The 42,935-nt window shown below is 68.8% G+C and carries 28 protein-coding genes; 18 read left to right on the plus strand and 10 right to left on the minus strand.

The features are described from left to right. Positions 1-134 precede the first annotated feature (134 nt). Together B0F77_RS29135 and B0F77_RS29140 are read left to right on the plus strand one after the other, a co-directional pair. Positions 135-2,021, plus strand: a complete 1,887-nt coding sequence (locus B0F77_RS29135; protein ID WP_086666200.1) for a sensor histidine kinase — start codon at positions 135-137, stop codon at positions 2,019-2,021. Beyond that, positions 2,018-2,653: a response regulator transcription factor gene (locus B0F77_RS29140; RefSeq protein WP_086666201.1), complete on the plus strand. Its 636-nt coding sequence runs from the start codon at positions 2,018-2,020 to the stop codon at positions 2,651-2,653. The genes B0F77_RS29135 and B0F77_RS29140 overlap by 4 nt, the downstream gene beginning before the upstream one ends. Here B0F77_RS29140 and B0F77_RS29145 read toward each other — a convergent pair. From B0F77_RS29145 to B0F77_RS29160, 4 genes are all read right to left on the minus strand, one after another. Next, on the minus strand, positions 2,642-3,154 hold the full coding sequence (locus B0F77_RS29145) for a COG4315 family predicted lipoprotein (protein WP_158102853.1): 513 nt from the start codon (positions 3,152-3,154) through the stop codon (positions 2,642-2,644). The two genes, B0F77_RS29140 and B0F77_RS29145, sit on opposite strands and share 12 nt — an antisense overlap. Positions 3,155-3,188: 34 nt before the next feature. After that, a complete protein-coding gene (locus B0F77_RS29150; protein ID WP_086666203.1) occupies positions 3,189-4,604 on the minus strand; it encodes a hypothetical protein in 1,416 nt (471 codons plus the stop codon). A 161-nt stretch (positions 4,605-4,765) separates the two neighbouring features. Further along, the gene (locus B0F77_RS29155; protein WP_086666204.1) at positions 4,766-5,383 is read right to left on the minus strand and encodes a TetR/AcrR family transcriptional regulator; all 618 of its coding nucleotides are present in this window, start codon (positions 5,381-5,383) and stop codon (positions 4,766-4,768) included. 91 nt (positions 5,384-5,474) lie between these two features. Then, positions 5,475-6,059, minus strand: coding sequence for a D-alanyl-D-alanine carboxypeptidase family protein (locus B0F77_RS29160; protein ID WP_211294103.1), 585 nt, complete (start codon positions 6,057-6,059; stop codon positions 5,475-5,477). 243 nt (positions 6,060-6,302) lie between these two features. Between B0F77_RS29160 and B0F77_RS29165 the strand changes: the two genes are divergently transcribed. The 3 genes from B0F77_RS29165 (at position 6,303) to B0F77_RS29175 (ending at position 9,131) form a co-directional block, all read left to right on the plus strand. Then, on the plus strand, positions 6,303-6,704 hold the full coding sequence (locus tag B0F77_RS29165; protein WP_086666205.1) for an SSI family serine proteinase inhibitor: 402 nt from the start codon (positions 6,303-6,305) through the stop codon (positions 6,702-6,704). Between the two features lie 120 nt (positions 6,705-6,824). Continuing rightward, entirely contained in the window at positions 6,825-7,922 is a 1,098-nt protein-coding gene (locus B0F77_RS29170) for a calcium:cation antiporter (protein WP_086666224.1), read from the plus strand. A 78-nt stretch (positions 7,923-8,000) separates the two neighbouring features. After that, the gene (locus tag B0F77_RS29175) at positions 8,001-9,131 is read left to right on the plus strand and encodes a lipase family protein (RefSeq protein WP_086666206.1); all 1,131 of its coding nucleotides are present in this window, start codon (positions 8,001-8,003) and stop codon (positions 9,129-9,131) included. On the opposite strand, the gene B0F77_RS29180 is transcribed toward B0F77_RS29175, so the two are convergent. Further along, entirely contained in the window at positions 9,121-9,513 is a 393-nt protein-coding gene (locus tag B0F77_RS29180) for a hypothetical protein (protein ID WP_143466954.1), read from the minus strand. The genes B0F77_RS29175 and B0F77_RS29180 overlap by 11 nt on opposite strands. A 57-nt stretch (positions 9,514-9,570) precedes the next feature. Here B0F77_RS29180 and B0F77_RS29185 point away from each other — a divergent pair, with 57 nt between their 5' ends. From B0F77_RS29185 to B0F77_RS29205, 5 genes are all read left to right on the plus strand, one after another. Further along, a complete protein-coding gene (locus B0F77_RS29185; RefSeq protein ID WP_086666208.1) occupies positions 9,571-10,110 on the plus strand; it encodes a TetR/AcrR family transcriptional regulator in 540 nt (179 codons plus the stop codon). A 7-nt stretch (positions 10,111-10,117) separates the two neighbouring features. Beyond that, positions 10,118-11,059: a D-2-hydroxyacid dehydrogenase family protein gene (locus B0F77_RS29190; protein WP_086666209.1), complete on the plus strand. Its 942-nt coding sequence runs from the start codon at positions 10,118-10,120 to the stop codon at positions 11,057-11,059. A 175-nt stretch (positions 11,060-11,234) separates the two neighbouring features. Continuing rightward, positions 11,235-21,650, plus strand: coding sequence for a calcium-binding protein (locus B0F77_RS29195; RefSeq protein ID WP_086666210.1), 10,416 nt, complete (start codon positions 11,235-11,237; stop codon positions 21,648-21,650). 67 nt (positions 21,651-21,717) lie between these two features. Then, a complete protein-coding gene (locus tag B0F77_RS29200; protein WP_086666211.1) occupies positions 21,718-22,578 on the plus strand; it encodes an NmrA/HSCARG family protein in 861 nt (286 codons plus the stop codon). Positions 22,579-22,591: 13 nt separating this feature from the next. Further along, on the plus strand, positions 22,592-23,044 hold the full coding sequence (locus B0F77_RS29205) for an SRPBCC family protein (RefSeq protein WP_086666212.1): 453 nt from the start codon (positions 22,592-22,594) through the stop codon (positions 23,042-23,044). Here the strand turns inward: B0F77_RS29205 and B0F77_RS29210 are convergent, their stop codons facing one another. The 3 genes from B0F77_RS29210 to B0F77_RS29220 are packed head-to-tail and all read right to left on the minus strand — an operon-like array spanning position 23,045 to position 30,055. Beyond that, positions 23,045-27,964, minus strand: a complete 4,920-nt coding sequence (locus tag B0F77_RS29210) for a CHAT domain-containing protein (protein ID WP_086666213.1) — start codon at positions 27,962-27,964, stop codon at positions 23,045-23,047. It abuts the gene before it with no gap. Beyond that, positions 27,961-29,046 (minus strand): hypothetical protein, encoded by a 1,086-nt coding sequence (locus B0F77_RS29215; protein ID WP_086666214.1) that lies wholly within the window; start codon positions 29,044-29,046, stop codon positions 27,961-27,963. The genes B0F77_RS29210 and B0F77_RS29215 overlap by 4 nt, the downstream gene beginning before the upstream one ends. Before the next feature lies 1 nt (position 29,047). Next, positions 29,048-30,055 carry a trypsin-like peptidase domain-containing protein gene (locus B0F77_RS29220; RefSeq protein ID WP_086666215.1) on the minus strand — a complete coding sequence of 336 codons (1,008 nt, stop codon included), beginning with the start codon at positions 30,053-30,055 and terminating at the stop codon, positions 29,048-29,050. 327 nt (positions 30,056-30,382) lie between these two features. Between B0F77_RS29220 and B0F77_RS29225 the strand changes: the two genes are divergently transcribed. The 8 genes from B0F77_RS29225 to B0F77_RS29260 are packed head-to-tail and all read left to right on the plus strand — an operon-like array spanning position 30,383 to position 40,381. Continuing rightward, positions 30,383-31,471 (plus strand): mandelate racemase/muconate lactonizing enzyme family protein, encoded by a 1,089-nt coding sequence (locus tag B0F77_RS29225; RefSeq protein ID WP_086666216.1) that lies wholly within the window; start codon positions 30,383-30,385, stop codon positions 31,469-31,471. A 29-nt stretch (positions 31,472-31,500) separates the two neighbouring features. Continuing rightward, positions 31,501-33,441, plus strand: coding sequence for an alpha-galactosidase D (locus B0F77_RS29230; RefSeq protein ID WP_211294105.1), 1,941 nt, complete (start codon positions 31,501-31,503; stop codon positions 33,439-33,441). Positions 33,442-33,463: 22 nt separating this feature from the next. Next, positions 33,464-34,426: a carbohydrate ABC transporter permease gene (locus B0F77_RS29235; protein ID WP_211294107.1), complete on the plus strand. Its 963-nt coding sequence runs from the start codon at positions 33,464-33,466 to the stop codon at positions 34,424-34,426. 10 nt (positions 34,427-34,436) lie between these two features. Then, positions 34,437-35,318 (plus strand): carbohydrate ABC transporter permease, encoded by an 882-nt coding sequence (locus B0F77_RS29240; protein ID WP_211294109.1) that lies wholly within the window; start codon positions 34,437-34,439, stop codon positions 35,316-35,318. Next, positions 35,315-37,474: a glycosyl hydrolase family 95 catalytic domain-containing protein gene (locus B0F77_RS29245; RefSeq protein WP_245848794.1), complete on the plus strand. Its 2,160-nt coding sequence runs from the start codon at positions 35,315-35,317 to the stop codon at positions 37,472-37,474. Before B0F77_RS29240 ends, B0F77_RS29245 begins: the two co-directional genes overlap by 4 nt. Next, a complete protein-coding gene (locus tag B0F77_RS29250; RefSeq protein ID WP_086666218.1) occupies positions 37,468-38,373 on the plus strand; it encodes an acetylxylan esterase in 906 nt (301 codons plus the stop codon). Before B0F77_RS29245 ends, B0F77_RS29250 begins: the two co-directional genes overlap by 7 nt. A gap of 20 nt (positions 38,374-38,393) precedes the next feature. After that, complete coding sequence (locus tag B0F77_RS29255) at positions 38,394-39,710, plus strand: ABC transporter substrate-binding protein (RefSeq protein WP_245848796.1); 1,317 nt, start codon at positions 38,394-38,396, stop codon at positions 39,708-39,710. A 20-nt stretch (positions 39,711-39,730) separates the two neighbouring features. Continuing rightward, positions 39,731-40,381 carry a GntR family transcriptional regulator gene (locus B0F77_RS29260; protein ID WP_143466955.1) on the plus strand — a complete coding sequence of 217 codons (651 nt, stop codon included), beginning with the start codon at positions 39,731-39,733 and terminating at the stop codon, positions 40,379-40,381. Between the two features lie 29 nt (positions 40,382-40,410). Here the strand turns inward: B0F77_RS29260 and B0F77_RS29265 are convergent, their stop codons facing one another. Both B0F77_RS29265 and B0F77_RS29270 read right to left on the minus strand, forming a co-directional pair. Continuing rightward, complete coding sequence (locus B0F77_RS29265; RefSeq protein WP_245848795.1) at positions 40,411-41,931, minus strand: DUF4185 domain-containing protein; 1,521 nt, start codon at positions 41,929-41,931, stop codon at positions 40,411-40,413. Between the two features lie 26 nt (positions 41,932-41,957). Next, positions 41,958-42,467 carry a hypothetical protein gene (locus B0F77_RS29270; protein ID WP_086666221.1) on the minus strand — a complete coding sequence of 170 codons (510 nt, stop codon included), beginning with the start codon at positions 42,465-42,467 and terminating at the stop codon, positions 41,958-41,960. Positions 42,468-42,935: the final 468 nt, after the last annotated feature.

The raw sequence follows: 42,935 nt of genomic DNA on the forward strand, positions 1-42,935 counted from the left end.
CGTCTGCAAGTACCACCAACGCACTGGCTGGTGGTACTTGCAGACGCCTTTACCGCGAGGGCGGGTGGTTTCCCGGGACGTGCCGGGATCGTGATCCCGGGACATCGGGCGCCCGGCGGCCCACACTTACCGCCATGACGGTCGGCCGCCTGCTCGCGTCCGGTCTCGGCTCGCTGGTGGTGGCCGAGACCGTGGCCGCTGTCGTCGTCGTGTGGCGGCTGGGCTGGACGTGGCAGCGGGCGCTGGACGCGTTCGTCGTCACGAACTCCGCGATGGCGCTGACGTTCGCGATTTGCGGGGCCGTTCTCGCCTGGCATCGGCCGCGCAACCCGATCGGCTGGCTGTTCCTCGCCGACGGGCTGGGGCACGCCACCACGGCGCTCGGCGTGTCGTTCGACGATCGGGTGGTCGCGACGATCGCGGCGTACGCGTGGCCGTGGTCGATCGGGTTGTTCCTGCCGTTGGCGTTGTTGCTGTTCCCGGACGGTCGGCTGCCGTCACGGCGGTGGCGCGCGGTGGCGGTCGCGGTCGTGGTGACGGCGCCGTTGTTCGTGGTCGAGGTGGCGGCGGATCCGGCGGGGCCTGGATATCTGACGTTGCCCGGGTATGCGGATCTCGGGGCGTTGTGGGTCGTGTCGGAGATGCGGACGCTCGCGGCGCTGGTGGCGGGGGTCGTCGCGCTGGCCGTGCGGTACCGGCGGGGCGAGGACTCGGTGCTGTGGTTGCTGCTGGCGGCGTCGGTGGCGGCGATGTTCGTGGTGCCGTGGTCGTTCGTCGCGGGCACGCCGGTGTTCGTGTTGCTCGCCATTCCGTTGATCCCGATCGCGGTGACCATCGCGATCGTGCGGCACCAGCTGCTGGACATCCGGCTGGTGGTGTCGCGGGTGCTGGCGTGGTTGCTGCTGTCCGCGGTGGTGCTGGCCTGCTACGGCGCGCTGGTCGCGGTCCTGGACCGGTTCGTGTCCGCTCAGCTCGGGCGTTCGGTGGTGGCCACCGTGGTGGTCGCGTTGCTGGTCGCGCCGGTGTTGCCGCGGCTGCAACGTCTGGTGGACCGGGCGCTGTACGGCGATCGCGGTGATCCGGCGCGGGTGGTCTCGCGGGTGAGCGAACACCTTGCGGGGGCTGGGCTGGAGGGAGTGGTTCAGGCGGTGCGAGGAGCGTTGCGTGTGCCGCATGTCGCGCTGATGGCGGCTGACCTGCCGTTAGCGAGTGACGGCGCGCGGCCGGAGAACGTTGTTGTCGTGCCGTTGGAGTACGACGGTGAAGTGGTGGGGGAACTGCACGTGGGTGTGCGCAGCGGTGAGAGTTCGCTTGGTGCTGCTGATCGCAACGTTCTGAGCCTTGTGGCGGCGCCTCTGGCTGTGGCCGTGCATGCGACGTTGTTGTCGTCGCAGCTGCAGGCGTCACGCGAACGGCTTGTCACCGCACGCGAAGAGGAACGCCGACGTCTCCGACGCGACCTGCACGACGGTTTGGGCCCCACGCTGACCGGCGTGGCACTGAGTGCCGACGCCGCCACGAACCTCCTGGCCACCGACCCGGACCGCACGCGCGCATTGATCACCGGGGTGAGCGCGGACGTGCGGACGGCGATCACCGAGGTGCGCCGGCTCGTGGAGGACCTGCGCCCGCCGGCCCTGGACGAACTCGGCCTGCTCGGCGCCCTCCGCCAACGCGCCGAACACCTCGTGCGCACGCCTCTGCAGCTGCGGCTGGACGTTCCCGACACGGTCGCGTCGCTGTCCGCCGCCGTCGAGGTCGCCGTCTACCGCATCGCGACCGAGGCGCTGACCAACGTGGTCCGGCACGCCAGGGCGTCGTCCGTGGTGGTTCGGCTCAGGTGCGCCGAGGAACTCGAGGTCGAGGTCACCGACGACGGTCCGCCGAACGGGCCGTGGCGTCCGGGCGTCGGGATGCAGGCGATGCGGGAGCGGGCGGCCGAACTCGGCGGCGTGTTCGAGGCGGGACCGACCGTGCTCGGTGGCAGGGTGTGGGCACGTCTGCCGGTGGAGGCGCCATGATCCGCGTAGTGATCGCGGACGACCATCCGATCGTCCGCGAGGGCATGAGCGCGTTGCTGACCTCGTTGGAGGGCTTCGTCGTCGTGGGCGTCGCCGCGACCGGACGGGAGGCCGTCCGCGAGGTCGTCACCACCCGTCCCGACGTCGCGGTGCTCGACCTGCAGATGCCCGACCTCGACGGCATCGCCGCGACCAAGGAGATCACCCGCGCGGCACCGGACGTGGCGGTCCTGGTGCTCACGATGTTCTCCGACGACGACTCGGTGTTCGCGGCCATGCGCGCGGGCGCCCGCGGCTACCTGGTCAAGGGCGCCGAGCAGGACGAGATCGCCAGGGCCATCCGCGCGGTGGCCGCCGGCGAGGCGATCTTCGGGCCGGCCGTCGCGCGCCGCGTGCTCGGGTTCCTGACCGGACCGCCCGCCCAGGACGTGCCGTTCCCCGAACTCACCGCGCGCGAACGGCAGATCCTCGACCTGCTCGCCGCCGGCCTGCCCAACGGCGCCATCGCCGCCAAGCTGGGCGTGGCGGTCAAGACGGTGGCCAACAACGTGTCCGCCATCTTCACCAAACTCCAGGTGGCGGACCGGGCGGCCGCGATCATCCGCGCCCGCGACGCCGGACTAGGGCGTTGAAGCTTTGCTGCCGTTCGGCGCGATGGCGAACCAACGGCCGTCTTGCCCGTGTCCTGCCGTGTCGCCCGCCTGCTCGTCGTCGACGTACCGGTAGACCGGGTGACCGGCGATGGTGACCTGCTCCAGGCCGTCCGGGCGCTTCACCGTGCCGAGCAAGGCCTTGTCGAGGCCGGGAGCCTCGATGTTGCCGCCCGCGGCGAGCAGTGGCGGCCACACCAGCGTGCACTCAGGCTCGACGCAGGTCGACTTGGGCGGGTTCGTGCTGTCCTGGGTGTTGAGGTAGAGCGTGTAGTGCTCGCGGTCGGCCACGACGGCACCGACCGCGGGCGACTGTTCCACCTGCAGTTTCGCGATGTCACCCGGCAGCACCGGGGTCGGGCCGGCGACGGGACCGGCCGCGGCCTCCAGTTCCTCCAGGGTGGCGGTCTCGTCGGCCTCCTCGGACGGCGAGGAGCAGGCACCGAGGGCCAGGATCAGGGCGAAAACGGCGAATCGGCTCACGTTCAGGGACTACGGACGGCGGGCCCGGCACGGTTCACCAGAGGAAGATCAGCCGCAGGAAGTGGACGAACAGGAACAGCCCCGGCACCAGCAGCAGCACCTTGCCGTAGATCGCGAGCAGGTGGCTGTTGGTCCGCGGACCCATCGCCCGTTTGCGCGCACCGATCGACGCGAGCGCCTGCTGCATCGCGCGGGCCACGTAGAACACCGGCGACCCTGTCTTGTGCTTCTCGCCGGGAAACGGCCCCACCGGCTGCACGACCGGAGTCCAGTCGGTGCCGAAGACGACCACGGCGGACGTCCACAGTCCCGGCATCGGGTAGGCCTTGTCGATCCTGGCGGGGATCGGCAGGTGCGCGTCGAGCCGTTCGGCGAGATCGGGCCGGTCGCCGGGGATCAGCAGGAGCAGCTTGCCCGGCGGCTGGGTGGCGCGCGCCTGGTCGACCTCCCACCACACCCCTTCGCCGTCACCGAGCCGCAGCACGATCAGCTGGGACATCTCCATCAACCGCAGCACCTGAGGCTGCCAGTCGTGCAGGGGCAGGTAGAACCGCGCCGCGCCGAGGTGGGGCAGCGGCTCGCCCGGCCGGCCCACCGCGACGACGGGACCGAACGCGCCGAGCGCACCCATGAGGTGCTCCTCGCGCGAGTGGATGCTGAGCATCCCGGCCGACAGCGCGCCGGGCAGTTCGTCGATCACCGCCGCCTGCGGATCGTCGTCGAAGCCGCGCAGGTACAGCACGGGCTTGCGCCAGTCGGCCCGCAACGCCTGCGCCGCACTCCGCACCGCCCGCGGACGTGAGTACTTCAGCACGAAGTACGAGATCGGCAACGCCACGACCCCGCCCACGAGGAAGACTCCCCTTGCCGCCCAAGGAAGTTCGTTGGCCCGGGTCGCCGCCACCACGGCGATGAACCCGGCCACCAGCAACGTGTACCCGATCCCGCTGATGAGCAGGAAGACCGGACGGCGCCAGAGCGGCCGCGGCGGCACGTACTGCAGGACCAGTTCGACGACCTCGGCGTTGGCCTGGCGCCGCCGGTGCCGCAGGGCGAGTGCGGCGGCGAGGAGGATCGTGCCGGCGATCAGCCACGGCCACGCGCGATCCCAGGCCTCGGCGGATCGTTCGTCGAGCTCCCGCTGGTCCTCCTCGATCTTGGGCCCCAGGTCGTCGAGGTAGCGGCGGGCGAAGTCGAGGTCGCCGAACTCGGCGCCGTCGGCGGCGAGCGAGATCGAGGCGCTGGAACTGCTGCTGGCCGGTGTGTGCGCCCTGAACCAGTGCGCGACCTCGCGGGCACCCGCCGCGTCGCCGCGGTCGAGGGCGGCGGCGAAGGCGGCGGCCTGAGCGGGCGCGTCGTGGAAGGCGTTGCTCTCCCTCGTTTCCTGGCCCGCCGTGATGGCCAGGACCAACGCCACGTAACCGACCACGGCCGCTACCGCCGTGACCACCCTGTTCAGTGTCCGCACGCCGCGATCTGAACACGGCGTGGGGGCCGGGCGGGGCCGGTTCGCGTCAAGATCGCCCGAACCGAGCAGCCACGTGTGCCATGAACGGCGCTTTCGTGGACCTCAGGTCCACGAAAGCGCCGTTCATGGCACACCCGTCGGGGCTACGGCCTGGTGATCGCGGCCAGCATCAGGTCTCGGATCTCCGCCGCGATCTCGTCCACCGCGAGCGGCGGCTCGTGCGCCTGCCATTCCCGCAGCAGCCCGGTGATCGCCCCCACCAGCGCGATCGCCGTCAACCGGTACGACCGCTGCGGCGCCACTCCCGCGGCCGCCGCGCGCAGCGCCTCGGCCTCGATGAACTCCGCCCAGGTGTTCACCCAGCGCACGTGTTGCTGCTCGATCTCCGCGTTCACCCCGACGGCCTCGACGTAGTTGAGGCGCGGTGCGCGCGGGTCGGCGGTCACGCTGCGCACGAACACGTCCAGCAGCGTCGTGATCCGGACGGCCACGTCGGCGGTCTCCAGTTGGGCGAGCGTGGTGCGGACCTCGGTGAACGCCGTGGCGTTGATCAGGTCGTGCAGCTCGCGGAGCAGCTCCTCCTTGGAGGCGAACTCCTCGTAGAAGTTGCGGGTGGAGACACCGGCCTCGGTGCACAGCTCGGAGATCCTGGTGGCGGCGAAACCGGTGCTGGTGAACAGCGCCAGGCCCGCGCGCAGCAGCCGGGCGCGGCGTTCGGCCTTGCGCTGCTCTGGCGAGATGCCGCCGTAGGCACGGGCCACCGGGGGTGCTCCAATCTGGTAACTCGGGTTGTCAGATTACGTCGGCGCAACCTCGCGCGCACCCCAGGCGTCTAGACCTTTGCACGAGGACTCAGCTGCCGGTCGCGCTCTTCTCCAGCGCGGGGCAGCCGCTCGGGTAGGCGGCGTTGTACTCGAAATGCCACTGCTCGTTTTCGTAACGGCGGCACCAGCCGAAGGTGCTGCCGTTTTTCTCGACCCATTGTGCCGATTCGATCGGCTGAATGTCGATCGCAAGTCCGATCACGTGCATTGAGCGGTCCGGCGGGTTCAGCACATACCGCGACGCGAGTTCTTCGGTGCCGAACTTCTTGACGGCGTCGTCGAACTCCTTCCGTTGTTGCTGGCGGCTCCGCTTGCCGTCGTTCAGGCAGAGCTGAACGCCCTGCTCAGAGGCCTTGGCGCGGAGCTTCTTCCAGGCCTGCAGCACGTCCGGGCGTAAGCCGTCCGGAGCCTCGTCGAGGTAGCGGGCGTCGATGGCGCACTTCGGTCCGTCCGGCGGTCCCGGCACTTCTTCGAGAATGGCGAGCGGCTTTCCCGGATGACGGTCGAACACGAGCGTCAATCTGCCCAGGTAACCCAGCGCGCCGCCGGTGGAAACCACGAGTGTGACGATCAGCAGCACGCCGAACACGACGCGTCTGGAGGTCTTGGACATGAATCGGATAATACGTTGGTCCGCAACTGCTTCGGTCAGCAACCTGTAACAGTCCGTCGGCAGCTGTGTCCGGGGAACGTGGCGCGCACCACATCCATTTGGCCCAATCACGCTTTCGGCGGAGTCGGTGAATGTGATCGGTGAACGTTTCCTGGCCCCTTTCGCGGCGACGAAACATGATGGCAACATCTGCGTCGGCCGAGAACCGGCCCGTTTTTGTGAGGTCTCAGGAGGACCGCTTTCATGTCCGGCCGCATTACCGTGTTCGTTGCTCTGTTCGTGTCGCTTTTCGCCTTCGCGGGCACTGCTCAAGCCGCTCCAGCCGCGCCGGCCGTCCATCGGGACACCGCGCTCGTACTGACCGTCCAGTACTCGGACATCGAGGACAACGCCGTCAAGGCAACCGTCCTGACCTGCGAACGAGGTGACAGCCACCCGCGCAGGGCCCTCGCCTGCGCGACGCTGGCGGCCACCGGTACCGACCTGCGGGCCATGCGTTCCGACGACCGCGCCTGCACGTTCATCTACGCGCCGGTCGAGGTGTCCATGTTCGGCTTCTGGCGAGGTGTGCCCGTGAACGAGGTGCACACCTACCCGAACTCGTGCGTCATGCTGGCGCACACCGGTGCCGTGTTCGATTTCTAGGCACCGGCTATTAATGTGGAGCGGGGCGCGGCAGGGGCGCTCCGCTCCACATTTTAATCGTCGTCAAATGGGTGTTGCGCCGAATGGCGGCAGGACTGGCCCTTGTGCGAGGGTGTGATCATGGCCGCCACTTCGCGTTTCCCCCTGCTGTCCTGGACGACCATCGCCCCCGCGCTCGGCGTGTTGCTGCTGATCCTGGCCTGGGGACGGGAGCTCGCTCCCGTGCTCGTGGCGCTGGTGGCGGTCGTGCTCGGCGCGACCGTGCTCGCCGCCGTGCACCACGCGGAGGTCGTGGCGTTGCGGGTGGGGGAGCCGTTCGGATCACTGGTTCTCGCGGTCGCGGTGACGGTCATCGAGGTGGCCCTGATCGTCACGCTGATGGTGTCCGGCGGCCCCGAGGCGGCCACGCTCGCCCGCGACACGGTGTTCGCCGCGGTCATGATCACGACGAACGGCATCGTCGGCATCGCCCTGTTGCTCGGCGCCCTCAAGCACGGCACCACGCTGTTCAACGCGGAGGGCAGCGGCGGCGCGCTGGCCACGGTGATCACGCTCGCCACCCTCACGCTGGTGCTGCCGACGTTCACCACCACCACGCCCGGCCCCGAGTTCTCCGGCCCGCAGCTCGCGTTCGCCGCCCTCGCTTCCCTTGGCCTGTACGGGATGTTCGTCTTCACCCAGACCGTCCGCCACCGCGACTTCTTCCTGCCCGTCGACGAGGACGGCGTGATCGAGACCGACGAGCACGCCGAGGCGCCGTCCGGGAAGGCCACGCTCGCGTCGCTCGGTCTGCTGCTGGTCGCGCTGGTCGCCGTGGTCGGGCTCGCGAAGATCGAGTCACCCGCGATCGAGGCGGGAGTACGGGCCGCCGGCTTCCCGCAGTCGTTCGTCGGAGTCGTGATCGCCCTGCTGGTGCTGCTGCCCGAGACGATCGCCGCCGCGCGCGCCGCGTTGCGCGACCGCATCCAGACCAGCCTCAACCTCGGTTACGGCTCGGCGATCGCCAGCATCGGGCTCACGATCCCGACCATCGCGCTCGCCACCGTGTGGCTGGACGGCCCGCTGGCGCTCGGCCTCGGGCCGACGCAGATGATCCTGCTGCTGCTCACGGTCCTGGTCAGCGTGCTGACGGTGGTGCCGGGCCGCGCGACGAGGCTTCAGGGCGGCGTGCACCTCGTGCTGCTGGCCGCGTTCCTGTTCCTCGCGGTGAATCCATAAAGCCGTTCGGGCTATTGCTCACTTACGACGTTCGGCCCTAAATTGCGGTAACGCCGGTTACCACAAAGGGGTCCAACGATGCAGCTCCGAGCCGTGCTCGCCGCCGTTCTGCTCTTATTCTCCCTGGTCACACCCGCTGCGGCGGTCGCACCGGGCGAGCTCGTCAGCAGCCAGGAGGTGGCGTGGCATCCGGAACCGCTCCGGCTGCTGCCCGCTCCGGTGAAGGCCTACGACATCCGCTACCGCTCGACGTCCGCGACGGGCACCGGCAACGTCGTGTCCGGCATGGTCCTGGTCTCGCCGCTGCCGTGGAACAACGGCCCGCGCCCGATCGTCGCGTACGCGATGGGCACGCAGGGCATGGGCGACCAGTGCGCGCCGTCGCGGCAGCTGCAGAACGGCACCGAGGTCGAGATCGCGTTCCTCGCGCAGGCGATGTTCAACGGCTGGGCGGTCGCCGTCACCGACTACGAAGGCCTTGGCACGCCAGGGGATCACACCTACGCGGTGGCTCGGTCGGAAGGCCGCGCGCTGCTGGACGTGGCACGGGCGGCGAGCAGCATCCCCGGCTTGGCGGCGGACGCCCCGGTCGGCGTTTTCGGTTACTCGCAGGGCGGTCAGGCCGCGTCGGCCGCCGCTGAACAGTGGAAGTCCTACGCGCCTTCGCTGAACGTCGTCGGTGTCGCCGCGGGTGGAGTGCCGGCCGACCTGAACGCGGTCGCGAAGTTCAACGACGGCAACGCCGGTTCGGGGCTGGTGTTCGCGGCGGCCGCGGGGTACGCCGCCGCCTATCCCGAGTTGCCGTTGTCGTCGGTGCTCAACGCCCGTGGCCAGCAGGTGATCGAACAGATCCGCAACTCGTGTGTCGCCGAAATCGCTTTGGTGGCACCGTTCACGCGACTGAACTCGCTGACCACGCAGCCCGACGTCATCCTGGACCCGTTGTGGCAGAAGAGGTTGACGGAGAACACGCTCGGCTCGGTCAAGCCGGCCACGCCCGTGTACCTCTACCACGGCACGCTCGACGAGCTGATTCCGTTCAGCGTCGGGCAGAAGCTGCGCACGCAGTGGTGCTCGCTCGGGGCCGACGTGCAGTGGACCGCGCTGCCGCTGCTTGGCCATGTCGCAGCGGTCAGCGCATGGGGCAGCAACGCGCTGAACTGGCTCGGCGACCGCTTCGCGGGCAAGGCCACGCGTCCTAACTGCTGATGATCGCGGCGGCGAGAGCCGGGAACCAGGCCACTGGCGCAATCCACGCGTGAGCCAGTGGCAGTGGCCTTTTCAACAGGGACACCACCGCCCGGAAGTAGACGATGCCCTTCGCGTCGGGATTGCGCTTGCGCCAGCCCCTCACCAGCATCGTGTCGCCCAACGTGTTGTGCAGGGTCAGCACGGCGAAACCGATCCACGCCAGCAGCGCCGAACCCGCTGCCATGAAGGCGATCCATAGGGCGAGCCCGACCACGGCCGTGGCGAAGTGGTACCAGGCGAGCAATGGCACCCGTCTTCGTGCCCGGAGCACACGCGCCAGCAGCACCAGCCCGACCACGATGTTGACCACCCACGCCACCAGGGCAATTGTTGCTGTCATGGATTGACGGTACTACGATCGTAGTGCCTTGTCACTACGTTTATAGTGGATCCCGTGATGTCGAACCGGGACCGCGCCCTCGCCGCCGCGGTCGAGCTGCTGGGCACCGAAGGCCTGCGGGGTCTCACCCACGCTCGCGTGGACGACCGCGCCGACCTGCCGAAGGGCTCCACGTCGAACTACTTCCGCAGCCGAGCAGCCCTGCTCGACGGTGTCGTGGGGTGGATGGTGCGCAGTGAGACTCCCCGGATCGAGGCCACGTTCAAGCCCGCCACGGCAGAAGACCTCATCGACCAGCTGTGCGCGCTCTACGGGTTCATGACCGGCCCGAACGCCGTCATGGTCAAGGCGCGGATGGTGCTGTGGGTGGAAGCCGCGACCAATCCGCAGGTGCGGCAGGCGTTGCTGCGAGGCCGGGCCTCGATGGCCGCGATGCTGATCCCGGCACTGGCAGGCCTTGGCGTGCGCGATCCGCTGGCCGTCTCGGACACGCTCGGGGCCTGCGTGCAGGGCCTGTTCCTGCAGCAGTTCGCCCGCGACGAGGCGATCGACCCCCGGCCGTTGCTGGAGATCATCGTTCGAGGCGCTCTGACATGATCGGTCCATGAGGTGCGTGGTGCTGGACGACTACCAGGGCGTTGCTCTCGCCAACGCCGACTGGTCAGGCCTCGACGTGACCACGTTGCGGGAACACCTCGACGACCCGGCTGAAGCCCTGGCCGAGGCCGAGTGCGTCGTGATCATGCGCGAACGCACGCCGTTCACCGCGTCCTTGTTCGCCCGCCTGCCCAACCTCCGGCTGCTGATCACCAGTGGCATGCGCAACGCCTCGATCGACCTGGCGGCGGCGCGCGAACACGGCGTCACGGTCTGCGGCACCGGCAGCGCGAAGACTCCGCCGACTGAGCTGACCTGGGCGTTGATCCTGGGCCTGGCGAGGCACATCGCGGTCGAGAACGCGGCCTTCCACAACGGCGGCCCGTGGCAGAGCACGGTCGGCGTCGACCTCGCCGGTGCCACCCTCGGCCTGGTCGGCTTCGGGCACCTCGGCAAGGCGGTCGGCCGCGTCGGCAAGGCGTTCGGCATGGACGTCGTCGCCTGGAGCCAGAACCTGACCGCCGACCGCACCGAGGCCGAGGGCGTACGCCTCGCGTCCTCCCTGCCCGAACTGCTCGGGCAGTCCGACTTCGCGTCCGTCCACCTCGTGCTGAGCGACCGGACCCGAGGCCTCCTCGACGCCGCCGCGCTGGCGTGCCTCAAGCCGTCCGCGTTCCTGATCAACACCTCGCGCGCCGCCATCGTCGACCAGGGGGCCCTGCTGGACGTGTTGCGGGACAACCGGATCGCCGGCGCGGGCCTGGACGTCTTCGAGACCGAACCGCTGCCGCTCGGCGACGAGCTCAGGGCGTTGCCGAACGTCCTCGCCACCCCGCACCTCGGCTATGTCACGCAGACCAATTACCGGACGTACTTCCGAGAGGCCGTCGAGGACATCCACGCGTTCATCCAGGGCACGCCGGTTCGGGAGCTGACCCACTCCCAGTAGGTGTCTGGTCGGCTGAACGGGTGAATCGCCACCCCCGCTGGATCCACGGGTAACGCCTCCTTCTGGATGGACGACTACCCGTTGGCGGCACAAGTGTGCCCTGCGTCACTCCATATTGGACAACTGACCTGGCAGCGAGGCGTCGGGGCCACGCCGTCAAGAGGGCGGGTCGGCCATGCGGTATTCGCGGAGCAGCAGGCGGGCGGTAGCGGCGGTCACCAGCGGTGCGCTGGCGTTGCTCGGACTCGTCGTGGTCAGTCCACCGGCGGTGGCCCAGGCCCCGGACGTGCAGAAGATCCTGGCGGGGATCAGCGCGTTCGGTGACTTCTCGAAACAGCTCGCGACCGTCGGCAAGCTGGGGGAGGCGCTGCCGTTCCTCGGCGTCAGCCCCGGCGCGGCACTCGGCTTCGGCGATCTCGTCGCCAAGACGGTGCACGACCCGATGAAGGACAAGCAGAACTTCCCCGACCTGGCGGGCACCTACCAGCTCGGTGACAACCGGCCGGGCACGCTGACCGTGCAGACGAGTGACACCAACGGCATCAAGCGCGTCGACGCCACCCTGCACGTCACGACGGTCGCGGACAAACAGCCGATCAGCGTCGCCGACCCGTCGGTCAGCTTCACGACGTCTGGCGCCGTGGACGTGACGTTCACGCTCGACGCCAGGTTCCACTTCGCCTATCAGGAGTCGACCGACTCGTTCTGGCTGGTCAAGGACGGCGACTCGCCGAAGTTCACGGTGGGCGCCAAGGGTGAGCTCGACCCCGACGCCGTGCCGAACGCCGGCTTCGGCATCCTCGGCGTCGATCTCGACAAGGGCGCCAGCCACGTCACCGTCGAAGCGAACATCACCGCGTCCGCCGACGACCCCAACGGCGACGGCAGGCTCACCGAGATCACCGAGCCCGGTGCCGCCGCCGGCCTGTTCCACATCGGACTCGGCAACCCGGCCGGCAAGGTCGACGCCAGCCTCAAGTTCACCTCGCAGCCGCTCGCCGGCGCGAACGTCGGCGGCCTCACCGGCACGATCGGCGTGCAGTGGCCGGACATCGCGAGCGGCACGCCGTCGATCAGCGTCAACGGTCCTGATCTGGCCCAGCTGAACAGGTTCACCACGCTCAGCCCGCGCGACCTGCTCGAGGGCCTGAGCCACCTGGTCAACTCGATCGACGCGGTGCAGCGCGCCCAGTGGGGCTCGACGGCCGACCCGGTCGGCAACGTGAACCTGCCGTTCATGCGCGGCACGGTCGCCGACGCGGTCAAGGCGGGCAGTGCGCTCGCGACGTTCGTCGACGCCAATGTCTTCAAGCCGGAAGAGGACAAGGCCAAGGCCGGGCTGCCGAAGTTCGCCTCGGTCCAGGACCTGTTCGACAAGCTCAACCACGCGCCGATCGCGGTGTCCGGGGTGAACTACCGCGACGACGTGAAGAAGCTCGAGTTCACGCTGACGATGAAGCAGGACGCACCGGCCGACGGCCAGAAGCTGGACGTCGTGGCCGAGCTGACCTCCGGGCAGGGCAACGACGTCAGCTACACCGACACCACGCTCAAGCACGTCAACAAGCCCGAGAACAAGCAGTGGGGCATCGACGCGTTCAAGGGGCGCATCGTGTCCGCCGGCACCTCCCAGGGCGTCGTCAAGAGCAACACCAAGGATGAGATCACGCTCGAAGAAGGCGGCTGGCAAGGCGGGAAGCCCGCGAACGGTGCCGCGTACAAGGTGAACGCGCCGGACCCGATGACCGGCCAGGTCACGTTCGGCGACACCTTCGCGAGCAAGGGCCTCAAGGGCGCCAACGCGTTGAACGCCACCGCGACCGTGAAGCCGTCCTACGAGGCCAAGGCCACGCTGGTGCTGGACCTGCGCGACCCGATCAAGGGTGACGCGTGCAAGCCGCTCGACCCCGACGCCGCGGCCACCGGCTGCCCGTTCGCGGACAAGAACCCCGACGGCACCACGACCCTGGTCTCCAGCCTGCCGCGCACGCCGGACCGGTTCCTGTTGCGCACCGGCGGCCAGTTGCTCAGGGCCAGCGCCGCGATCGACACGAGCGTCGACGTCAACGGCAGCGTCGGCTACCTCAAGGTGCACCTGTCCGGCGACCTGCACATGTCCACGAAGGACGGCTCGACCGACATGCTGTCGATCAGCCTGAAGAAGGTCGGTGACGCCGACGGCGACCTGCCGCTGTCGCAGATCTTCGCCAAGGTCGTCGACACCCCCGAGACCCCCGCTCTGGAACCGGAGAACCTGCTCGACGTCGCGGTCGGCGCCAAGGGCACGGCCACGGTGAAGCTCGACGTCCCCGGCATCACCGACTTCTTCGGCGGCCCGGTCGAGGTCGGCGTCACCATGCCGGACATCACCGACCCGGCAAACGTCCAGTTCACCGGCCTCGACGCGCTCGACAAGGCCAAGGCGTTCGACTTCGACCCGAACAGCCCGCGGGCGATGTTCGGCCAGATCATCAAGTCGCTGCAGGTGCTCAACGGCTCGCTGCAGGCCGTCGACGGTGACGGCAAGGTCAAGACGGCGATGACCACACCGCTGCCGGTCGTCGGCAAGTCGCTGTCCGAGCTGCTCGGCACCGCCGACGCGGGCACCGGCAAGTACGACAACGCGAACATCAACGGCGTGAACGTCGGCTACATCCGCGACGACACGAGGACCGGCGACAAGGCGTTCGGTGCCGACCTGAAGGGCCGGGCCGTGCTGGTCGGCACGCAGGTCGTGGTCGTCGCGGCGGCCGATCCGGCGAACAACCGCGTGCTGCTCACCGCACCGTGGGGCGCGAAGCCCGCGGACGGCACCGGGTACGCGTTCCGCAGTCCGCTGGAGGACGCGGTCGACCGGCTGACCGCGGCGCCGCCGGACTACCTCCAGGACCTCGTCGCCCAGCTGAACGCCGCGCTGCCCACCGGCAGCGGGATCTCGTTCGCCTACCAGGTCGTCGACTCCAAGCCGTCGATCGTGCTCAAGGTCGACATGAAGCGGAAGGTCGCGACGTCCCAGCCGGTCCGCTTCTCGTTCATCGACGACAAGGGCACCGCGCGGTCGTTGGTCGGCGCCGAGGGCGAGGCCACCGCCGACCTCGCGCTGACCGGTGCCACCAAGATCGGGTTCGTGCTGCCGCTGGAGGCCGGCGACGGACCGGCCGACGCCGGCGGGCTCAAGGTGCTGCCGGACTCCACAGTGGACATCACCGCGCACGGCGGCATCTCCGGTGTGGTGAAGTCCTCGGTCGGGCCGCTCTCGATCGCGTTGGGCAACCCCAAGGGTCCGGAGAAGGCCGTCGCGAACGCGCACTACAACGCACACCTCGGCTTCTCCGGCCAGAACCCGGTGTCGTTGAGCGACTTCGTCAAGGGTGTGCAGCTGACGCTCAACGGCGACAACCAGCCGGTGACGTGCCAGGGCGACTCGGCGCAGGCAGACCTCGCGCTGTGCGCGGTCATGCCGGTGTTCGTCAGCTCCGACAACACCAACTGGACCAAGCTGTCCAGCCCCGGCGAGTCGTTCGTCGTCCGGTTGCCGCGGCAGGTGAGCGACCTCGACCAGGCCTTCTCGTTCAGCCCGGACCTGCCGGGCGGCGTCAAGCGGTTCGAGATGCCGACGGACATCGGGCAGAAGATCCTCGACGCGCTGCTGGACTTCTCGCAGTTCGGCGACGGCATCGAGAAGTACCTGGCGATGATCGAACGCGCGCTGCGCACGGCCGCGTTCGACGGCAAGCTGCCGCTGGTCGGCGACGACATCCAGCAGGGAGCCGACAAGTTCGGCCAGCTGCGCACGAAGATCCAGGAGGCGATGACCCACCTGCCGGGCGGCGGCCGGGTGAACAACACCGGCGAGCTGCAGACGTGGGTCAACGACCACCTCAAGAACGCGGTGGGCAGTGCCGTCACGGTCGGCTTCACCTGTGACGCGACGCTTCTGCCCGCGACCAACGCCAAGGTCACGACCCAGGGCACGGCCGGGACGAAGAAGTACGTCTACGGCGTGGTCGCGACCGCGCAGAACCAGGACGCGCCACCCGCCGTCGCTGAGGTGACCACTGGCGCGGATCCGTTGACCGGCACCAACTTCAACCGGATCACCTGGACGAAGTCGCAGTACGCCACCGGCTACAAGATCATCCGCAAGACCGACCCGAACACGAACAACTGGGTCGTGATCAAGGGTGACGTCGCCGGTGACCAGATCCAGTTCGACGACAAGAACACGCCCAACGGCGCCGCCTACCAACCCGCCGCGTCGAACCCTAAGCTGACGGACTGCCCGGCAGCGGCGTCGCTGGCGGACATCACCGGTGCCACGTTCGCGTTCGACGTGTGCGACGGTGACGTCTTCAGCAACAACGACTGCGACAAGGAAACTCTGGCGCTGGAGAGCCCGCTCGACATCGGCATCCCCGGCCTGTCGCTGAAGGCGGCCGCGGGCGCGCCGAAGATGAAGGCCGCGCTCGCCTACCACCTGCACGTCAAGGTCGGCGTCGACAAGAAGAGCGGCTTCTTCGTGGCGACGAAGGACGGCGCCAACCCGGAGCTCGGCGTCAAGCTGAGCTTCACGTTGCCCGACGCGATGAAGGCACGCCTGGCGTTCCTGGACGTGGACCTGAAGCAGCACGCGGGCGGCGCGACCGACCTGTTCGCCGGCATGTTCGTGGTGGACCTGCACCAGAAGGGCCAGGCGGCGTGCTACGAGAACTGCGGTCCAGCCGATCCCGCCGAGCGCATCACACTGGCTGATCTCGCGGACGTCGGCCAGGTGACCGACGTGTCGTTGAAGGCCAAGGTCGGCATCGACTGGGACTTCGACGTTTCCGCCGGTCCGCTGCCCGGCATCAACGGCTGGTTCCACCTGAAGTGGGAGTGGAGCACGTTCGCCAAGCCCGGCGCCGGTACGCCGGAGATCGCGTTCAACAACGTCCAGCTCAACGCGGGCAAGTTCCTCGGCGAGGTGCTCAAACCGATCGTCGAGAAGATCGCGCTGTTCACCAAGCCGATCCAGCCGATCATCGACCAGCTCTACGCGCCGATCCCGGTGCTCTCGGACCTCTCGCGGGCGGTCGGCGGTGGTGACGTCAACCTGGTCACGATCGCCAAGGAGTTCTCGACCATCGCGGGCGGACCTGACCTGGAGTTCGTGGACAAGGTCCTGCGCGCGATCCAGTTGATCGGCAAGATCACCCAGAACGGCGGGGCGATCGACATCGGCAGCTTCGCGGTGTTGGGAGACAAGGCGAAGACGACGACGAACTCGCCGGACAACGCCGCCTCGCTGATCGACCCGAACAAGATCAACCTCTCGCCGGGTGACCTGGCGTCGAAGATCGACGCCTCGGCCGGTGGCGCGAAGATCGTGTCCGACGGCGAGGAGGGCAACAAGGCCGGCTTCTCGTTCCCGATCCTGAAGGAGCCCGCGAAGCTGTTCGGCCTGATCATGGGCCAGGACGTGGACCTGATCCGGTTCGACTCGGGACCGCTGCGCCTCGGCTTCTCCTACAGCCAGTCGTTCGGCCCGGTGTACGCGCCGCCGCCGGTGCTGGTGACGATCTCCGGCAGCGCGTCGGTCGAGGCGCGGTTCCGGGCGGGCTTCGACACCTACGGGCTGCGCAAGGCGATCGAGTCGGGCAAGCCCGCGTCCATTCTGGACTCGATCTACCTGGTGACCCAGGACGACTCCGGCAAGCCGCTGCCCGTCGTGACGTTCCGCGGTGAACTGGCCGCGGGCGCCGCGGTGAGCGTGGTGCTGATCGAGGTCGGCATCAAGGGCGGGGTCGCGCTGACGATCAACCTCACCTGGGCCGACCCGAACAACGACGGCAAGTTCCGGTTCTTCGAGTTCTCCAAGGTGGCGCTGAACAACCCGATGTGTCTGTTCAACATGGACGGACGCCTGAGCCTGTTCCTCAAGGTGTACATCACGCTCGGGTTCTCGATCTTCAGCGTCTCGTTCGACTTCACGCTGGCCGACATCACGTTGCTCGACTTCTCGGTGAAACCGAACTGCGAGCCGAAACCACCGGTGCTCGGCCATGTGCCGAAGGACAGCACGACACTGGTGCTGCACGTCGGCGACGAGACCAAGAACCGCGGCGACGACCTGTGGAAGTCGCACTCCGACGAGGAGAAGTGGACGGTCACGCAGATCGTCAAGGACGGCGGCGGGTTCGGCGGGTTCGTCGTGAACGCCCTGGGCTACCGCCAGGAGTTCCCTGACCCGAACCTGACCAAGGTGGTCGGCAACGCGACCGGCGACACCGGGAAACGGATCTTCGTCTTCCAGGGTGACGGCGACAAGAGCGGTGCCAAGGACGACGCCAAGGCCGAGGCCAAGCCGTTCGACAAGGACGTCGAGATCACCGGTGGTTCGGGTGACGACGCGTTCAAGACCGGTCTCGGCAAGTCAGTCGTGAACGGTGGGCCCGGCAAGGACCAGATCACGACCGGTGACCTCGCCGCTGCCTTCGGTGGCAAGGGCAACGCCGTCGTGGACGGCGGTGCGGACGACGACACGATCACCGTCGGCGGTGCGGACGACGTCGTCTCCGGTGGTTCCGGCAAGGACCGGATCGCGGCCGGGCTCGGCAAGAACCGGATCGACGGCGGCGCCGACGACGACAACATCGGCATCGCCTCGGACAGCCCGCTCGCGGCGAGCAACCCCGGCAAGCCGGAGTACGTCGCGCAGGCCAACGTGATCATCGGCGGGACCGGCAGCGACCGGATCTCCGGTGGTTCCGGCAACGACACCATCTACACCGGCACGGAGAGCGTGACCGAGGTCGACGATCCCGGTTCCGCCGACATGGGCTTCAACGGCGACAACGCGAAGGACGCGATCAACGTCGTGGACACCGGCACGGGTTCGGACACCGTGCACGGCAGTCAGGGCGTGGACTTCGTGACCGGTCACTCGTCGAAGGAGCAGGTCGACGACTTCCGTGGTGGTGGCAACAACGACGTGCTGACGGGTGGCTACGGCAAGGACAAGGTGTTCGGCGGCCCGCAGAACGACTACGTCATCGCGGAACCGTCCGACGTGGGCGACCAGGTGGGTTCCGGTGTGTTCGGCCCGATTCGGGACGTCAAGCACCGCGTGCTGCCCGCCGGCGTCACGCCGTCGTCGAAGCTGCTGGTCGGCGGGTACGGCAACGACCACGTCATCGGTGGCGACGGCGGTGCGGACATCTTCGGCGACAAGCACGACAACCCGTGCACGCCGCCGAGCAACGACCCCGTGTCCAAGGCGCCCGCCGAGCCGCTGGACGACCAGGACGGTCGCGACCTGATCACCGGTGGCACCGGTGTGGAGATCGTCGCCGCCGGTGGTGCCGCGGACAACGTGGACGCCAAGTCCGGGGCCGACCGGCTGTGTGGCCAGCTCGGTGATGACGTGCTGGCCGGCGGCAACGACGACGACGTCGTGTACGGCGGTGGCGGCAAGGACGTTGCCTACGGCGACGCGGGTGTCGACAACGTCTACGGCAATGACGACGACGACACGTTGTACGGCGGTGCGCAGGACGACGTCATCGAGGGCAACAACGGTGTGGACCGTGCGTTCGGTGGCGCGGGCAACGACCGTGTCATCGGTGGCACGCGCAAGGCCGGTGAGCCGGACGTCGGCGACTTCCTCTACGGCGACTCGGGCAACGACATCGTCATCGGTGACAACGGCGTGGACGGACCGTTCGACCTCGACGGCGCGAACGCCGGCGCTGGTGGTGCGGACTTCGTCTTCGGCGGCGAGGACGAGGACCGCGCGTTCGGCGGTCTCGCGCACGACGAGGTGTTCGGTGGCCCGAAGGACGACTACCTGGAGGGCAACAACGCCGACGACGTCGTGCACGGTGACGGTGGCGAGGACCAGATCGTCGGCGGCAGCTCCGAGGTGGCGTCCGGTTCCGGTCGTCCGGACGCGGGCGACAGCCTGTTCGGCGACTCGGGTCCCGACCTGATCGCCGGTGACAACGCAGTGCTGTCCCTTGTGGACGGTTCGCAGGCCACCCAGGTCACGCTCGGACGTGGCTTCGCCAAGGCGCACAAGGTCGAGCTGCTCGACCTCGGTTACACGCCCGCTGCGGGCACGTCCGGCGGCGACAAGATCAGCGGCGGTGACGACTCCGACGTGATCTACGGTCAGGGTGACGAGGACACCATCACCGGTGACGGCTCGGACGACTACGCCGAGGGTGGCCCGGCGCGCGACCGGATCGACGGCAACGACGGCCAGGACGACCTGGTCGGCGGCTCGTCGACCGAGGACTCACCGGGCGTGGGCCAGCCCGACGCCGGTGACGTCATCCACGGCAACGGTGCGCAGGACGTCGTGCTCGGCGACAACGGCCGGCTCGTGCGTGGCGGGACGTTGAGCCGCGTCACGCAGGAACGCGGCATGACCGGACGCGCGATCTTCCTGTACGACCTCGGTCTCACCCCGCACGCCGGCTCGTCCGGCCCGGACGAGGTCGACGGCGACGACGCCAACGACGTGATCATCGGTCAGGCCGGTCCCGACCGGTTGAAGGGCAACGGTTCCGACGACTACGTCGAGGGCTCGCAGGGCGTCGACTGGGTCGAGGGCGACGACGGCGACGACGATCTCGTCGGCGGCAGCAGCACCTCGTTGTCCGGCAACGGTGACACGACCGTCGGTCAGCTGGACGGCGCGGACGCGATGTTCGGCGGACCGGGCAACGACGTCGGCATCGGCGACAACGGCGTCGTGCTGCGCCCGGCCCAGGGGGAGACCCCGACGCGGGCCACGGTCCGGCTCTCGTCGGCCGGCGGAAACCCTGCCGCACAACGAATCGTGCAGCGCTACGACCTGCAGGCGGGCCCGGCCGACCGCTTCGGCGACGACCGGATGTCCGGTGGTTCCGGCGTGGACGTGCTGTGGGGCCAGGACGGCGGGGACTTCCTCGCCGGCGACGGCAACGCCGACTACCTGGAGGGCAACGGCGGCGGCGACGTGCTGCGCGGTGACCGAGGGCTCGGCTCCGCGTCGTCCGAGACGACGGTCGTGCCGCTCGCGGATCCCGGCTGGCCCGGTTCGTCGAGCGGTCCCGCTCAACTGGTCGGCGACGCACCGGACGGTCAGGACGACATGATCGGCGGCAGCACCATCCAGGGCTTCCGCGATGGTGGCGACGCGTTCGAGGGCAACGGCGAGGACGACGTCCAGCTCGGCGACAACGGTTCCCTGAAGCGCACGCTGCAGGGCCAGCCGGGGTCGATGTCCGAGCAGGTCTACGTCGAGCGCTACAAGTCCGGTGCCGTTCCTGGTAATGCCACGGTGTCGCGGGTTGCCGACATCGGTCCGTCAACGCGGTTCTGCACCACGGCGCAGGCCACGTGTGAGGTTCTCGGTGCGTTCGGCAACGACACGATGTTCGGTGACGACGGCAACGACGGCATGTGGGGTCAGGACGGCGATGACACCATGCACGGCCAGAACGGCGATGACGACATGTACGGCGAACTCGGCGACGACGTGATGTTCGGCGGCGACGGCGAGGACGCGATGCTCGGCGACCGCGGTGGCGTGGTCAACGAGTACATGAACGCCAACGACGTGGCCGCCCGCAGCTTCACGGCGAGCCTGAGCTCGGTGCCGCAGGAGTCGTACACGGGCTTCCGTGCCGATGCCTACGACCGCAGGGTGGACCTGTTGCACGACGTCAACGGCGACCAGTTCGTCGGCGGCGCGACCGCACCGGCCATGCCGCACAACGGCATCGCGGAGGGCGGCGACGACCGCATGCGCGGCGGTCAGGGCAACGACAACATCCACGCCGGCTTCGGCGACGACCTGGTCAACGCCGACAGCGGCGGCGACCAGACGTTCGGCGGCGACGGCGCGGACGTCCTGTGGGGCGGCAAGGGCTGCGACCAGGTGGTCAACGCCCAGACGCCGGACTGTTTGGTGAACGGCGTGTTCGACGCGTCTTCGCGCGGCACGAACGACAGGTTCGTCGACCACACCTTCGGTGGCGTCGGCGGCACTTCCCAGGCGTCGCAGCAGGGCGCTCTGGGGTCGGACGTGCTCGACTTCAACCCGCGCGGCACCTACCCCGGCAGCTGCGCGCCGGGCCGGTGGCCGGTGACCTTGGGCGACGGCGCGATCGACCCGTGCCTGTGGTTCGAGATGACCGAGAAGACCAACGACAACCCCGCCGTTCCCGCGACGCTGGCCGACAACCAGCACCACGACGGCACGGACTGGATCTACGGCGGCTGGGACCGCGACGTGCTCCAGGCCGACCGCGCGCAGAACGGCCCGAACCCCGGTGACCGCCTGATCGACTGGGCCGGCGCGTACAACCTGTACACGCACTGCCCCGCGTCCTACGGTGGTTACAACGACATCCGTCAGCGCAGCCCCGGGATGGAGACGTTCCTGCAGAAGCTGGCGTGGGGCTCCGGCGCGGGTCAGACGGTGGGCGACACGACCACGAGCGGTACCTCCGCGTTCCGTGAACTGGCGCTGGTGTACCCGGCGGACAACAACGCCCACGGCATCGGCCCCGCCTATCCCACGACACCGGGCCACTTCGACTCGCCGGTGTCCTGCACGGACTGAACCAGAGCGCCCGGAGCCGCTGTAGCGACTCCGGGCGCTTCGGCGACGTACAGCCAGGAGGTCCACCATGGACGACACCAGACTGGTCGCGGTCACCGGTGCGACCGGACGGCAGGGCGGCGCGGTCGCCCGGCACCTGCTCGCGACCGGCTGGCGGGTCCGAGCGCTGACCCGAGATCCCTCGTCACCGGCTTCCGCCCGGCTCGCCGAGGCGGGCGCCGAGGTGGTGCGGGCGGACATGGCGGACCCGGACACGTTGCGTCCTGCCTTCGCCGGGGCTGATGGCGTGTTCAGCGTCCAGAACCCGATGATCAGCGGCGTGGACGAGGAGGTCGGTCAGGGACGCGCGGTCGGTGACGCCGCGGCCTCGGCGGGCGTGCGGCACCTGGTGTACGCCTCGGCGGGGCCGGGGGTGCCGGACACCGGTGTGCGGCAGTGGGACAACAAGCTGGTGGTGCGGGAACACCTGGAGTCGCTCGGCCTGCCGTTGACCGTCCTGCGCCCGACGGCGTTCATGGAACTGATGACGGACAAGGACTTCTACCCGGCGGTGTCGATGTGGCACCTGATGCCGAAGCTGATTGGCGACGACCGCCCGCTGCCGTGGTTGTGCGCCGATGACGTAGGTGCCGTGGCGGCGAAGGTGTTCGCCGACCCGACCCGGTTCGCCGGCGTGGAACTCGCGCTCGGCGCGGATGTTCGGACCATCGGCGAGTGCCGTGAGCTCTGGCGTTCGACGTACGGACGCGCACCACGCGGCTTCCCGATGCCGCAGTGGCTGTTCCACCGCTTCGTGGGCGACGACCTGACCAGGATGTGGCGCTGGCTGCGCACGCATCCCGTGCCGCTCGACCTCGCCCCGACCAGGGCGATCGTGCCGGCCGTGCGGACCGTGCGCGAGTGGCTGGTGCAGCGAACCTACCCGTAGTAAGTTCGGGCGCATGACCCCGGACGCCTCCGCGCACATCGATGTCGCCGCTCCGCCGCAGCGGGTGTTCGAGCTGGTCAGCAACCTGCGCGGACTCAGCTCGTGCGCCGAGGAGTACTCGGGCGGCAAGTGGTTGGGCACCTCCGGCCCGTCCGTGGGGGCGAGGTTCCGCGGCGTGAACCGGCGCGGCTGGCGGGTGTGGCCGACGACCTCCATCGTGACCGACTGCTCGGTCGAGCGGTTCGCGTTCGAGGTGAAGTCGCTCGGGCTCGCGGTGTCGCGGTGGCAGTACGACATCGAGCCGACCGCCGATGGCTGCCGGGTCACGGAGTCCACCTGGGATCGCCGGCCTGCGTGGTACAAGCCGATCACCGTGCTGGCTACCGGGGTGAAGGACCGGGCGGTCACCAATCAGGCGAACATCGAGGCGACGCTGGCGCGGTTGAAGCAGGCCGCGGAAGCTTGATCAGCTCAAGTCGACCGTGCCGTCAGCGCCGAGGCAGCTGAACGGCCTGCTCTGCGGGTCTTTGGCGATGGCGAACGCCAAGGCCCGTGCGATCGTTTCCCCGGAACCGAGATGCCGGTAGAAGTCGGCCAGCGTGGCCGCGCAGGCCTCGTTGCCGACCCTGTTCACCGGCGTCACGACGGTGCGCACTCCTGCGTCGATCAGCGCTCCCGCAAAGCCGAATGGCTCGACCAGCTCGCACCTGTCGATCACGACGACGCTGGGCGGGCGCGACAGCAGCCGGATGGTGCTCGGGACGAGCGGTCCGTCGATGAGCTCAGCAGCGGAGAACCACGGATTGCCGACGCCGCCGACCAGGTGTGCCGAGAGATGGGCGAGTCCGGCACCGTCCAGCGCCGAGAGCACGGCGGCGACCGTGGCCTGCTCACCGCTGAGCTGGACAGCGTTGCGAAGATCGCGAACAGGCTGGCCCGTGGTCGTCACCACCACCGCAGGACCGGCCGGGGGTTCTGTTCGTTCCGCGCGCAGCCATTCACTCGCCGACCGCACGACGGTTGTCGCACGCCCTCGCAAGGACGGAAGCAGCCCCCACGGGATGTCGTGAAGTGCCCCGGCGGGCGCGACAACCAGTTCCCTGCCTTCGATGTACCGGCTGAGCGGCTTGATCAACGAGGTGTCCAGCTGTTCGGCAAAGCGTGACGACGACGTGCCGATGACCTGGACGAGGGACTCCGGCAGGTGGTCGGGTGCCAGTACCTTCAGGTCGGCGCGGAGTTTGACGGCCGCGGTCGAGACAGCATCTGTGGTGCCGATCTCCACCGTCACCGCGTGCGTCGCCGTGACGATCATCGCGATGTACCGGTCGCCCGCGATTCCGAACGACACGAGCGCTCGTTCACCAAGTGCTGCCGCGACTTCCTCGCGTGAGCACACCGGGTGGACAGCGGGCAGTTCGCGCAACCGTCTGCCCAGCTCGGTATCGACGTCCTCGGCGGACCGGCCTTCGAACCGTGCCTGCTGACGCCTTCTGGCGGCGATCCGCAGTTCGGACACGACTTCGGGCACCGGCCTGGGGTCATACCGGTAGACATCGGCCTTGGCGTGCTCGAGCCAGTCGAAGAGATCCGGGTCGCGGGAGCGCCACGCGATGTCCACGGCCAGGTTCGCGAGGGTGAGGCCCTCGACGGCGGTTCCTGCCGGCAGATCCAGCGTGCCGAGCCGGTCGGGGTGGTTCACCAGCTCCGCGAAGCCCTGCTGAGCCTCCACCAGAACATCCTGATACTTACCGCGGACGGCCGCCAGGTCCGCTCGGCACAGTCGCAGCGCCATCCGGCACTCGATCGAGCTGAAGTTGCCGGCGCCGGGCAGGGCGTAGACCTGTTCCACGGCGGACTCCAGGTCCCCGCGACGGAGTCTTACGCGCACGGACAACGCCTCGGCGACAGCGGCTTCGTCGGAGAGGCGGAACTCGCGCAATCGTTTCGCCAGCTCTGCGACGCGGCCGACGGTGGGTGGCTTCCCCATGGCGAACTGAGCACGCATCCGGGTCAGAGCGCTGATCGCGGCCCACCTGTGCTCGTCGCGCCGGGTGAACCGCCGGTTCGCCGATCGGGCCAACTCGCTGGCATCCCTGAAGTCGCCGCGGAGGTAGGCGGCGGTGGCTGCCCGGTGCTCGGCGATGGCGAGTGCCCCTCCGGCACGAGCTGCTCGCAGGACGTACATGTGTTGGTTGAGCAGGTTCGCCGCATCGACGGCCAGTCCAGCGGACAGCATCGCTTCCGCCTCGCCAAGACGGTCCTCCGCATCGCGGTAGTACGCGATGGCGGTGGGAAGGTCGGCTCGCAGCATCGCGAGCTGACCCAGGTATCGAGATGCCGCCGCGCTGTTCCCTGGATGTTCGTTGCCTGCCAGCTTCACCACACGGCGGAAATCCTGCTCCGCTCGGTCCAGCTCGCCGAGCGCGACGAACGCAAGTCCGCGCACGGTCAGCACGAGTTCCAGCGCGACGGAATCGAGGTCGGCCGCCGCCCGCTCCCGTTCGACGATCGCGATGGCGTTGCTGTAGTAGCCCGCTGCCAGCTCCATGTCGCCGGACATGGCCGCGTCCCGGGCGCGATCGAGTTCCCCGAACGCCTCCGTCGCCACGGTGAAGGTCGCGGCGGCCTTGAGCAGTGCGCGGCGAGACTCGGCTTCGGTCGGAGCCACGTTCTCCACTGCGAAAAGCGCCTGTGCCCTGGCATTGGTGCCGAGGTCCAGTTTGAGCACACTGCGCAGCAGCGCCTCGGCGCGATCGAAGTCCGGCGTGGCCGCCGGAAACCTGATGGGGAGCCGCAACTCGGGCACTTCGACCAGGTTCTTGGTGTATTCGCTGTCAGTACCGCCGGCGACCGCGTCGTCGGCCTCTTGCTGGAGCAGTTCGGTGAGCAGCCGTGTCGTGCCCTCTGGCGGCTCACCCTCGAACGAGAGCACGAGAACGACCATCTTGGCCAAGGTGTAGCGGTCATCGGTGCGCGACATGGCCTGCCGCAGCGCGTTCGTCACGCGGGGGTCCTGGGCGAACTGCGCGCGGACCTGGTCGGCGTCCCTGGGGTCGATGCCTTCGGAGCGCAACGCGTCGACGAGTACCACGAGTGAGTGCTCACCGACCTCGGCGGCGAGCTCGCGCAGCAGACCGGGCACCCGCTGGACGTCGCGGACACCGAGCAGGTGGTGGAGCAAGATCGCCTGCTCACGGAGGTCGCCGATGGTGTCGTCGTTGACCGGTGCGCCGTGGCGGGCGAACCTGAGCCGCTGCACGGCCAGCTGGAGCCGCGTCTGCAGGTGGGGAACGGTCGGCGGGAGGTTGGCCGCGATCTGCAGCGCCTCGGCGGCGACCGTGTTCGCGTCCTCGAGCCGGTTGGTGAGTTCGCAGAGCCGGAGGATGTGCGCGGTGAGCCGGAAGTAGTCCTCGGTGTCGCCGTTCCTGGCGGCCTTCTCCTGTGCCGTGGCCGCCACCTCGAGCGCCTCGCCGTGCATCCCGAGCAGGTCGAGCACGTTGATCCGGAGATCGGTCGACTCGAGGGTGGGGCCCACGACGCGGTCGTGCTCGTCGAGTGTGATCAGCGCCTGGTCGAACCTCAGGTTCGCCGCGAAGTCGCGGACGTTGCGCAGGATCAGCTTGCCCCGCACGCCGAGCTGGGCTTGGCGCAGGTCGTCCGCGGAGACCGCCAGATCCGGTGACTTGGCCGCGAGGTAGGCCTTCGACGACGGTGGCAGTTCGTCCAAAGAGGACAGCAGGTGCGGCAGTGCCTGGTCGTGCCACCGGCGGTTGAGCGTGGCCGGGGTCTGCCCCAGCATGAGCCGGTGGTACAGCTCCTCGGCCCGCTCGATGACGCCCTCGCGTGCCGTGTAGTACTTCACCGCCCGGCGGTGGATCAAGGCGGTGGTGCGGGGATCGTCCTCGGCCAGCCGCGGGAGCATGATCGATCGGACGTCCGCGCGGTGCACGACCTCGTCCCGGTGCGGCACGCGGTCGACGAGCATCGCCTCACGGGCGAGTTCGTGGAACAACCGGTACGCGTGTTCCGTGTGGTGCACGGCGATTCCGCAGGGGACGGCGAGCACCTGCTCGATCAACTCGGGGGTCACGCGACGCAACGTCAGCCCGGGGTGGGCGAGGCTGCGCACGTCGGGATCGTCGATGTAGTTGAGCAACCGGTGGTAGAGCTCGCCCTCGATCGCGGTGCGGCGCAGGGCGAGATCGCGGAACGCGTCGTTCGCCGGATGCCTGCGCAGGATGCCCGCTGCCAGTCGCACACACAGCGGAGTCGTGCGGATCAACCCGATGACCCGGCGTGCTTCGGCTTCCGGTACCTCGACCAGAGCGCGTAGCAGCGTGATCGCGTCCTCCGGTGGCAGCACGGAAAGCTCGGCCGACTCGAACCCGAGCTCCGGCGCGGGCGACCGGCCCGCGAGCAGGACCGAGGCGTGGGGAGAGCTCAACGCGAGGTCGTTCACGAAATCGGCGAACGTCTCCTGCACCGCGATGGACCGGCGCTGGACCTCTTCGACGGTGTCGAAGATGAACAGGGTCGACCGCTCCCTGGTGATGTCGGCGAGCTGCGCGAGCTGTTCTTCCTCGCGGAACCGGTGGGAGAGCGTGCGGCTGGACGAGTCGAGCAGCTTGGTGCCGGCCCGAAGCGCCTCCACCGCCCGCAGAAGCGCGGCGTTGGCTGTCGTGTCGCCGCCCGGAAGCTGCGCCGCGAGCTGCCTCAGCAGACCGACGACGAGCGAGGCGGGCACCGCCGGGTCCAGCGCGCTGTTGTCGAAGTTGAGGTACCCGACCAGCGCGCCGGGCACGTGGTCGAGCACGTGCCGTGCCAGAACCGCGGACTTGCCGGCTCCGCCCATCCCGTGGATCAAGAGGGGAGCACCCGGCGAGCGGAGGTGCTCGGCGAGGCGGGCGAGCAGGTCCTCCCGGCCCACGAACTTGTCGTCCGCCAGCGCCCGCAACGGTTCCAGCAGCGCGGCCAGGCCGAGCGCGCGGTCGATCGCGCCCTGGTCGGGGAGGTGCGGCAGGTCGAGCCATCGGGACAACCAGCCGACCGCGCGCAGCCGGGCGACGTCCAGCTGGTCCAGTTCGACGCCTGCACCGGCGCCGACGAACTGGTCGATCGCCCACTGCCGGGCGTCGCCGGGCCGTTCGGGCAGCCGCGACCACACCCGGCGCAGCTCGCTGAGGCCGACGCCGGCGACCGTCGAGCGGCGCACCGAGTCGTCGAGGCACCAGTGGCGCATGCCGGACTCGACGCGCACCCTGCGCGAGTCGGGGAACAGCACTCCGTTTTCGTCCTCGACGCCCAGCCAGTGCAGTTCGTAGTGGGCGAGCAGGCTGGCGCGCAGCCTGAGCTCGCGGGCGTCCAGGCCCGTGGACAACGTCATACCGCGCCCCCTGCCGGCCCGAAGGACGCGTGTGCCAGCCTGCCCGCCTTGCGGCCGAGCGCGTGCAGGTCGGTGAGTGCCGCCTCGGCCAGCACCTCGTCTACGAGCGCGGCGAGTTCGTCGAGGGACAGCCGGCGGCCGGCTACGTCCGCGACGTGGTCGAAGAACTGCCGCAGGTCGTGTTCGGTGATGTCGTCCAGCGACTCGAGGAGCAGGATGTCGAGCACGTCGGGCGAGAAGTCGCACGGATGGCCGGTGACGATCAACCGCATGTCGCGCAGCTGCCCGGCTTCGACCTCCTTCGCGAGCTGGGCCACCGCGACGAGCACGGCGGGATCGACGCCGGCCCGGTCGAGGCCGTCGATGAACACCCACCGCGCCTGCCGCGGCAGCGCGCGATAGCGGCCGACGAACTGGTGGACCAGTTCGCGGGCGGCCCGGGAATGCTCGACCAGCGGGTCGACGTCGGCGATCGGCTCGATGCCCATCCTGGTGGCGAGCTTCGTGATGAACTCGCCGGCCGAAACCGTGTCGTACCAGTCGTTCTCGATGTCGATCACGATGAAGTCGCAGCGCATGGCCGGGTCGTCGCACAGGACGTGCTTGATCAGGTGGCGGCTGTAGGTCTTGCCGGAGCCAGCCTTCCCGACGATCGCCAGGATCGGGTACTCCTCCTTGAGCATCTGCACGAGGCTCGCCCGCAGGTGGGTGCGGTCGAGCACCGCCCTCTTCCCGCCCGGCCCGACCAGCATCGAGCGGTGCCGCTCGGCGCACAGGTACCAGTTCACGCTCGGCGCCAGGGCCGCGAGCACCTGGTCGAGTTCCGCGGCGGCGGCCGGTACCTCGGCGCGGACCTCGCGGATCAGTGCTTCGAGCTTGCCCGCGTTGGACGCGTCACGGGTGAGCGTCTGCCAGAGCGCGGACGGGGTCTGGTGGTGCCACACGACCTCGGCGGGCCGCATGCCGATCCGCTGCCAGATCTCGGCCATCCGGTCGGCGTGCCAGATCGCGCCCTCCAGCGCGCGGTGCAGCCGGGCGGCTGTTCCGTCGCGCCAGTCGGGCAGGTCGACCCACCGAGCCATGTCAGTCCTCGAAGCCCGTGCCGAGCGCGTCGAGCCGTTGCACCACGCGGCTGATCGCGCGGCCCTGGTTGCGGAACGCGACGCCGCTGCCGTCGTTCGCCTCGACCCACTGGTGGTGCAGGGCGACGACCCGCCACGCCTCGTCGAACACGGGCGAGCCCGACGAGCCGGCGTCGGTGTCGGTCCAGTACTGGACGACGTCGTCGGCGGAGTGCAGCACGAGGTTGTGGTGCATGGCGATCTTCTTGGGCAGTCCCTTGGGGTGCTGGATGATGCTCACCCGGTCGTGGATCCGGGGCCGTGCGCTGTGACGCAGCGACAGGATCGGCACGTCACCGGGCAGCGGTTCCGCGGTCCGGATGACGGCGAAGTCGTCGCGCGCCTCGCCGACGATCGTACCGACGTCACAGCTGATCTCCACGGGCGTTCGCGGCTCGCCGTCGAGTCCGATCTCGTAACCGAACTGGGCGCGAACCGCGGTGGCCGGTGCGATGCCCTCGTAGAGGACGTGGTGGTTGGTCAGCAGCGTGCGTTCGCCGACCCGGAACCCGGTGCCGTACCAGCTCTTCCGGCCGCACTCGACGAGGATCCGGCACACCGCTCGCGCGCGGTCGAGCCCGTGTTGCAGGAACGCGATGTCCAGCAGCGTGTTCTGGTTCTCGACGATCTGACGTTCGTTGCCGATGTTGAGCCACACGGGCGCGTCGGGCATCCACGGGACCTCGACGATCGGCCGGTCCGCCAGCAGTTCGCCGACCCGGCGGGCGAGCGCGGGCCGGTCCTTGGCCGCGGCGCGCACCACTTCGGGCAACCTGAGCTGTTCCGCCGCCACGGTGAAGATGTCGAACCACAACGCGCGTGGTGCCAGGCCCCACCGCACCAGGGCGGGGGAGAGGCCACCTTCCCGCAGCACGGCCTCGATGTCGGCGTCGCGGTAGATGGTCATGCTCACGACGTCACGCAGTTCCTGCAGCCGCGCGTCCGTCCAGTCCAACGGGTGATCGAGCATCCGGTGCCTCTCGGGTGGTTCGCGCCCGCATGATCACACCACGGCTCCGGTTTCGGGCGCCTCCAGGGGCGCTTCACCCGTTCGGGCGCCGATGACAATCGGACAGAAACGCTCACATCTTCACTCGCAGTCAAACAGCGACCAACAGCGATCACCACGGTCGTGAGCTGCAAACATCGGAGGACCGGAACTAGAACCGGTCCGCCAGACCCGTTGTAACCGCTCTCATCACCGTGGCAACCTGCCCGAACGACGGTTGACACCCTCGAAACGCCCGCGTTCAATGCCCGCAAATATCCTATAGGATCAGAGATCCGAGGAGTGGGCGTGGCAAAGGTGCTCCGTGCCGAGGCGTTCCAGGTCGACGTTCCCGTCGAGACCCTGCGTACGGACGCGGTCCAGCAGTTCGTCAAGCAGGAGACCGTCTTCGTCGAGATCACGACCGACGACGGCCTCACCGGACTCGGATACGCCTACACGATCGGCACGGGCGGCAGCTCGGTCCTCGCTCTCCTGAAGGACCACCTGCTGCCCCGCCTCGTCGACGCGGACGCGCGCCGGATCGAGCGGATCTGGCAGGACCTGTTCGCGAGCACGCGCAGCACCACGGTCGGCGCGATCACCTCGCTCGCGCTGGCCACCGTCGACACCGCGCTGTGGGACCTGCACTGCCTGCGCGCCGGGGAACCGTTGTGGCGCATGGCAGGCGGCTTCCGGCAGGAGGTGCCGCTGTACGACACCGAGGGCGGCTGGCTGCACCTGAGCACCGAGGAGCTCGTCGCGGGCGCCAAGGAGACGGCCGCGCAGGGCTGGCAGGGCATCAAGATGAAGGTCGGCAAGCCCGACCTGACCGAGGACGTCGAACGCCTCGAAGCCGTCCGGGAAGCCGTCGGCGAGCGGTTCGCGATCATGGTCGACGCCAACCAGTCCATGACGTCGGCCGAGGCCATCCGGCGCGCGGACGCGTTCCGGGACCTCAACCTCGCCTGGCTCGAAGAACCGCTGCCGGCCGACGACGTCAGCGGGCACGAACGGCTCGTCCGAAGCACGAGCATCCCCATCGCGGTGGGGGAGTCGCTGTACTCGGTGGCCCAGTTCCGCGAGTACCTCGAACGCGGTGCCGCCTCGATCGTCCAGGTCGACGCGGCACGGATCGGCGGCATCACGCCGTTCCTCAAGGTCGCGCACGTCGCGGAGGCGTTCAACGCCGACGTCTGCCCGCACTTCCTGATGGAGTTGCACGTCAGCCTCGCCGCCGCGCTGCCCAACGGGAAGTTCGTCGAGCACATCCCGCAGCTGCGCGCCATCACCAGGAGCGAGCTGAACGTCCACAACGGACACGCACTCGCACCTGACACGCCAGGTCTCGGCATCGACTGGGACCGCGACGCGATGGACGACCTCAGGGTCGCCTGAAAACCGCCGGAAATCACAAAGGAGTGGTCTTGAGAGCGTTAGGTGTCGTTGCCGGCCTGCTCGCGTCACTGATCGCGGTACCCGCGGCAGCCGAAGTCCAGCCGCAGAAGATCGCCGAGAAGCCCTACATGGGTTGGAGCAGCTGGAGTCTGCAGGCGACCAACTACCCCGGTGTGAACCCGGACGGCCCGGCCAGCTGGCTGAACGAGAAGAACGTGGTGGCGCAGGCGGACGTCCTCGCGGCGAGGTTCAAGAAGCACGGCTACAACCACGTCAACGTCGACGCGGGCTGGCTCGGGTCGTTCGACGAGTACGGCCGGCCGGTCGCGGACCCCAAGAAGTTCCCGCACGGCATGAAGTGGCTCGGCGACTACGTGCACGGCAAGGGCCTCAAGTACGGCTCGTACCTCGCGGTCGGCCTGGACCTCAAGGCGTACAACGACGGCAACACGCCGATCTACAACGCCCCCGGCTGCACCACCAAGGACATCGTCTACCCGGACCTGCGCAAGACCAACGGGTGGGACATGGCCTACAAGATGAACTTCGACAACCCGTGCTCGCAGAAGTACATCGACTCGATCGCGCAGGTCATCGCCGGGTACGGGGTCGACTTCCTGAAGCTCGACGGCGTCGGCCCCGGCAGCTTCAAGGGCGGCGAGCGCTACGACAACACGACCGACGTCAAGGCGTGGAACACCGCGCTCAGGAACACCGGCCGCCCGATCGAGTTCCTGATCTCCTGGGCGCTGAGCCACCGGCAGGCCGACGTGTGGAAGGCCAACACCAACGGCTGGCGCGTCGACACCGACGTCGAGTGCTACTGCCCGACGCTCGTCACCTGGAACCAGTCGGTGAAGCAGCGGTGGAACGACGTCGTGCAGTGGATCGACGACGCCGGGCCCGGACGCTGGAACAACCTCGACAGCCTCAACGTCGGCAACGGCGAGATGGACGGCATCACCGAGGCCGAGCGCCGCAGCTACATGACGCTGTGGGCGATCTCGAACTCCCCGCTGTACCTGGGCGACGACCTGACGAAGATCGACGACTTCGGGTATCGGCTGCTCACCAACGACGAGGTCATCGGGATCAACCAGGCCGGCGTCCCGGCCCGTCCGGTCGACCAGTTCTCCGACCAGCAGGTCTGGTACGCCCGCAACGCCGACGGCAGCTTCACCGTGGCGCTGTTCAACCTCGGCTCGAAGCCCGCGACCGTCACCGCGGACTTCGCACAGCTCGGCATCACCGGCACCGCCAAGCTCCGCGACGTCTGGGACCGCAAGGACATCGGCCAGGCCAAGGGCTCGTTCAGCGCCGACCTGCCGGTGCACGGCACGAAGCTGCTGAAGGTCACCCCGCGCACCGCCGTCGCACCCGCCGTGGTCCAGGGCACCGGTGCCACGCCGACCAGCGTGTCGCTGAAGTGGCAGGGCCGCTCCGGCGTCCGTTACGACGTCTACGCGGGCACCAAGAAGGTCGCGACGACCACCTCGACGAACGCGACCGTCACCGGCCTCACCCCGGCGACCTCCTACGAGTTCACCGTCGTGCGGAACGGCAACCGCTCGAAGCCGGTTTCCTTTGTGACGCCGAAGGAATCCGTCACCTACGAGGCGGAGAAGGGCAGCCCAGGCGGCGGCGCGACCGTCTACGGCTGCGCGTGCTCGAACGGCAACAAGGTCGGTTTCATCGGCGGTAGCGGCGTTCTGACGATGCCGACGGTCACCGTGCCGCGCGAAGGCACCTACCTGGTCGAGCTGAACTACGTCGACGCGAGCTCCAGCCGGACCGGCGTCGTCACGGTGAACGGCACCGGCTTCAAGCTGCCCGTGGCCGGCTCCAACGACGACAACTGGAACGCGCCGCAGAAGGTCACCGTCCCGATCTACCTGCTGGCCGGCAACAACACCATCAGGTTCGGCAACCCGGACGACTCCGTGTTCGACGTCGACAGCATCCGCATCTGACCCCTGAACTGGAGGCGTCGTGGTGACAACCGTGCAAGACTCCAGCGCCCATGTCGTGCGTGGACCTGCCACCACGGCGCCTCCGCCCACAGTCCGGCGGCGCACCGGCCCTGCCTCGCGCCGCAACGACACGTGGGTCGCGTGGCTGCTCGTCGCGCCCGCCATCCTCGGGTTCGGCGTGTTCTTCGCCTACCCGATGCTGCGCGGCGTCTACCTCAGCTTCACCGAGTTCCACATCCTCACCCCACCGGTGTTCACCGGGCTCCAGAACATCCAGGAACTCGTCGACGACGGCCGGTTCTGGCACTCGCTCGGCGTCACGGCGTACTTCGTGGTGCTGACCGTGATTCTCGGCGTCGGCATCTCACTGATCACCGCGGTCGTGTTGCACCGCCTGGGGGTCAACACGACCGTGCGCGGGCTGATGATCCTGCCGTTCCTCATCTCCGGCGTCGTCACGGCGCTGGTGTGGACGTGGATGCTCGACCCGCAGCTCGGCATCGTGAACCAGCTGATCACCTGGGTCACCGGCGAACCGATCATGTTCTTCGGTTCCGACGCCTGGGCGGTGCCGACGCTGGCCGCGCTGAACGTGTGGAAGTCCATGGGCTACAACGCGGTTCTCATCTTCGCGGGCCTGCAGACCATCCCCGCGTCGATCTACGAGGCCGGCCGGATCGACGGCGCGTCCGAGTGGCAGATGTTCCGCTCGCTCACCCTGCCGTTGCTGCGGCCGATCCTGGTGATGGTCGTGATCCTCAACGTGATCAGCGCGACCCAGGTCTTCGACATCGTCCAGGTCAGCACCAAGGGCGGTCCGGCGGACGCCTCGCTGGTGCTGCAGATGTACATCTACGACAAGGCGTTCGGCCAGTTCGACTTCGGCTACGCCGCCACCATGTCGCTCGCCCTGTTCCTGCTGCTCGTCGCGGTGACCTTCACGCAGCTGCGGATGGCTCGTGCGGGCGAGTCGGACACGAACTGAGGAGGCGCCGGTGACTCTCTCGATGAAGCTCGGCAGGGGTGTGGCGTGGGGCTACCTCGTCGTCGTCCTGCTGGTCACGATCTTTCCGTTCTACTGGATCCTGCGGACCGCGCTGTCCAACAACTTCGCGATGTCCACCGACCCGTCCTCGTTGCTGCCGGTGCACTTCACGTGGGGCCCGTTCCAACGCGCCCTCGGTCTCGCCACCCCGGCCGAGGCGGCCGCGGAGGGCGGTTCGGGCGCGAAGATCGACCTCGCTCTGGCTGTGTGGAATTCCATTGTGTACGCGGGGCTTCTGACTTTGTGCACGGTCGTGTTCTCGGCGTTGGCCGCTTATGCGTTCGCGCGCTTGCAGTGGAAGGGCCGGGACGTCGTCTTCTCCGTGCTGCTCACCGCGCTGATGGTGCCGTCGGTGTTCACGCTGCTGCCGAACTTCGTGCTGATGAAGGACCTGGGGCTGCTGAACACCTTCGGCGGCATGATCCTGCCGGGCGCGTTCTTCTCCGCGTTCAACATCTTCTTCCTGCGGCAGTTCATGCTGGGCTTGAGCAACGAGGTCGAGGAGGCCGCGATCATCGACGGCGCCGGCCCGTTGCGGGTGTGCTTCCGAATAGTGCTGCCGATGAGCATCGCGCCGATGGCGACTCTGACGCTGCTGACGTTCATCACCACCTGGAACGACTACTTCTGGCCGTTGCTCGTCACCAACGACGAGTCGGTCCGCCCGCTCACCCTCGCGCTCGCGGTGTTCAAGCAGTCCTCACCGCAGGCGTCGCTGGACTGGGCAGGCCTGATGGCGGCGACGCTGGTCGCGGCGCTGCCCATGTTGCTGCTGTTCCTCGTCTTCGGGCGGCGGCTGGTCAACTCCATCGGCTTCACGGGGATCAAGTGAGACTGCACTGGCCTGCGGCGGCAGGGGAGTGGACCGAGGCGTTGCCCGTCGGCAACGGCCGCCTCGGGGGGATGGTGTTCGGCGGGGCCGGGCGGTCCCGCGTGCAGGTCAACGACGCGACCGTGTGGTCGGGTACCGCGGCCGGGCCCGCTCGTGCCCTGGCCGAGGTGGTGGCCGGTGGGGCCGGCCCGGAGCGGCTGGCGCAGGTACGTGCGGCGATCTTCGGCGGTGACCTGGAACGGGCGACCGAGCTGCTGATGTCGTTCGAAGGCCCGTACAGCCAGACGTTCCTGCCGTACGTGGACCTGTGGATCACGCTGCCCGAGGGCGAGTCGCACGGCCGGACGCTGGACCTGACCACGGGCGTGGTCACCGAGCGGCTCACGATCGGTGGCGCGGACGTCGTCCGGCGGGTGTGGACGTCGGAAACCGCGCTGTGCGTGGAGATCATCGGCGCGGTCCCGGTGGATGTCGAGCTGACCACGCCACTGCGCGAGGTGTCGCGGGACGGCCTCAACCTGGTGATCGAGATCCCCGTCGACTCGGCGCCGCGGCACGAACCCCAGGTCGAGGCACCGGTCTACGGCGCGGGCGAGCGCGGCGTGGTGACCGTGCAGGTCGATGAGGGAGACCGCTGGTTGCTCGCGCTCACCAGCTCCACGACGACGGAATCGTTGTGGACCGGCAAGCGCCGCGGCAACCACATGACGCTGATGGACGCGTGCGAAGTGCGGTTCGGCGACCTCCCGGACGTCGTCGACGTGCCCGAGCTGTTGTCCGGCGAGGACGAGCAGCTCATCGCCTCGGTGCTGTTCGCGTTCGGTCGCTACCTGCTGGTCTCGTCGTCCCGGCCCGGTGCGCCGCCGGCGAACCTGCAGGGCATCTGGAACGGCGACCTGCGCCCCGCCTGGTCGTCGAACTACACGATCAACATCAACACCCAGATGAACTACTGGGCGGCCGAGGTCACCGGACTCGCCGAGTGCCACGAACCGTTGCTGGAGCTGCTGGAGAAGCTCGCGGTGACCGGCGCCGGCGTGGCACGGGAGCTGTACGGGGCGCGGGGCTGGGTGGCGCACCACAACACCGACGCGTGGGGCTGGGTGCTGGCGGTCGGCATGGGCCACGGCGCGGTGTCGTGGGCGCTCTGGCAGATGGGCGGGGCCTGGCTGGTCCAGCACGCCTGGGACCACTACGACTTCGCCCGCACCTGGTCCACTTTGGAGCGTGCGTGGCCGTTGCTGCGCGGCTGCTCCGAGTTCCTGCTGGACTGGCTGGTCGAGGGCCCGGACGGTTACCTCGACACATGTCCGTCGACCTCCCCGGAGAACTGGTTCCTCGTCGACGGCGAGCCGCAGGCGTTGTCCTGGTCCGTGACGATGGACGTGACGCTGATCCGGGCCGTGTTCGAACGGACGCTGGCGCTGGCCCTGGCGTCCGGCCGGGCCGATCCGGTGGTCGCGGAGATCACCGCCGCGCTGCCGCGGCTGCGCCCGTTCCCGGTGCTGGACGACGGACGGCTGGGCGAGTGGGTCTCCGACCTGCCGGAGGAAGACCCCAGGCACCGGCACATGTCGCACCTGGTGTCGGTGTACCCGCTCGGCCAGATCGTCGCCGGCACCCCGCTCGGTGACGCCGCGGTGGCGACGCTGGACCGGCGTGGCAACGGCGCGATGGGCTGGTCGTGGGCCTGGAAGATGGCGTTGCGCGCCCGGATGGCCGACGGCGAGACCGTGCGGTCACTGCTGTCCGAGGCCTCGCAGGCGTTCACCGGCGACCGGCACCGCGACGCGCCGTTCGACGGCTCGGAGTGGGGTGGTCTGCTGCCGAACCTGTTCAGCACGCATCCGCCGTTCCAGATCGACGGCAACTACGGCTTCACGGCGGCTTTGGCGGAAGTCGTGGTGCAGAGCCACACCGGCGTGATCGACGTCCTGCCCGCCCTGCCCTCCGGCTGGACGCGTGGTTCGGCGCGCGGGCTTCGGTGCCGCGGCGGGCTCGCGGTGGACGTTTCGTGGGACGACGGCGAGGTTTTCGTGCGGCTGCGGCGGTTGTCCGGTGACGCCACGGAGGTCGTGCCGGTGAGCATCGGCGGCGAGGTCACCGAGGTCCTCGTGAGCGACGTCGTGGACGTGCGGGGGAGGATCTCGTGCTGACGGACCTGGGCCTGGACGCGCTGTGGGAGTACCGCAGTTCCTACGTTCGGCCGGACGACTTCGACTCGTTCTGGGACTCGACCCTGGCCGAGGCGCGTTCGTGCGAGCTGAAGGTCGAGGCGGTGCCGGTTTCCACACCGTTGCGGACTCTCGACGTCCACGACGTGACGTTCTCGGGTTTCGGTGGCGACCGGATCCGGGCGTGGCTGCGGACTCCGCGCGGCTCGACGGGCCTGCCCGCTGTGGTGCAGTACCACGGTTATGGCGGCAACCGGGGGAGCGCGGTCGAGAACCTGACCTGGGCCAGCGCGGGATTCGCGCACCTGCAGGTCGAAGTGCGCGACCAACGTGGCGGTGCGGGGTTCATGACCCGTGGGATCGGCGACCGCTCCACCTACTTCTACCGGCGCGTGTTCGTTGACGCCGTACGGGCGGTCGATGCCGTGCGCGCGCTGGGTTCTCCGGACGTCGCCGTGATCGGCAACAGTCAGGGCGGCGGGATCGCGCTGGCCGTCGCGGGTCTGGTGCCCGACCTGGCCGCGGTGCACACCCAGGCACCGTTCCTGTGCGACTTCCGCCGGGCGTTGAACGTCTGCGGCCGCCCGCCCTACACCGAACTGACCACCTACATCGCCGAGAACCGGCGTTCCGACATCTTCGGAGCACTGTCCTATTTCGACGGTGTCGGGTTCGCCGCTCGAGCCGTCGCCCCCGCCTGGTTCTCGATCGGCCTGATGGACGACATCGTGCCGCCGTCCACCGTGTTCGGCGCCTACCACGCCTACGCCGGACCACGGCAGATCGCCGTCTGGGAGCACAGCGCCCACGAGGCCGGCGGCTCCGACGACCTCGACATCGCACTCGACGCCTTCCGTTCCCGTCTACTGGAGAATCCATGAAAATCGCCGCCTTGGCAGCTGTGACAGCGCTCGTGGTCGCGGGCTGTTCGTCGGGTTCCGACTCCGCCTCAGGCAACACCGTGAACTGGTGGACCTGGGACGACAAACAGGCAGTCGCCTACGGCGAGTGCGAGAAGGCGTTCGAGGCCGCCAATCCCGGCACGGACGTGAAGATCACCCGCTACAACGTCGACGACTACTTCACCAAGCTCACCGCCGGTTTCGTGGCCGGCACCGCACCCGACGCGTTCCAGAACTCCGTGCAGTTCCTCCAGGCCTACGCCTCGCAGCACCAGCTGATGCCGATGGACGACCTGATCGCCAAGTCCTCTCTGGACCTGAAGAAGTACTCGGTCGGCGTCGACACCTGGAAGTTCACCGACGGCAAGCAGTACGCGCTGCCGCTGGACTGGGCCGCGGCCGGCGTCTACTACAGCAAGGACGCGCTGACCAAGGCGGGCATCGCCGAGGCCGACGTCGCCAGGATGACGTGGAACCCCGACGACGGCGGCACCTTCGAGAAGATCGTGGCCCGGTTGACGATCGACAAGAACGGCAGGCGCGGCGACGAGCCCGGTTTCGACAGGAACGCCGTCGCCACCTACGGCGTCGGCGCGATCGCCGGCCGCAGCTTCATCGGCGAGACCACGTGGGCCCCGCTCGTCTCGACGCTCGGCTGGAAGATGGGCGACAGGGACCAGTGGCCCACCAGGTTCAACTTCACCGACCCCCGCTTCGTGAAGACGATGAAGTGGGTGACCTCGCTGACCGACCGGGGCTTCTCCCCGAAGATCAACACCTTCACCACCGGCAACCAGTCGACCATCTCCGACATCGACCTGGTCGGCTCCGGCAAGACCGCGATGACCCTCGGCGGCTCCTGGTCCGCGCCGTCGTTCGGCAAGATCCCCGGCGTGCCGGTGGGCATCGCGCCCACGCCGCTCGGTCCGGGCGGCAAGCGTTCGGTGCTTTCCAACTCGAACGGCAACAACATCTGGGCCGGCACTCACAACCCGGATCTGACCTGGAAGTGGGTCAGCTACCTGGGCAGCGAGGAGTGCCAGACCAGGGCGGGCGCCACCGGCACGTTCTTCCCGTCGATTCCAGCCTCCATGGACAACACCGTGACCTCGATGAAGTCGCAGGGTGTGGACCTCTCGGTGTTCAACCAGTACGTGAAGGACGGCGTCCTCTACCCGTCCACCGCCTACGCGAACGGCTCGGCGGTGCAGTCCGCCGAACAGCCGCTGTTCGAGGCCTACTTCGGCGGACAGCGCTCGGATGACGTGTTCGCGGAGATGGAACGCGTGTCACAGGAGATACTGGCCAAGAACTGACGGGAGCCTCAGGAGTGGTGTTGCGGATACCGACCAGGCGCGTGCTCGCGGATGACGTCTACGAGCAGATCCGCGCGCTGATCATGAGCGACGGCATGGAACCGGGTGCCCGCGTCAACATCGACGAGATCGCCCGGCAGCTCGACGTGTCCCCAACCCCGGTCCGCGAGGCCCTGGCCCGCCTGGAGTCCGAGGAACTGGTCAGCAGGCTCCCGTTGCGCGGCTACCGCGTGACGGATCTGCTGAACCGCAAACAGGTGGACGACCTGTACGCCCTGCGCCTGCTGCTGGAACCGCCGTCCGCGGCCCTGGCGGCAGCGCGCATGACGCCGGAGAACGTCGTGCAGATCGAGGAGGAGCTCGCCACCTGCCCGGCGGCTCCCGCGGACGACGCCTATGACGACTACAAGAACCTGACCGCGCACGATCAGCGGCTGCACGAACTCATCCTGCGCATCGCCGGCAATGACGCGGTGTTGCAGTCGTTCGCCAAGACCCACTGCCATCTGCACCTGTTCCGGCTGAACTTCCAGCAGCCGTTCGGGGTGCAGACCATCACCGAGCACCGGGCGATCGTGGACGCGCTGGTCGCCAGGGACGAGACGGCGGCGAGCGCGGCGATGACGGCGCACCTGGAGGTGGCGCGGGCCCGGCTGCTGGACCGGATGTAGCCGGGCCCGCGTTCGTGCCAGTGGAAACGCTATTCGAGGACCACGTCGTCGACCTGGATCCAGAAGTCCTGTCCGGAGACCGACCACCCGCCGATGAAGACCTCCAGGTCCGCGTCCGCGCCCGCGGTGAACTCGACGCTCAGCTGGGTGTAGTCCTGAAGATGGCCGAACTGCCGCTCCACCACGACCCCCTGGGCGAAGGGGCGCCGGGCGCCGAAGTACCCGGCCGAGTTCGTGTCGGAGCTGCGCACCCAGGCCGTGAGCCGGTACCGCCTGCCCGGCTGCACGACCACCGACTGGAACAGGTCGTTCCACCCGGAGTTGTGCCGGACCCAGCCGTTGTTCGTGCCCGTGTGCGACTGCCCGCCGTAGTCGATCCCACCTCGGCCGTTGATCCGCCACGGAGCTGGGCCCGCGCCCGCCGGCCGGTTCTCGAATCCGCCGTCCTGCAACAGGTTCGACTCCACCGCGACGTCGCCGAGCCGCAGCCGCATCAGCCGCACGTGGTACGGCGTCCACTGCGACATCGCGAAGTACAGCTCGGGGCCGTTGGCGCTGTCCGGGTGCAGATAGGACCCGTACAGACCCGGATAGTCGTTGTCGTGGGCCACCACCTGGCCGCCGGTCCACGGCCCAGTGGGTGCGGTGGCGGTGCGCAGCACGATGGCCCGCCGGCCCAGGTCGAGGTGCAGCGCGACCCATCGGCCCAGATGACTGTTGTAGATGACCGACAGTTCACCGACCGGTCCGGAGATGACCGGCAGCGAGTCGTCCACCGCGCCGGTTCGCCACCCGGTGGCCGTCCAGTACTCGTACACGGAGGTGTCGAGGACGCGTGCCTCTGGCACGCGCGCGACGTGGGCGTTGGTGCCGACCCTGCCGTTCGGCGTGCCGAAGAGGTAGACGTACCCGTCCCGTTTGGCGAACGCCCCCAGTTGGAACCGCCCGCTCCCACCCGCGTTCTGCCAGCGGGCGGACGCGGACTTGACCCAGGTCTGGCCGCCGTCGTCGGAGTAGGCGAGGCCCGCGTAGTTGGTCTGCCACCGCCCTTCGCCGGGTCCCCACTGGCGCACCGACATGTAGTGCAGGTAGTCCCGTGAGCCGACGCTGACGCCCGCGGTGGGGATCACGGTCACCTCCGGCACGGCGGGGTCGCGCGGCAGGATCTGCTTCGCGTGGCCGGGCCGGTCGGTGACCATGGAGTCGATGCGCATGCCGTCGGCGAGGTTGGTGTCGCCGGAGTGGGCCAGCGTGTTGAACCGCCAGTCCGCCGGACCTCCCGCGCCCGGACCCGTCCAGTCCGCGCCGTAGGTGTCGCCGAAAGCGGTCGCCACCCGCCCGCGGCTGTCCCGCCACATGATTCCCAGGTCGGTGGCATGGACGGTGAAGCGGCCACTGGTGTCGTTGATGTCGCCCGCGCCCTTGCCCGCCACCAGGGCCACTGGCTGGGCGAGGGAGAACGCGGTGGTGGCCGGCTCGGATCGGGCCGGCGTGGCCGGCACGGTGGTGATCAGCATGATCGCCGCGACGAGTGCGGTGGATCGGAACATGCGTGCTCCTTCCGGGGCGCCGGCGATCAACACGCGTAGTTGACGTAGGCAGAGGACAGGGCGTCGTTGGGCACCGCGCCCCACGGGAAGTTGCCGCTGCTGTTCGCGGGGAAGCCCGCGTGCGGATCGGTGCCGGGCTGGTTGGCGTAGAACGTGCCGGACGCACAGGAGTCCCAGGAACTGGCCTTGTCGTTGAGCGGCAACGAAACGTAGTAGTTGCCGGGGCCGCCGATCACACAGACTCCCCAGCCGTTCCTCCAGTCATCGGAGCCGTACGGGCCGTTCTCGTAATAGGCGAACGAGCAGTCCTGCGGCGCCGCGGCGGCTCCGGCCTCGGCGGCGGGGCTCAGGCACGTGCGTCCGTCCTCGCTGCCCACCTGCGGTACGAAGGTGACCGCGCAACCGGGCAGCGGTGCCGCGGCGTTCGCGATCCGCGCCACCGGTCCGGCCGGGGACGCGCTCACCGCCTGCCCGCCGGCGGTCTGCAACAGAGCCACCACTCCCGCGATGAGCATCGACCATTTGCGGTAATTCACTTTGTTCCCCCTCACGTCTTTCCTGATGGGGGTCATCCCTAACACCGGGGGGATGTTCACGGTCGGTCGGCGGGACCGGAAGAAACAAAGGCTGAAGAATCGACGTGGAGGTGACGGGGGTGTCACTCAGCCGGTGGCGAGGACGTCGGACAAGCTCACCGCGGGGCGGCCGAGCATCGAGTTTCGCGAACTCCTTCTCCTCCGCGGAGAAGTAGCCCACGAGATCCGCGCCGGCTCCCGCGAGGTCGAGCGGGGCCGGCGCCGGGGCGGTCCCGATGGCACGCGGCGCTAGTAGTGCTTTGTCGGGTTGCCTGGACCTGCGCAGACGTGTGTCGGTGCGCGCATGGCCACTACCAGCGCAGTTGGTGGTAGTTGAGGTGATCTGCAATCGATTACATCGGCTCGTAACTACAACCAACTTACAAGTGCAGCATCGTGAGAACGCGACCACCGGGGTCGCGGAAGTCC

This window comes from Lentzea kentuckyensis (genome assembly GCF_002150765.1).
In the GTDB taxonomy this organism is placed as follows: Bacteria; Actinomycetota; Actinomycetes; order Mycobacteriales; family Pseudonocardiaceae; genus Lentzea; species Lentzea kentuckyensis.

Excerpts from the sequence above, each read along its gene's own strand:
- B0F77_RS29200 (WP_086666211.1), top strand. The coding sequence starts at position 21,718 with ATGGACGACACCAGACTGGTCGCGGTCACCGGTGCGACCGGACGGCAG.
- B0F77_RS29185 (WP_086666208.1), top strand. The coding sequence starts at position 9,571 with ATGTCGAACCGGGACCGCGCCCTCGCCGCCGCGGTCGAGCTGCTGGGC.
- B0F77_RS29140 (WP_086666201.1), top strand. The coding sequence starts at position 2,018 with ATGATCCGCGTAGTGATCGCGGACGACCATCCGATCGTCCGCGAGGGC.
- B0F77_RS29210 (WP_086666213.1), bottom strand. The coding sequence starts at position 27,964 with ATGACGTTGTCCACGGGCCTGGACGCCCGCGAGCTCAGGCTGCGCGCC.
- B0F77_RS29175 (WP_086666206.1), top strand. The coding sequence starts at position 8,001 with ATGCAGCTCCGAGCCGTGCTCGCCGCCGTTCTGCTCTTATTCTCCCTG.
- B0F77_RS29265 (WP_245848795.1), bottom strand. The coding sequence starts at position 41,931 with ATGTTCCGATCCACCGCACTCGTCGCGGCGATCATGCTGATCACCACC.
- B0F77_RS29215 (WP_086666214.1), bottom strand. The coding sequence starts at position 29,046 with ATGGCTCGGTGGGTCGACCTGCCCGACTGGCGCGACGGAACAGCCGCC.
- B0F77_RS29180 (WP_143466954.1), bottom strand. The coding sequence starts at position 9,513 with ATGACAGCAACAATTGCCCTGGTGGCGTGGGTGGTCAACATCGTGGTC.
- B0F77_RS29195 (WP_086666210.1), top strand. The coding sequence starts at position 11,235 with ATGCGGTATTCGCGGAGCAGCAGGCGGGCGGTAGCGGCGGTCACCAGC.
- B0F77_RS29165 (WP_086666205.1), top strand. The coding sequence starts at position 6,303 with ATGTCCGGCCGCATTACCGTGTTCGTTGCTCTGTTCGTGTCGCTTTTC.
- B0F77_RS29160 (WP_211294103.1), bottom strand. The coding sequence starts at position 6,059 with ATGTCCAAGACCTCCAGACGCGTCGTGTTCGGCGTGCTGCTGATCGTC.
- B0F77_RS29190 (WP_086666209.1), top strand. The coding sequence starts at position 10,118 with ATGAGGTGCGTGGTGCTGGACGACTACCAGGGCGTTGCTCTCGCCAAC.
- B0F77_RS29220 (WP_086666215.1), bottom strand. The coding sequence starts at position 30,055 with ATGCTCGATCACCCGTTGGACTGGACGGACGCGCGGCTGCAGGAACTG.
- B0F77_RS29135 (WP_086666200.1), top strand. The coding sequence starts at position 135 with ATGACGGTCGGCCGCCTGCTCGCGTCCGGTCTCGGCTCGCTGGTGGTG.
- B0F77_RS29170 (WP_086666224.1), top strand. The coding sequence starts at position 6,825 with ATGGCCGCCACTTCGCGTTTCCCCCTGCTGTCCTGGACGACCATCGCC.
- B0F77_RS29205 (WP_086666212.1), top strand. The coding sequence starts at position 22,592 with ATGACCCCGGACGCCTCCGCGCACATCGATGTCGCCGCTCCGCCGCAG.